Below are 56357 nucleotides of genomic sequence, written 5' to 3' on the forward strand. Positions count from 1 at the left end.
GATCTTGAGCTTGGTCGTGTGGATCCACCCGGCCACACCGGCAGCGCCGATAGCGAGGGCTGCGCCGATGATCCAGGGCAGGTGGGGGACTACGGTGGCTTCAGCTAGCATCAGACGTTTTCCTTCTTTGAAATGTTCAGCGGCGTGCCGCGATCGCTGGCCTCCACTTCGCGCTGGTCGCGCAGGGCCTCGATCTGCGTGGCAATATCATAGCCGCGGTCGGTAATGATGCGTTCGAGTACCTGGACGCGCTGTTCCAGTTCGGCGACGTGGCTGACATATTGTGCAGCCTTTTCAGAGCTGGCCTCGGCAGTGGCGCTGATGCGCTTTTCCTCCAGCTTCTTCTGTTTCGATATCCAGACAATTCCGAGAATCATCAGGAATGGCGCTGATACCGCCACAAGCCCTGTAAGATCACCGATCATCGTATTTCCCCTCAAGAATTCAGTGTTAGCGCAAGCGCTCGATTTCAGCGTTCAGGCGCGGATTGCTGGAAACGTAGTATGTTTCCACATCGGCCAGGCGGCGGTCGATATCGCGCATCCGGCTGCGAATTTCGCGGGCGGTGCGCTGCGGGCTCTGACGAACACGCTGCCAGTACTTCTGCTCTTCCTTGTCGACATAAAGGTGCGAGGGCTTCTTGTTCAGCAGCAGGCCCGCAATGAAGTAGAACGGTACGGTCGAACCGCCGGTCATGAAGGTCAGCATCAGGACGCCAAGGCGGATCCACAGAGCATTGACCCCGGTGTAGTCGGCAATGCCGGAACACACACCCATGAGCTTCGCATTCTGCTTGTCGCGGTACAGTGTGGTGCGTTCGCTGGTCATTACTGTGCTCCCTTCTTCTCGGCGAGCAGACGGTCCAGCTCGCGCAGTTTCTCATTGTCGATTTCGCGGTCATGCATCAGGCGTGGGCGCTCGAAATCGGGGTTGTCGGTTGCGACCAGGCGTTCCACCGTGTCCATCCGTTCATCCAGACGCTTGGCCAGCTGGTAAAGGTCTTCCAGCAGTTCCTCGTCGTCGGTGGTGATCGTCGCGGCGGTTTTCCACTTGGTGATGTAGTGCAGGATGATCCACGGCAGGCCGATGAAAATGGCCGGTATGATGATGATCTCTTCCATTTGATCAGTCCTTCTTGTCTTCTGCGCCGCTTTTACCGAGCGCGCGTTTCATTTCTTCCAGTTCCTCGTCGACCTTGTCGGAGCCTTCGAGTGCAGCGATTTCGTCGGACAGCGACGGTTTGCCGCTGCTGTCAGCGATGGACAGCGCGTCGGCGCGGCCCTCTGCGTAATCCACACGGCGTTCGAGCTGGTCGAAACGTGCCAGGGCCTCGTCCGTGCGTTCTGTGCTCATCAATGTGCGCAGCTTCGCGCGGTTCTCTGCACTTTCCAGGCGCGCCGCGATGGCGGTCTGGCGGCTGCGTGCCTCGCGCAGGCGGTTCTGCAGCTTCGCGATATCCTGTTCGTAAGCGCGCAGGGCATCGTCGAGTACGGCAATTTCTGCCTTGAGCTGTTCCGACATGTCGGACGCTTTCTTCTTTTCGACCAGTGCGGCACGGGCCAGATCTTCGCGATCTTTCGACAGCGCCAGCTGCGCTTTCTCGCCCCAGTCGGCCTGCAGGCGGTCCAGCTTGACGGTGTGCCGGTGCATTTCTTTCTGATCGGCGATTGTGCGGGCCGCGCTGGCACGCACTTCGACCAGTGTTTCCTCCATCTCGAGGATGATCATGCGGATCATCTTGGACGGGTCGTCCGCCTTGTCGAGCATGTCGGTGAAATTGGCGGCAATGATATCACGGGTGCGACTGAATATTCCCATCAAGGGTACTCCGGAGTTAAACAGGTCGGAGCGACCGCCCTGCTGATGTGAAGATTGTGTTGGTGTAGGACTCTGGCGGAGGCGTTCAACCTCGGCTTCAAAGCGCGACACGATATTGCGGGCCGGGGCGGACTTGCCGTCGGGGGATAGGGGGGACAGTCGGCCGTCCCGCTCCAGCCCTAGAGGGTCCCGATCACTCGGGTTATTGTTGGAAGGCTTGTTCATGCCAGCTCAACTGTTTCGCATTGCATGGCAGAGGCGTAAGCCGGGCTCACCTGCATCTGCGAGCTCAGTGCGACAAAGGCGCACATCGCTGCAACGCTGGCAATCGCGGCCTGGCCCAGTTTTGTCTGGAGAAAGCTGCGGTCAAACATGGCTTGGTTCCTTCCGAATTGGTTATGTTCATGTAGTAGCAAGGGGTGTGCCAAACTTGAATTAATTAGCAAAACCAATAACTTGCCCTTCGGGCCGGAAATAGGCGGTTGGCGCCTATTGCCAACATGTGGGATTTTTCACTATAGGTTGGGGTGATGGAGCAGAAGAACCAGTTTATTGGCCAGTCTGGCGCGTTTCTCGATGCGGTCGAGCGGGCCAGCCGCGCTGCGCCGATGCGCCGACCCGTACTGGTGGTGGGGGAGCGCGGTACCGGCAAGGAACTGATTGCCGAACGTCTCCACCGCCTGTCCGAACGTTGGGGCGAGCCGCTGGTTACAATGAACTGTGCAGCTTTGCCCGAAACGCTGATCGAGGCCGAATTGTTCGGACACGAAGCCGGTGCATTCACAGGTGCTACCAAAGCCCGCGCGGGAAGGTTTGAAGAAGCCGACAAAGGCACGCTATTCCTCGACGAACTGGGCACTTTGTCGATGGCTGCACAAGAGCGCCTGCTGAGGGCTGTCGAATATGGCGAGGTGAATCGCATCGGTTCTTCCCGCCCCATCAATGTCGATGTGCGGATTGTCGCGGCGACCAACGAAAACCTGCCGCGCGCTGCGGAAGAGGGCACTTTTCGCTCCGACTTGCTCGACCGTCTCAGTTTCGAGGTTATTACTTTGCCGCCGCTGCGGGTGCGGGATGGCGATATCGAGGTGCTTACAGACTATTTCGGGCGGCGGATGGCTGCAGAGATCGGCTGGGACGGCTGGCCGGGCTTTGCCGATCACGTGATGCAGCAGCTTGACGAATATGCCTGGCCGGGCAACGTGCGCGAACTTCGAAATGTCGTGGAGCGGGCAATCTACCGCTGGGACAATTGGCACGAGCCGATCGCGCATATTCAGTTCGACCCGTTCGATTCGCCCTGGCAGCCCGCCGGCGAACCCTCGAGCCGGTCGGCCGCGCCTGCGACCGCCAAAAGCGCAGAGCAGGCAGCCCCGGCGCAGAATCCGGCAGCAGATCTTGAAAATGTCGACGATCTGCGCGCTGCGGTGGATGATCATGAACGCAAGATCGTGCAGCACGCTTTGGGCAAACATCGCTGGAACCAGCGGCAGACTGCCAAGGCGCTGGGCCTTACATATGACCAACTGCGCCATTGCATCAAAAAGCACGGCTTGGCAGAAGACTGATACATCGCCGTTCCGGTGAAAACGGGAAATTCCATGACCAAGTTCTCTCTCCTGCTGTTGGTTGCAGCGCTGGCGGCACCAGGCGCTGCAAACGCGCAGCCTTTCGATTTGCCCGAGGGTGTAGGGGTGGAGGAGCAGGCGACTCCGCAGCAGGAGGCGGCCAACCAGAGGGCCAGTGAACTGGGTTTGCAGATTTACCTGCATGACCAGGCGGCATGGCATGGCACCGACTGGGTCCGCGCCCGTCTCGATTTCGCCGATCACCCGGAAATCAAAGGGTATGTCACAGAGGAATTGGCCAGCGGTAATATCGGCCTTGTCTACTATACCGAACTTGACGGGGCACTATACGAGTTTGCCCGGCTGGAGATGGCTGGCAGCAAGGTCGTTTCCGGCGCAATTATGCAAATGCCGCAAGATCAACCGCTTTCCCGTGATCTGCAGCGTCAGGTCGAGGCGAGACAGGCTGCGCTTGAACAAGGTGCAAAAGAGCAATTGCAGCTTTGTACCAGCGGGGCCGTGAACACGGTTCTTTTGCCGCCAAGCGAGACTGGTGAGATACCGGTCTACCTGCTTTCAGCGCCGGTTGAACCTGGCCGCTTTCCGCTAGGCGGCCATTATCTGTTCAATGTCGATGCAGACGGCAAAGTCGTCTCCGGGCGCGCATTCATGCACAGCTGCACCGATGTGCCGGTAATCAATCGGCACGTCATCAATGGACCGGAAAATTACACCACCGCGCATCTGCTCGACGATCACCCGAACGAGATACTTCATTATGTTGCACGCAACATGAACCTGCCGCTGGTTATCGGAACCGGGAACGTACTTTGGACGCTAGACTACCGTGACAGCGCAGGCGGTGATCAGGATGAAGCCGGGGGCGGCGAATAAAGTTGCATTCGGGCAAAACAGTGCCTATCTGACCCCCATCCCGACATTGTGACTGCAAAGTGGGGCTGGCGCCGGAAGGGGCCGGCGCTAAACGGCTTTGTCATTTTCAATGCCAATCTTAGGAGACCGAATGGCCGATCTGGCACGCCTGACAGATGTAATCAAACCCGAAGCGAAAGCACTCGGCTTTGATCTTGTGCGCGTGAAAATGGTCGCTTCGGAAGCCGGTGACGGCGAACGTGCCCTGCAGATCATGGCCGAAGATCCCGCCACCGGGCAATTGGTCATCGACCAATGTGCCGCGCTGTCGCGGGCGGTTTCGGAAAAGATCGACGCGCTAGAGGAGCAAGGCCAGACGCTGATTGAAGGTACTTACCACCTAGAAGTCAGCTCGCCCGGTATCGATCGTCCGCTCACCCGGCCCAAGGATTTTTCCAACTGGGCGGGTCACGAGGCGAAGATCGCTCTGGTGGAGAAGGTCGGCAAGCATCGTAACCTGCGCGGCGAATTGCTGGGTATCGAAGGCGATGTAGTCGCGATCGCGGATAAGAATGCGGGGCGGGTAGACGTTCCGCTGGCAAACATTCATGCGGCAAAGCTCATTCTCACCGATGCGCTGATCGCAGCAACCCAACCTCTCGTCACCGATGGTGCCGAGGATATTGTAGAAGACGAAGAAGAGAAGGCTGACGACTGATGGCCAGTGCAATTTCCGCCAACAAGGCAGAGCTGCTAGCGATTGCAAACGCAGTTGCTTCGGAAAAGATGATCGACAAGTCGATCGTTATCGAAGCGATGGAAGAAGCGATCCAGAAAAGCGCGCGTAACCGCTACGGTGCAGAAAACGACATCCGCGCCAAACTCGATCCGCAAACCGGCGATCTGCGTCTGTGGCGTGTCGTCGAAGTCGTCGAAGAGGTCGAAGATTATTTCAAGCAGGTCGATCTTAAGGCCGCGCAGAAGCTCGACCCCGATGCCAAGCTGGGCGACTTCATCGTCGATCCGCTGCCTCCGGTCGATCTGGGCCGCATCGATGCGCAGTCCGCAAAGCAGGTGATCTTCCAGAAGGTCCGCGATGCAGAGCGTGAACGTCAGTACGAAGAATTCAAGGATCGCGCAGGCGAAGTCATTACCGGCGTGATCAAGTCGGTCGAGTTCGGCCATGTGATCGTAAACCTCGGCCGCGCCGAAGGCGTTATCCGCCGTGATCAGCAGATCCCGCGTGAGGCGGCCCGTGTCGGCGAACGCGTTCGCGCTCTGATTACCAAGGTCGAGCGTAACAACCGTGGGCCGCAGATTTTCCTCAGCCGTGCGCATCCGGACTTCATGAAGAAGCTGTTTGCGCAGGAAGTGCCCGAAATTTACGATGGCATCATTGAAATCAAGGCTGCTGCCCGCGACCCGGGTTCGCGCGCCAAGATCGGCGTGATCAGCCACGACAGCAGTATCGATCCGGTCGGTGCCTGCGTCGGTATGAAGGGTAGCCGCGTTCAGGCCGTCGTGCAGGAACTGCAGGGCGAAAAGATCGACATCATTCCGTGGTCGGAAGACATCGCGACGTTCGTCGTCAACGGCCTCCAGCCTGCGACTGTCGCCCGCGTTGTGCTCGATGAGGACGAAGGCCGCATCGAAGTTGTCGTTCCTGACGACCAGCTCAGCCTAGCCATTGGTCGCCGCGGCCAGAACGTCCGCCTCGCCAGTCAGTTGACCGGTCACCAGATCGACATCATGACCGAGGAAGAGGCGAGCGAAAAACGTCAGAAGGAATTCGCCGAACGTTCCAAGATGTTCGAAGAAGAGCTGGACGTCGATGAAACGCTGTCGCAGCTTCTGGTTGCAGAAGGCTTCGCCGAACTCGAAGAAGTTGCCTACGTCGAACTGGACGAGCTGGCAGCGATCGAAGGCTTCGACGAAGAGCTCGCAGAAGAACTTCAGAGCCGTGCGACCGAAGCGCTTGAGCGCCACGAAGAGGCTGCCCGTGAAGAGCGCCGCGAACTGGGTGTTGAAGACGATCTTGCCGAAATCCCGCACCTGACGGAAGTCATGCTGGTTACTCTGGGCAAGGCCGGGATCAAGACGCTTGATGATCTTGCGGACCTCGCAACGGACGAACTGATCGCGAAGAAGCGTGAAGCGCCCAAGCGCCGCCAGAACCCGGCAGACGGCCCGCGTATGCGCGCCGATGTCCAGAGCAAGCGTGCAGAAGACAAGGGCGGTGTCCTTGGTGAATTCGGCCTGAGCGAAGAGCAGGGTAACGAGATCATCATGGCAGCCCGCGCTCACTGGTTCGACGACGAACCTGATGCTGCTGTAGACGAGGCACCAGCTGCCGACGCTGCGGCCGGATCCGACCCACAGGAGGCCGCTGATGCGGACTCCACACAATGAGCGCGTAGCGTCCGACATCTCTGAAACCGCGACGGGGCGAGGTCACAAGGCTTCTGCCCCCGAACGGCGCTGTATCCTGTCGGGAGAAATCGCCCCCAAGGATACGCTGATCCGCCTCGCCATTTCGCCTGCAAGGGAAGATGGCTCCCACGATGTCTTGCCCGACCCGCTTGGCAAGGCGCCGGGGCGCGGTGCCTGGATCGGAGTGACACGGCGTGAGTTGGACGAGGCCCTGGCAAAGGGCAGGCTCCGCGGCGCACTGGCGCGCGCATTTAAAGGGACAAAGCTGAACCTGCCGGAAAACCTTTCCGACATGATCGAGGATGGGCTGACAAAACTGTTTCTTGGCCGGCTGGGTCTCGAAATGCGGGCCGGAAAGCTTATCTTGGGGTCAGACAGGATTGCCGAACAGGCACGTTCTGCCCGTATTTCCCTGCTTCTCCACGCCGCTGATGCGAGCGAGGACGGGCGCAAGAAACTGGACCAGGCATGGCGCGTTGGGCGTGATGCGGAAGGTTCGGGCGACCGTGGCATCACCTTGCCACTGGACCGCGCGGCACTGTCTGTGGCATTGGGCCGCGACAATGTCGTTCACATGGCGTTAGCCGATGACGGATCGGTCGGGAGGATCAATTCGATCCTTGCGCGCCTGATGCATTTCCTACGGGCGGAAAAGCCCTTAACGGATGACGGTGAGGTGCAGGATGCACCGCGCCGGGATGACGATTTGAGTATTGAAGGATAGAGACGAGCTATATGGCCGACGAAGACAAAAAACCGACGCGCACCCGGAAGCCGCTTGGCCTGAAGCGCCCGGTCGATGGCGGGGAAGTCAAACAGACTTTCAGCCACGGCCGGACGAACAAGGTTGCGGTCGAGGTGAAGCGGCGCCGCAAGCTCGTCAAACCCGGTGAAGAAGCTGCGGCAACGCCCGCACCTGCGCCAGCACCCGAGCCTGCGCCGGAACCGGCACCGCAGCCGGTCGCAGCCGCGCCTGCGCCCAAGAAACGGCCCGCAGCCGATGCGGAAACGCCGCAGGAACGCGTCGCGCGTCTCCAGCGCGAAGCCGAGGAAGAGCGCCTGCGTCTTGCCGAAGACGCGCGCCGCCGCGATGACGAGCAGAAGAAAAAGGCCGTAATCGAAGAGAAGCAGGCTCAGGAAGAAAACAAGAAGGCCGAAGCCGAGGCTGAGGCAGCGACTAAAAAGCAGGCCGAAGAAGAGGCCAAGCAAGCCAAGGCCGATGCCGAAGCAGAAGCCAAACCGGCTGAGCCAGCGCCTGCCCCGAAAGCAACGCCGACCCCGGCTGCTCGCAAGTTCACGCCTGTCGCGCGTCCGGAGCCAAAGCGTCCGCCGAAGAAAGAAGAGAAGCGCCCGGACAAAGCCGGTGCGACGGACAAGCGCCGTTCAGGCAAGCTGACCGTCACCAAAGCGCTGAACGAAGACGAAGGCCGCCGTGCGCGCAGCCTCGCCGCGCTGAAACGCGCGCGCGAGAAGGAGCGCCGCGAACAGGGTGGTGGTTCGAACAAGCCGCGTGAAAAGCAGGTCCGCGATGTGGTCGTGCCCGAAGCAATCACCGTTCAGGAGCTCGCTCAGCGTATGGCTGAAAAGGGCGCCGATCTGGTGAAGGAATTGTTCAATCTCGGCATGATGGTGACCGTCAACCAGACGATCGACCAGGACACTGCCGAATTGCTGGTCGAACAGTTCGGTCACAACATCAAACGGGTTTCCGAAGACGATGTCGACATCAAGGTCGAAGAAGACAAGGATCCGGAAGAAACGCTGAGGCCGCGTCCGCCGGTCGTTACGATCATGGGCCATGTCGACCACGGCAAGACCAGTCTGCTCGACGCGCTGCGCGGCACCAACGTCACGAAGGGCGAAGCCGGCGGGATCACCCAGCATATCGGTTCGTACCAGATCACAACGAAAGACAAGTCGAAGATCACTTTCCTCGACACACCGGGCCACGCTGCGTTCACGGAAATGCGCCAGCGCGGTGCAAATGTGACCGACATCGTGGTGCTGGTGGTTGCGGCGGATGACGGCATCATGCCGCAGACGATCGAAGCCATCAATCATACGAAGGCCGCTGGCGTTCCAATGATTGTCGCGATCAACAAGTGCGACAAGCCGGAAGCCAACCCGCAAAAGGTGCGCGAGCGTTTGCTTGAGCATGAAGTGATCGTGGAAGCGATGTCGGGCGATGTTCAGGATGTCGAAGTGTCGGCAACCAAGGGTACAGGACTCGATGAACTGCTCGAAAAGATTGCGCTGCAGGCTGAACTGCTGGAACTGAGAGCACGTCCGGACCGCGATGCGGAAGCAACCGTGATCGAAGCACAGCTCGACAAGGGCCGCGGCCCGGTCGCGACAGTGTTGGTCACCCGCGGCACGCTGAAGCGCGGAGACACATTCGTTGTCGGAACGCAAAGCGGCAAGGTCCGTGCAATCGTCAACGACCAGGGCAAGCAAATTAAGGAAGCCGGCCCATCAATGCCGGTCGAAGTCCTCGGTTTGGGCGGGGTACCTGGCGCAGGCGACCAGCTGACCGTGGTCGAAAACGAGCAGCGTGCCCGCGAAGTTGCCCAATACCGTCAGGAAAAGGCGACCGAAAAGCGTACAGCACTCGCTCCGACCAGCTTCGATACCATGTTCTCGAACCTGCAGAGCGATCTGGTCGAGTTCCCGGTTCTTGTGAAGGCGGACGTTCAGGGCAGCGTGGAAGCCATCAACACGGCGCTCCACAACCTCGGCAACGACCTGATCAAGGTCCGCGTCCTGCATGCAGGCGTCGGCGCGATCACGGAAAGCGACGTTACGCTGGCCGCGGCATCGAATGCCCCGATCATCGGTTTCAACGTTCGCCCCAATCCGAAGGCGCGCCAGTTGATCGAGAAGGAAAAGGTGCGGATGATGTATTACGACGTCATCTATCACCTGACCGAAGAGATCGCGAAGGAAATGGCTGGCGAACTTGGTCCGGAAAAGATCGAGAACGTCATGGGCCGTGCAGAGGTCAAGGAAGTCTTCAAGTCCGGCAAGAAGGACAAGGCGGCAGGTTTGCTCGTCACCGAAGGCGTCATCCGCAAGGGTCTCCACGCACGTCTCACCCGCGACGATGTCATCGTTTCGGCGACAACAATCGCCTCGCTCCGGCGCTTCAAGGACGATGTGGACGAAGTGCGCGCGGGTCTCGAATGCGGTGTGGTTCTGGAAGACACGAACGACATCAAGGCCGGCGATATGCTCGAAATCTTCGAAGTCGAGGAGCGTGAGCGCACGCTGTAATCGGGGCTGAAGCTTGTCGGATCAGGCACCAATCTTCACCAAACGCCGGTCCCCGTCAGCAGAGCTGATGGGGTCGGAGTTTGTGTCCTTCGATGAAGAGACAGCGACTGCGACGGTGGAATACACACCGCCGCCTTCCTTCGCTTCGCCGCGGGGCGCAGTGCAGGGCGGGCTGATCGGCGGGTTTCTGGACGAGGTGATGGGTACGGCGCTTCTCGCCGCGACCGATGGCGAACTGCTGCCTCTCAATCTTGACTGCAACATCAGTTTTTGCCGGATGGTCCCGATGGAAACCATCACCGCCAAGGGCCGTGTTGTCAGGCTGGGGCGCCGGATTGCATTTCTGGAAGGCGAGTTGTTCGACAAGCAGGGCAATTTGCTTGCCCGCGCAACGTCCACGGCAATTCCAACTCCCGTTCCCGGAGCGGAAGACTGATGGCATTCGAAGCCAAGGCATTTGCACACGCGGAATTGATGGGTGCGCAGTTCGTTTCCTTTGACCAGGAATCGCAGACAATTCTCATGAATTTCTGCGCGCCGGAAAGTTTCATCACACCTCGCGGAAGCGTGCAGGGCGGCCTCGTTGCCGGTTTCCTCGATGAAGCGATGGGCTGGGCTTACACGCACTCCACCGGCGGCACGCATTCCCCGCTGATGGTCGACGTGAATTTCTCGATCCTGCGCCCTGTTCCGCAAGGCAAGCTGGTTGCAACCGGCCGCGTAATCAAGGCAGGCAAGAGAGTGCTCTATCTGGCGGCAGAACTGATGGCACCGGACGGCACTCTGCTAGCCCGTTCTACCTCGACCTGCATCCCGACGCCCAATCCCGGTGCGAGTGCGGCCTGACCATGCGTTATGTCGCCTTTCTTGGCAGTATCAACGTGGGCGGCAACCGCTTGCTGATGGAAGATTTGCGCTCGGCACTTCGCTATGGCGACTTTGCCGATGTTGAAACGGTGGTTGCTAGCGGAAACGTGCTGTTCACGCATGACGAGGCGCCATCAGAAGGTCTGGCCGAGAAAATGGCCTGGATCGTAAAGGACGAATTCGACATCGACAGCATGGTTACCGTGCGCACGCGCGATGAACTGGCCGCGACAATTGCTGAAAATCCGTTTGCTGGGGACGGCGCTGAAAATCTGGTCCACACTTTGTTTCTGCCGGATGATCCGGGAGAGCATCAGGTCAAATCCCTGCAGATTGATCACGAAGGGCGCGGCAATGAGCGCATGGCGGCAGGTGCCAAATGCCTGCATATCGATTATGCGGACGGCGTTGGGTCCAGCAAGCTGACGGGTGAATTTATTGCCCGGCGTCTTGGTATGGACGGAACGGCACGCAATATTCGCAGTATGAAACGCATCCTCGCCAAAATGGACGAGCTGGATGCGGGGGAAAGTTAAAGTCAGTGGCTAGAAACCAGTCATCCAAGGAACAGCAATCCGTTCGCGTCCTGAAGGTCGGCGAACGTGTGCGGCACATCCTGTCCGAACTGCTCGCACGGGGTGAGGCGCATGACGATACGCTGCGCGCTACCTCGATCAGCGTAACCGAGGTCCGGATGACCCCGGACCTGCGCAACGCCAACGTCTATGTAAAACCGCTGCTGGGCGAGGATGAGGCCGTAGTGCTCAAGGCGCTGCGCACCAACACAGCCTTCTTCCAGCGCGAGGTGGCAAAGCGGCTGGGCCTGAAATTCGCGCCCAAACTGCAATTCAAACCCGACGAGAGTTTCGACGAAGCAAGCCGGATCGACCAGCTGCTCAACGATCCAAAGGTCGCGCGCGATCTGGACGACGACACCGAATAATCACCGGGCGTTTGCCTGATCCCGAATGACCGGTAGGCCATCCGCGCCAGCGAGCGTGTAACCGGCGGCGGCGCTTAGTTTGGGATTTCTCCACGGCTGCGCTCCACAGGAGATTTGATCCTGGCTAGAACGGGTCATGGCCAAGCTCTATTTTTACTACGCCAGCATGAATGCCGGTAAGAGCAGCACTCTGCTGCAGGCTGCGTTCAATTACGGCGAACGCGGCATGAAAGTGTCGCTGTGGACTGCGGCGATAGATGACCGCCCGGGTTTTGGGGCCATCAGCAGCCGTATCGGCCTTGCCAGTGACGCACACCGGTTTTCTGCCGACACCAATATCCTCGAATTTGTGCTCGATGAGAACACACAGGGCCGCGTCGATTGCGTGCTGATCGATGAAGCGCAATTCCTGACCGAAGAACAGGTTTGGCAATGCGCGCAATTGGCGGACGAGGCGAACATGCCGGTTCTGTGTTACGGGCTACGAACCGACTTTCAGGGCAAGTTGTTTCCTGGCTCCGCAGCATTGCTCGGCATCGCGGATTCGCTGACCGAACTGAAGGCGATCTGCGACTGCGGGCGCAAGGCGACCATGAATTTGCGCGTGGATCAGCACGGCAAGGCGGTGAAAGCCGGCGCACAGACCGAAATCGGCGGGGACGACCGCTATGTCGCGCTGTGCCGCAAGCATTTCAGCGAAGCACTGGCGGGTTAGCGCGGTGCGCCCTATCTAGGGTGCATGACAGAAACCCTGATTTTAGCGGCGATCCTGATCCCGTGCCTGATTGTCGCTATCGTATTCCACGAGGTTGCTCACGGCTGGACGGCGCTGGCGCTGGGCGATCCCACCGCACGCGATCAGAACCGGCTCAGCCTGAACCCTGTTCGCCATGTCGATCCGGTCGGCACCTTGCTGGTTCCCGGCTTGCTCGCAATCGTGGGCGGGCCCATCTTTGGCTGGGCGAAACCGGTGCCTGTGCGGCAGGAGCGGCTCGATAATCCGCGCTACGGCATGATGGCGGTCGCGGCGGCCGGACCTGCGACGAACATAATCCTAGGGCTGATAGGTGCGGTGGTGCTGGGCCTGCTGGCGATTGGTTTGACGGAGCCGCCAACCGGTGCGCTGGGCTGGGCGATCACGGCGCTCAATTACTTCATTACGATCAATATCTTTCTGGCGCTGTTCAACCTGTTGCCGATCCCGCCATTTGACGGCTCGCACATTGTGCAGGGTCTGCTGCCGCGATCACTGGCGGTGCATTATGCCAAATTGCAGCGGGCCGGAATGCTGCTGCTGGTTGGCTTGATTGCGATCACATGGATATTTCCGGACAGCGGGATCATCGAAAATGTGGTGCTGCCGCCCGTCGATTGGATGCGGGAAAAATTCATGGCCATCGCAATCTGGATTGCTGCTGGCTGACAGTCGCCGCAATCAGCGCGCCTCGATATAGTCGATATAGCGTGAGCGTGGATGTTTCGCGAGTAGGGCAGCCTGCCATGCCTCGCGTGCTTCAGCCTGCACGCTGGCCACGATACACCCGCCGAAACCGCCGCCGGTAAGCCGCGCGCCGTCTGCACCAAGTGCAACGGCATCATCCACAAGAGCATCGATTTCGGGCAGGGACATTTCGAACTCATCCCGCATGGAGGCGTGACTGGCGTTCATCAGGCCGCCGAAAAGCGCCGCATCGCCGCTTTCGAGGGCGGCGATTGCCGCAATCACCCGGCGATGTTCGCTAGCGCAGTGGCGTGCCCGCCTTTTCAAGACTGGATCTACCCCGGACGCCTCGATGTCCGCAGGTTCCAGCAGGCACAGGGCATCCGTTCCGAAAGCCTCTTTTGCGGCATCGCATTCCTCTTTCCTCGCGGCATAGCGGCCATCGGTGAGCTTGCGAGTGAGGCCTGAATGGATCACCACCATGTGGTGCGACGCAGGCAGCGCGACCACGCGGTATTCAAGGTTGCTGGTGTCGAGTGCCATTGCTTCGCCAGGTTTGGCAATCGCAACTGCCATCTGGTCCATTATGCCGCAGGGGACCCCCATGTATTCATTTTCCACCCGCCTTGCCGCGACAGCGATTTCTGCATCGCTGATTGCGCTTCCGGCCAATTCTCGCGCGGCTTTCAGCAATGTCACGATCAACGCTGCGGATGATGACAGGCCTGCGCCTGCCGGAATGGTTGAACGAACCGCGATGTCGGCCCCCGCGCTAATCAACCCCATCGCTTCCGCTTCGCGCATTGCGCCAACGGCCGGGTCTGACCAGCTTCCATCGGCTTCATCATCAAGGCTGCGCTCCGCCGTTCCGGAATAACCGCGCGCGGCAATGCTGAGCTTGCGGTCACTTCGCGGCATTACCGTTGCAGTCAGTTCGACCGACAAGGCGGCCGGCAGCACCCAGCCGCCATTGTAATCGGTGTGTTCACCGATCAGATTGACCCGTCCGGGGGATGTCACGGTCGCGTTCATATCAGAAACCCCGCAAGGCCGCGGCTGCCGTTTCCGGCATGACGTCGACCGTGAACACGCCGGTGTGCTGTTCAACCGATGCGAGATATTTCACCCGGTCCGCGTCCCGCAGCAGAGGATAGAACTGCGCTGTGAAATGGTAGTTTTCACAGCCGCCAGCCGGTGCCGCGTGCAGCGCGAACATATACGGCGTGGGGCGACCGAAAAACGCGTCGTATCGGCGGGTCACATCGCCCAGCAAATGCGCCAACCCGTCCAATTCGTCAGCGGAGCAGTCCCACGGGCCATCTCGGCGCTGTTTGGGGGCAATCCACACTTCGTAAGGAAAGCGCGCGAAACGCGGGCAGAATGCGGCCATCCCGCCTGCTTCAGCCAAACCATACTCGGGCATCGCTAACGCAATTTCCGCCGACAGATCATAGCCCTGTCTGAAGGCGGCGATGGCGGATTGCTGGACCAATGGCACTTTGCCGAAACCGTAAATCTGGCCATGCGGATGATGCAGGGTTGCGCCCACTTCCTCTCCGCGGTTTTCGAATGGCAGGACGTAGGCGCACCCTTCGCTGAACAGGTTGCGGTAGCGGTCAATCCATGCCGCGATCAGCAATCTGCGGCGGTCCTGACCGATAGTGTGCAAGCTGCCTTGCGCTTCGGGCGTGTAGATTACGACCTCGCACTTACCCCCGGCGGCGGCGGTTTCGGCGCCGTCCATTGGTGCGGGCTGCGGGGCCTGAGGATGCAGTCCGGAAAACTTGTTCTCGAACACTGCCAGCTCAAAATCTTCGAACGGGATTTCAGTTGCCGGGCCGCTGGGCAGGGTAGGTGCAAGCGGGTCTGCGCTGGCCGCAGGTTTGAACGTGCGGTTTTGTCGGTGGGCGGCGTAGATGTTCCATTCACTGCGGAGCGGGTGCCGGCGCAGTTCGCCCCCTGTCGCGATCGCATCATCCTGTTGATGCATCACGGCGAGAGTGTGCGGTTCGCGACCGTACAAGTAGAGCATTCGCCCGTCGACCTTGCGAAAGCTGCGCCGCATTATGGGGCCGCCGGGCACATCCGTTTCGACCTGCTCAATATTATCAATGGCGGTCAGGTCCTGCGCTGTGCTCATTTCGGGCCTTCGTTGGCAAACCAGTTTGTGACCGCCTGGCGCTGGCTATCGTCCATGTGCAAACCCAGCTTGCTTCGCCGCCACAGCACATCGTCGGCGGTGCGCGCATATTCGTGATCGACAAGATAGCGCACTTCGCACTCAGTCAGGCCGGCACCGAAATCGGTGCCCATCGCGGCCCAGCTGTCTGCATCGTCGATCAGTTCCGTGACAAGCGTACCATATGCGCGGCACAGCCGCAGCAGGGCAGGCGCTGGAACCCATGGGTACGCTTCGCCCATTCGCGCGGCAAAGTTGCCGAAATCACCCTCCGGAATATCGCCTCCCGGCAAGGGTGCGCCCGCTGTCCATGGCTTCCCCAGATCGAGCCATGGCATCTTGAGCTTCTCCAGCGCGTGTTCGGCCAGTTTGCGATAGGTGGTAATCTTGCCGCCGAAAATCGACAGGATCGGCGGTGCGTCCTGCGGATCGTCCAATTCAAACACGTAATCGCGGGTAACGGTGGAATTGTTGCGAGATTTGTCATCGTAGAGCGGGCGCACTCCCGAATAGCTCCAAACGGCCTGCGAAGGCGTGACATCCACTTTCAGATATTCGTTGATCGCGTCGCAGATATACGCTGATTCCTGATCAGAAATCTGGATCGTGTTGGCGTCACCCGAAAATGCGACGTCGGTCGTGCCGACCAGCGTGAATTCCCGCTCGTAAGGGATGGCGAAAACGATCCGGTCGTCGCGGTTCTGGAAGATGTAGCAATGATCCCCGTCATACAGCTTCGGGAATACCAGATGGCTCCCTTTCACCAGCCGCAGGTTCTCGTGCCGTTCGCCGGGGATGGCCCGGCCCAGAACCTGATCGACCCACGGGCCTGCGGCATTGACCACGGACCTGGCCGTAATCCTCCGGACCGAACCATCTGGGCCTTTTAGTTCGGCGATCCAAACCTGTCCGCGCCGGTCCAGCGCAGTGCATTCGGTGCGCGTGCAAATTTCCGCGCCGCGTTTCTCGGCATCGAGAGCGTTGAGGACGACAAGGCGCGAATCCTCCACCCAACAATCCGAATATTCGAACCCTTTGACGAGACGGTTTTCCAGAATGCCGTCGTGCGGCGGGGCGCGCAGGTCTAGTGTGCGTGTCGGGGGCAGGATTTTGCGGCCGCCGATATGGTCGTACATGAACAGGCCGAGCCTGAGCATCCACGATGGTCGCAGACCTTCATCATGCGGCAATACGAAGCGCAGCGGCCAAATGATATGCGGCGCCAGGCCGAGCAGCCGCTCACGCTCTATCAGGCTTTCGCGCACCAGCCGGAATTCATAGTGTTCCAGATATCGCAGACCGCCATGGACCAATTTTGTGCTGGCCGAGGATGTATGGCTGGCGAGGTCGTCTTTTTCCGCGAGCAGAACTTTCGCGCCGCGCCCGGCTGCATCGCGGGCAATGCCGACACCGTTGATGCCGCCGCCGATTACCAGAAGGTCGTATGGTTCGCTCAAGTTTGTGCTTCCAGATGATAGATCAGGCAGGTGTCAGGCCAGCATTGCGGCAATTGCAGGCCATATTGCATCAGGGCGGATCCCGCAAAGGTGCCTGCAATTCCGGCAAGTTGTTCCGGCCAGACACATTCCATGCGGTAGCACCGGTCGGGGTCCAGCCCGACAAATTGCACCACCGGCGGATGGGTTTTTGGGTGCTTGTCCAGGACCGCAATCTGGAACAGGGCCTCGCTTGCGTTTCGCGACACGGCGCCTGCGCCGCTGATGTGCGAGGGCGTTTCAAGGCGGTGATAATCGCCGTCATGGATCAGCGTGCGGTGCTGCTTGTGAAGCGCAATCGCCGCAGCCAGTATTTCGCGGTCGGCCGGGGTTTCCTGATCGAGGTCCAGTTCCATCCCCATATGGCCCAGCACGGCGGTGCCCGCGCGGAAATCCATGCCGAACCTTCGACCGGTGATGTGGCATTTTGCCGGGCCGACATGGTTGCCCAGCATTGACAGAGGCAGGAAATGCGCCGCGCCGCGCATGATGGAATACCGCGCGCGAGCATCATTGTTGTCGCTGGTCCATACGCGGTCGGTTCGCCGCAGGATTTCCCAATCGGCGCGCGCCCCGCCGGATGAACAGCTTTCTATCTCCAGACTGTCCGGACATTGCGCGCGAATGTCGCCAATAAGGCGGTAGAGTGCATTGGTTTGCCGGTGCACGGCAGCGTGGCCCTGGCTGTCACCGGGATGATGGATATCGCGGTTCATGTCCCACTTGATGTAGCCGACCCCGTATTCATTCACGATGGATGTGATCCGTTCGGCCAGATAATCGAACACGTCGCTGCGGGTCAGATCGAGCGGCAGTTGATGGCGCGATGCGATTGGTTCGGCCCCATCCGCCTGCAACACCCAGTCGGGATGCGCGCGGTATAGGTCGCTGTCGGAATTGACCATTTCCGGTTCGAACCACAGGCCGAATTCCATGCCCAGTTCGCGGACGCGGTTGGCGATCCGGCCCAGGCCGTCAGGATAAACGTCGGCTGATACCACCCAGTCGCCAAGGCCGGCGCGGTCGCTGCGCCTCGCGCCGAACCATCCATCATCCAGCACAAACCGTTCCGCGCCAATTTCTGCCGCCTGCTGTGCCAGCGACAGAAGTTTTTCCGGAGAATGATCGAAATAAACGGCTTCCCATGTGTTGAAATGTACCGGTCTGGGCCGTTCGCGGGCAATGCCGGTCCGGATATTGCTGCGGCAATATTCGTGCAGGCGGCGTGTCACATCGCCGTAACCATCCGCTGAAATTGCCGCGAACAAATCGGGGGTGGTGTAACTGCCGTTTCGCCCAAGGACAATTTCGCCGGGCAGCAGCAATTCGCCCATCTGCAGGGAGACCTTGCCATCGGCTCCGCTATCGACGCGCAGCCTGTGGTTGCCGCTCCACCCAAGATGGAATGCGGCAGCCAAGCCATGACCCTCTGCGGTCGTTTCTGTACCCATATAAAGCCCGGGGTAGCAATCATGGCTGGTCCGGCCAGACCGGTTTTCGCGCAGGTAACTGCCGGTAAAGCGAGAGATTGCCTCTGTCTGAAACTCGTTCGCCCAGCGCCCCGAAAAACCTGTCAAACGGTTGAGCCGCAGATCGATGGGCAGGCACAGCGCGGCGCACGATTCAATCGCAATTGCCTGCGGGCCGGGGTTTTCAAGCCGGGTGAAAGCGGTCAGCACGCCCGTTTCGGTATCGACTACAAAGCTGTGAATGGCGCGCAGCCCGCTGACCATGTCGCGGGAGATGATGACTTTATAGCTTGGAGAAACGTCTTCGATTTCATCGATCCGGAAATCGGCGGCCCATTCTTTCCCGGCGCGGTGCAGCAGGATTCCGGGGGAGGGGTGGCCGGTTCCGATCGGGTTCAGCAGGCTGGGCGCGATCGGAACTTCTGGCCCGCCGGGCGCATGGGCCCGGGCGGCAAGCGCAACCAATTCTTCCGGTGATGTGCCGGTAATTTCCGGGCCCCAGTGAACAATGGCAGGCCGGTCGCCGATGCTGGCCGCCAGTATCAGCTGCGTTCCGCCGCCTGTCAGTGTCAGGAATTCGCTCACATCCCGGCACTAGCGGCGAATTTGCGGCTTGAACATTGGTCTTCGCCAAAAAGCGGGCTAGGCAAGTCACAGAACATAAAAGAGGATTGGGAGAGTTTCCTCAATGAATGTGGTTCAGGTCGGGGTTTTCATCGCCATCACCGCGCTTATCGCGCTTGCCACCTGGCTGCATTGCCGGGGCAAGGGCAAAGGCGCTGCGGCGGACGAGAAGGACTACTTTCTCGCCAATGGCGGGCTTGCCTGGTATTTCGTTGCCGGTTCGATCACGCTGACCAATCTCAGCACAGACCAGTTGATCGGGATGAACGGCAACCAGATGGCGCTGCTCGCGTGGTGGGAATTTGCCGCGGTTGCCGGCCTGTTCATCCTCGCCTTTGTTTTCCTGCCGGTATATTATCGGAATGAGTGCACGACGACGACCGAACTGCTGCAGAAGAAATACGGCGACAAACACATTCGTGCGCTGATTTCCGTGCTGTTCCTGTTCGGCAACCTGTTCATTTTCCTGCCCGCGATCCTGTATGGCGGGTCGCTATTCCTGCTTTCCATGTCGGGTATAGAGACGACCCTGGCGAACCTGATGTACGCCTCTGTCGTCCTCGCAATAATTGGTGCGGCGTATGCGATTTTTGGCGGCCTGCGGGCGGTTGCCGTATCAGACACCTATTCGGGTGTTCTGATATTGGGTCTGGCGCTGCTGGTCGTGTATCTCGCGCTTTCGGCGATTGATTTCGACCTTTCGGGCGTCCCCGCAGACCGTTTGACGCTGATCGGCGATAACGACAGTCCGATCCCGTGGCACACCCTGCTTACAGGCATGATTTTCATTCAGACGTTTTACTGGTCCACCAATCAGACCATCACCCAGCGGGCGATGGCTGCACCGTCAATCAGGGAGGCGCAGAAAGGCGTAATGGCCGCTGCCGGCATCCGCCTGCTGATCGTTCCGGCAATCGTCGTGATCCCCGGTATCGTTTCGTACAAATTGTATGGTGATATTGGCGACCCAGCCTATGGACGGATTGTCAGCGACGTTCTTCCGCTGTGGCTGTCGGGTGCGTTCGCCGCGGGCATAGCCGCCGCTGTATTGACGACATTCAATTCGATCCTGAACGCTTCTGCCGCGCTGTATGTGTGCGATATTCACGAGGCTTATGTCGGTAAGCCCCGATCTGTGCCGATGCTCAGTGCGGTAGTCTCCATTGCAATGTCGGTTCTGGCGCTGGCGCTGGTGCCGTTCTTTTCCAGTCAGGAAAGTCTGATCAACACCGTGCAGGAACTGTACGGTCTGCTTTCGATGCCCATCTTGTCGGCGTTTATCGTGTGCCTGGTGTTCCGCAATGTGAAGGCCGGCGCAGCGATGATCGGGGTGGTCGCCGGGGTGGCATTCTATGCGTATTTCAGCATGGTTTGGCAGCCGCTGCATTATATCCACGGCATGTTCTTCACCCTGATCCTGTCGGTGGTTACCGCGCTGGTCACCAACCGGCTGATTTTCGGCCAGTCTGCCGAATTCGCGATTGGCAAGGGCGACACACCGGCACAGGGCGAAACAGCGACGGCTTGAGGGTTCGGCCAGTTGCGCCTAGCGGGGCCGGATGAATAGCAAGCTTCCCCCGCCAAACGGCTGGATCATCCTCGACAAGCCTCACGGGCTTGGTTCGACACAGGCCGTGGCAGCAGTGAAGCGCAACCTGCGCGAAGCCGGATTTGCCAAAACCAAAGTCGGCCACGGTGGCACGCTCGACCCGCTTGCGGAAGGCGTGCTGCCCATTGCGCTGGGCGAGGCAACCAAGCTGGCCGGGCGTATGCTCGATGCGAGCAAGATCTACGAATTCACGGTCCAGTTTGGCGAAGAAACCAGCACGCTGGATAGCGAGGGAGCGGTTGTTCAGACATCTCAAAAGCGCCCGCCAATGGCCGCGATCGAGGCAATTCTCAGCCATTTTACAGGCGACATCGAGCAAGTGCCGCCCAAATATTCCGCACTGAAAATCGATGGCAAGCGCGCCTACGATCTTGCTCGGGCCGGTGAAGAAGTGGAGATGAAAACCCGCGCGGTGACCATCCATTCGCTCACGATGGGGTCCGGCTATGAGCCAGGCAGAGGTGTAGGCTCCGCCTTTGCAACAACATCTGGCCGTCCGGACCCGTTCGATCCGGGCGCGCCGCTGGAATTGGCCGATGCCGTGACCCTGACTGCCCATGTCAGCAAGGGGACCTATATCCGCAGCCTGGCCCGCGATATTGCCCGCGCCCTTGGATCCGTGGGGCATGTGACCTATCTAAGGCGGATCAAGGCCGGGCCGTTCCTTCAGGAACAGGCGATTTCGCTAGACAAACTGAACGAAATCGGTAAGGGCGCGCGACTTGAAGACGTAATGCTGCCTTTGGAGGCAGGGCTGGACGACATCCCGGCTCTTACCCTCACGTCCCAACAGGCAGCAGCGGTCCGTCAGGGCCGTGTCTTGGAGGGGCAGCCCCAAGCAGACGGGCTCTATTGTGCCATGCACCGGGAAATTCCGGTGGCATTGATGGAACTTGTTGGCGGGACGGCGAAAGTCGTCAGGGGTTTCAATCTTCACGATGTCGCGGAGTAAACGACTATGACGATCAGCGCTAAAGAGAAGCAGGACGTAATCAAGGAATACGCACAGAACGAAGGCGACACCGGTTCGCCAGAAGTTCAGGTGGCAATCCTTACGACCCGCATTCGCAACCTGACCGATCACTTCAAGGCCAACCACAAGGATAACCATTCCCGTCGCGGCCTGCTGACGATGGTCAACAAGCGCCGTAGCCTGCTCGCCTATCTCAAGAAGATCGACGTGCAACGCTACAACGACCTGATCCAGAAACTGGGTCTGCGTAAGTAAGAGTTTCGGAACGGCTCCCACACGGGAGCCGTTCTTTTATCGGCGCTATCGCCGCAATACAGGGCAACTGTCACAATTCGGTGGCAGAGCCTGAGGAGCCAGAGCGGTTCCATACCGGCCCGGGCCGGATCTCCCGGAAACAGAAGGCCCCGCACAGCAATGTGGCTGGCGGGTTCATAAGGAAAATACATGTTCGACAAGAAAACCGTATCGATTGAATGGGGCGGAAAAACCCTCACTCTCGAAACCGGTCAGATTGCCCGTCAGGCTGACGGCGCTGTTCTGGCTACCTATGGCGAAACCGTGGTGCTGTGCGCCGTGACCGCCGCCAAGTCCGTACGTGAAGGGCAGGACTTCTTTCCGCTGACCGTACACTACCAAGAAAAATTCTCGGCTGCTGGCCGTATTCCGGGTGGCTTCTTCAAACGCGAAGGCCGTGCCACTGAAAAGGAAACACTGACTAGTCGCCTGATCGACCGTCCGGTCCGTCCGCTCTTCCCAGAAGGGTTCTACAACGAAATCAACGTAATCGCGCAGGTCCTGTCGTATGACGGCGAAACCGAGCCGGATATCGTTGCAATGATCGCGGCATCCGCTGCGCTGACCATTTCGGGTCTTCCGTTCATGGGCCCGATCGGCGCTGCACGCGTCGGCTTCCGTAACGGCGAATACGTTCTCAACCCGTCGCTTTCGACTGCGCTGGACGAAGAAGGTCGTCTCGACCTGGTCGTTGCTGCAACCAACGACGCAGTGATGATGGTTGAATCCGAAGCGAAGGAACTGTCCGAGGAAGAAATGCTCGGCGCGATCATGTTTGCGCATGACGAGAGCCGCAAGGTTATCGGCGCGATCATCGACCTCGCTGAACAGGCTGCCAAGGATCCTTGGGAAATCAACACGTCGGACGATACATCGGCGATCAAGGAAAAGCTCCGCGGCATCGTAGGTGACGACATTGCTGCAGCATACAAGCTGACCGACAAGTCGGCTCGCTCGGCAGCGCTGAATGAAGCCCGTGCCAAGGCCAAGGAAGCCTACGCTGAAGAAGACGGCCAGACGCAGATGACAGCAGGCAAGGCAGTCAAGAAGCTAGAAGCCGAAATCGTACGCGGCGCGATCCTGAAAGACGGTCAGCGCATCGATGGTCGCAAGACCGACGAAGTCCGCCCGATCGAAGCCATGGTTGGCCTGCTGCCCCGTACCCACGGTTCGGCTCTGTTCACCCGCGGTGAAACGCAGGCGATCTGCACCGTCACGCTTGGCACCAAAGATGCCGAGCAGATGATCGACGGTCTCGAAGGTCTGAGCTATTCGAACTTCATGCTGCACTACAACTTCCCGCCCTATTCGGTCGGTGAAGTGGGCCGCTTCGGCTTTACCAGCCGCCGCGAAACCGGTCACGGCAAGCTCGCATGGCGCGCGCTGCACCCGGTACTGCCTGATGCGGAAGATTTCCCGTACACCATCCGTATCCTGTCGGACATCACCGAATCCAACGGCTCGTCCTCCATGGCGACCGTATGCGGCGGCTGTCTGTCGATGATGGATGCCGGTGTTCCTATCGAACGCCCGGTTTCGGGTATCGCGATGGGCCTGATCCTTGAAGGTGACGAATTCACCGTTCTGTCCGACATTCTGGGTGACGAAGATCACCTTGGCGACATGGACTTCAAGGTTGCCGGTTCGGAAGCGGGTATCACCAGCCTCCAGATGGACATCAAGGTTGCCGGCATCACCAAGGAAATCATGCAGACTGCCATGGAACAGGCGAAAGCCGGCCGTGCGCACATCCTGGGTGAAATGACCAAGGCACTGGGCAATGCCCGTAACGAAGTCAGCCAGCATGCACCGCGTATCGAAACGATGCAGATCGACAAGTCGAAGATCCGTGACGTTATCGGAACCGGCGGCAAGGTCATCCGTGAAATCGTCGCTGAAACCGGTGCCAAGGTCGACATCGATGACGAAGGCGTAATCAAGATTTCGTCTTCCGACGGCGCGCAGATCGAAGCTGCACGCAAGTGGATCGAAGGCATCGTCGAAGAAGCGGAAGTCGGCAAGGTTTACACCGGCAAGGTCGTAAACATCGTCGATTTCGGCGCATTCGTGAACTTCATGGGCGGCAAGGACGGTCTCGTCCACGTGTCCGAAATGAAGAACGAGCGTGTCGAAAAGCCGGGCGACGTCGTTTCCGAAGGCCAGGAAGTCAAGGTCAAGGTTCTCGAAATCGACCAGCGCGGCAAGGTCCGCCTGTCGATGCGCGTTGTTGACCAGGAAACTGGTGAAGAGCTGGAAGACACCCGCCCACCGCGCGAAAGCAAGCCGCGTAGTGATCGCGGAGATCGCGGTGATCGTCGCGGTCCACGCGGTGGTGGTCGTGATGGCGGCCGTGGTCGCGGTCCTCGCGGCGGTGGCCGTGATGGCGGTGACAGCGGTGACGGCGGTGACAAGGGCGGTTCAGGCGGCGACAGCCATATGCCGGACTTCCTGAAGGACTAAGCGTCACTTCATGATAATCAGAAAGGGCCGCGAGCAATCGCGGCCCTTTTTATTGCAGCTTCCCTTTTCATAAGCAGGCGTGCAGATGCGCTGTCTGGCGTGAATTCGCCGGAATCTGAGAAAGTCTACGCCCGTGCCCAAAGCCGAGCCAGTTCCGCACTTCGAGATCGCAGGCCATTCGGTTGCGCCGGGGACCAGCGAGACCATCGACATTCCTGTCAGCCGGTTGCCGACCAATATCGAGGTCTCGATGCGGGTTCGGGTGGTCCATGGGAAAAAGCCCGGTCCTGTGATGTTCGTCAGTGGCTGTGTCCATGGCGACGAAATCATCGGGGTCGAGGTGGTCCGGCGCTTGCTGCGGGAAGTGAAGCCGAAACGGCTCGCCGGAACGCTGCTATGTATCCCGGTCGTCAATTCATACGGCTTTGTCGCGCATCAGCGTTATTTGCCCGATCGCCGCGATCTCAACCGCTGCTTCCCTGGTTCCGCCAAGGGCTCTCTCGCATCCCAGCTTGCCTATCGCTTCACTCAGGAAATCCTTGCCCGGTGCAGTATCGGCATCGATCTGCATTCGGCCGGATTGCACCGCGAAAACCTGCCCCAGATCCGCATCAGCGAAAATCGCCCGGTTGCAGCTGAACTGGCCCCGGTGTTCGGGGCGCCGGCGATCATTGTTTCCAAATTGCGCGAAGGATCGCTGCGGCAGGCTGCTGCCGATCATGATTGCGATGTACTGCTACTGGAAGCCGGTGAGGCTCTGCGGTTCGACGAATTGAGCATGCGCGTGGGCGTGCAGGGCATCCTGCGCGTCATGCACCACCTTGGGATGGGCGTAAGGCTGCCGAGGAAGGCCGGTGCCAAATCCGTGGTCAGCCGCCGCACAAGCTGGCTTCGTGCGCCTGAGGGCGGCATTTTCCGGGCCGTAAAGGCAAGCGGATCATTCGTGGAGGCGTCTGACGTTGTCGGATATTTGGCGGACCCGTTCGGAGATACCGATATCGAAGTGAACTCGCCGGTGGCTGGCGTTATCATCGGACGCAGCAATTTGCCGGTGGTCAATCAGGGGGATGCGCTGGTTCACATTGCCGAGGTGGAAATACCCGCGACTGCGGAAGACAGGTTGAACGATATAGAAGAGGCCGCGTTTGCAGACGGTCTGTTCGACGAAGACGAGATAGTCTAGGCGGCCCCATGCTCGAACGAATTCTTATTGATAGTGCCGAGGTGCCTGGCGGTGCCACGCTGGAACTGATCTCTCACGGCCGCGATCACATGATCACGCTCGAACGCAATGAACTGATGTCGACCCGGATGCAGTTCTCTGAAGAGCAGCTTGCCGAACTTACCATCGACCGGCTGCGGGTCGATCGGCCAAATATGCTGATTGGCGGGTATGGTATGGGCTTCACCTTACGCGCGGCGCTGCGCAGGCTGCCCGCCGATGCCCGTCTCGTCGTGGCGGAACTCGTCCCCAAGATCATCGAATGGGCGAAAGGGCCAATGGCGCATCACACCGGCGACTGTCTGGCCGATCCGCGCCTTACGCTGGATATGACAGACGTGGCTGATCCTATTGCAGAGGCTGCGGATGGCATGCGGCCGCAATTCGATGCCATTCTGCTGGATGTCGATAACGGGCCTGACGGGCTGGTGAGGGAAGAAAACGACAAGCTTTATTCCCCGCGCGGGCTGAAACAGACCCGAGAGGCGCTGGCCCTCAATGGCGTCCTCGCCATTTGGTCCGCAGCGCAGGACCCGCGTTTCACCCGGCGGCTGGAAAGGGCTGGATTTGACGTGGAAGTGCTGGAAGTGCGCGCCCGTCCAAACAACAAGGGCCCCCGGCACACCATATGGTTCGCCCGCGCCTGACCGTGTTCGAACGATCCGCGCTCTTGCGCGCTGGCGTGCCTGTGTGACACATTCCCTGCGGGCATCAGCGCCAGCGGGGAATTTATGAAAAAAGCTTGGTCAGGTCTCGGCGTTCTGTTCGCTTGCACCGCCTTGGCGTGGCCGGGGCAAGTCGCCGCAGGCGGTGCGTTCTGCACGCCCGACTGGAAGCCGGAAAATCCGGACCTTGGATGCTCCAGCCAGATCGCGATTGCCCCCGGCAACGATTCGCGTGTGAACCTGTTTCTGCTGCTGCAGGACCGCGCCGGAAATGACGGTGCGGGCAAGGCTTACCCCGATCTTGGTTGGCAAACGTTTCTAGGCCGAAATTTCTTCCGCTGGAGCAATCTCGAATTTGCCTGGTATCCCGGCGCGGATACCGATGCTGCCGTGATCCCGGATCACTTTGGCACCAAATGCCAGACCGCCGAAACCGGCGAGGCGGCGTATCTTCAGGCGTTGGAAGATGCTGGATTCCGCAGGGAGGGCGACCGCAGCTTTCTGGCACAATCCCGGTCGGCCCTCACAGCCGTGTGCGATGATGGAACCGCGGCTCTCGGACCGCAAACGAAAGGCGGTTTCTTCACCCCGCCGCGTGCATTTGGCGGCAGCGCCACGCCCGCGGGCGCATTCCATGGTTATCTGGAAGCATCGACCAGTTTTTATACCTCTGATTGGGACCGCGCAGATCGGCTCTACCGCGACTTGAGCGAGCAGGCGGGCAATGAGTGGGTCAGAGAAACCGCGCTCTATATGACCGCACGCAATGCTCTCAACCAGGCAATCGACGGGGCCAATGATCGGTGGGGCTGGTTCGATCTGGGGTTTGTTTCAGCGGCAACTGCAGCGCGCGCCGAGGCGGGTTTCAAGGCATATCTCGCGGCCTATCCCGATGGGCTGTATGCATCATCAGCGGCGGGCCTCATCCGTAAATCGCTGTGGCTGCAGCGCGATTACGCGGGCCTCGAAGAAATCTACGGGCGCCAGCTTGAAACCGTGAAGGCAGGCGATGCAGAGACCGGTGCGCTAGTCGCCGAGATCGACGACAAATATCTCGTCCGCGAAGGCAGGGATGCTTCAAGCAATCCATTGCTTCTCGCTGCAGAGCTGTTGATGCGGATGCGCAGCGATGGGTACGGCGAACGCTATCGTCCACTCACTGAGGCCGAATTGGCCGCGTCTGCGGGGACATTTTCCGACCATCCCGAAATTTGGACACTTCTGCAGGCGAACCATGCCTTTTACGTGCGCGGCGAACCTGATGAGGTCTTGCGGCTCATCCCGGACGGCGGACATCAAGAACGCTACACAGCGATTGCTTTCAGCCAGCAATTTCTGCGCGGCCTTGCGCTTCACAGCCTTGGGGACACCGGAGAGGCCCAGTTCTGGCAGGGTATGATTGGCGGCGCGCAGGGTATCTGGCAGCGCCCGGCAGTCGAACTGGCGCTGGCCCGCAGCTGGGAGCAGGCGGGACAGCTCGACCGTGTTTTCGCGGCGGGTTCCCCGATCCATGAGCCGCGCATCCGCCGGATATTGCTTGGACAGTCCGCGGGGATCGAAATTCTTAAACGGCAGTCGAGAACTGGGGGCGAGGCGAGCGGTGAGCACCGCTTTGCGCTGTTCACGGCTTTGCTGAAACAGCTTCAGCATGGCCAGTACGCGGGTTTCCTTGAGGATCAGTCGTTCTTGCAGGAAGGAAGCGGCCTGGGGTCCGATCCTGCCGAGGAAAGTCTGTGGAACATCTACGACACCGCCTTTCCCCCATTGCAGCTGTTCGAGGGTGGCACATGGTCGGATGGCTTCAATTGTCCATCGATCACGCAAACTGCCCTTGCATTGCAGGCAGACCCGCAAAGCGTCGCGGGCCGGCTGTGCCTCGGCGATTTTTACAGGCTTAACGGATTTGACGATTTCGCGTTCGGTATCGCCTATTCGCAGCCTGACGGACCGGCAGTGCTGGGCAGCCGCGATTTTTACAGCGGAGACCCGATTCCCCGGCAGAATTTCTACCTATCGATCATGAATGATAGGGACGCGACCAGCGATCAGAGAGCCTATGCCCTGTTCCGTGCGGTCAGATGTTATGCTCCTGCTGGCCAGAGCAGCTGCGGCGGCGAAAGTGCGGAGAAGCACGTCCGTGCGCAGTGGTTCAGGCGGCTGAAACGCGACTATGGCGGCACTAAATGGGCGCAGGAGCTCAAATATTATTGGTAAGCTTGCCGCGGTGCTGCTTTCCGCGTGCCTGCTGGCCGGATGCGGTCCGGGCCGCAGCGAAGCGGCTAGGGTGGTCGACCCTGCGGACTATAGCGCGTTCTTCCTGTGGAGCGGGGTCGAGCCTCCGCCTGCGATGGACACGGCGGACACTGTCTATGTTCTATGGGGCGAACTGCGCAAGGGTGATGCGGCGCGGATCATTCCGCTACACCGAACGCCGCCTGCACGCTCGCAAACGGAGCTCTGGATGGTGATCCGCGCGGAGCGGCTCGATTGGGCGCCATCGGCCATGGCGCAAATGCGGGCGCAAGTGGAGCTGTGGCAAAGGGTGTCGGGCATTACGGGCGTTCAGATAGACTTCGATTCCAGCACCGGAAGGCTGGGCGATTACGCCGCTTTTCTCAAATCAATACGCGGCGAACTTCCGGCAGGGCTGAAACTGTCTGCGACCGGTTTGATGGATTGGCCGGCCAATGCGGATGAGGATGATCTGGCAGCCTTGCGCGGATCATTGGAAGAAATCGTAATCCAAACCTACCGTGAGACGACGACCATTGCTGATTACGGGCGGTATTTGCAGTCGGCCCACCGTCTTGCGATGCCGTACAAGATCGCACTGGTCGAAGGTGGCGCGTGGGACGAGCCTGCGGGTATCGCCAATGATCCAGACTTCCGCGGTTATGTCGTCTTTCTGCTACCTCAGCGGCGCGTTCAGAACCCGTAGATCAAGGTAAACCGGGTGAGCGTATCGGTCTTTATCGCGCCTGCTGGCGGGTCGGTATCATGTTCGACCGCATAGGCTACCCGGGCGGATAAGCCGCCGCCAAGCGATGCCTCTATGCCGGTTGCTGAAAGATACGTGCTGTTGCCTGACTGGATGAATGCGCTGGCATCCTGGGTCAGTTTAACGGTGTCGGTTACATCCCATTGGTAATCGAGCGATGCGAGCGCCGCGATGCTGCTGGTGCTGCCGCCGCCAACAAAACTGGTTTTGCGATATGCCGGGCCAGCCTTGACGGAAAGCTCCATGTCTTCCGTTTCGATCACGCGGTAACCAAGCCCGCCCGATGCCGAAACGCGCGACGAGAACCCTTGGAACCGGTCGCGCTCATATTGGCCCAGAGCGTAGGCAAACAAACCATCGCTCAATTGATAATTGGGTTCATAGGCAAGTAGAAACTGCTCGCGCGTAGTAACGCCATTGGTGCGCTGGTAATCGGCCAGCGCCGTCAACTTGTGCCGCCAGTCGATACCCTTGCGTTGCAGCTTCAGGCCAGCGGTCAGGCCGACATTGCTGGAATTGCCGGTCGAACGGAATGCGCCGATTTGCCCTTCGCCTGACCAATTGTCGAACAGACCCGCATTCCTGATTTCCTGTTTCTCGCGTTCTGCCTCGGCCTTCGCCAATTCTGCCTGACTTGCGCGGAAATCAGCCGCGATGGCATCAATCTGCTCAGCTTCCTGCGGGTTCGTGACCCGGGCAAGTTCCAGTACTGTGCCCACCTTGTCAGCGTCACCAGCAGCGATCGCTGCATCGATCATCGCTTTGACCGGGGCGGGCAGTTCAGCATGGGCGGCATTGGCGGTAGACAGCAAGGCAAGTGTGAAGGCGGCGCGCGTGCCGAAAAACATCGCGCCAAATCGGGAAGGTTTTTTCATGCCGCGCTCACTAGCGAGCGAAGCTGGCCGGGGCTAGGGGGCAGGTCAGTCCTTGATCGCGGGTGCGCCCAGATAGTCGCGCTTGCCGATCTCGAGCCCTTTCATCCTGAGGATGTCGTAAGCGGTCGTCGCATGGAAGAAAAAGTTCGGATTGCTGAAGCTGAGCAGGAAATTCTGCACCGTGAAACTCATTCTGACGGTTCCGCCCAAGACGAAATCGACGTTGTTTTCAGCGATGCCTTCAAGCGTATCGGGATCAAGCGCGAGCATCCCGTCGCGCGCCTTGTCCAGCTTGGCACGGCAAGCATCGAAACTGCCGGGAATATCGGTGAAGTCAGGCTCGAACGCGCCTTTTTGAACCGCGTCCAGTGCGTGTGCACTGTGCATCCAGACGCTGTTGATCTGCCAATCGAAAGACCACATGTTTTCCGCCAGGCATGCACCGGTAATGGCCTCTGCGCTTTCACTATTCGCGTCGCACCATGCCTCCGCTTTGTCCACCAGCGCGCGCGTGGCGGCGGTCACCTGAAGCCAGGTTGGAACGGTGGCGGCGTGAAGCGTTAGCGGCATGAAAGTGCTCCCTGAATTTTGAAACTGGAATTCTGGGGCAGTGTGCTGCGTTAGTCCAGCACGAAGGTTTGACCGCCAAGCCGTGCAACTTCGGCCGTATCATGGCTCACATGGATGATCGGCAGCGCTAGTGTGTCTCTCAGCCTTTCGATGGCCTGCAAGACGATCTCGCCGCGATCCGGATCAAGCGACGCCAGCGGTTCATCGAGTAGAAGAAAACGCGGTGCCGAAAGCAGCGCTCGCCCGATGGCGACCCGCTTCACTTCTCCGCCCGAAAGGTTTGCCGGTTTTCGCTCCAGTATATCGGCGATGCCGAGCAGCGATACGGTGTCATCGAAAGCGATTTCAGAGGCCCCATTTGCGCGCTCCGATCCATACAGCAGGTTTTGCCGAACCGTCTTGTGTGGGAACAGCCGCGCATCCTGAAAGACATAGCCGCAGCCGCGATCTTCCGGGGCGAGGTTTACCGCGTCCACGCTGCTGAACAAAACCCGGCCTCCGATTGAAATATGCCCCCGGTCCGGGCGCTTCAGGCCGGCAATGGAATGGAGCAGCGTCGTCTTTCCCGCTCCGGATGGGCCGACCAGTGCGATCAGGCGCTGCGGAGAATTGAGCTCGATTTGGACCGTCCGCCTGCCAATCCGCTTTTCGATGGCGATGTCAAAGGACATGGTCGTGCCCCTTTTGCTGGAGGCTGATCAGCCATTCGCTCACGACCAGCGCAGCAAGTGAAATAATCACTGCGATTACTGCCAATCTTGCGACTTGGAGATCGGTGCCCGGAACTTGCAAGCCCGTGTAGATTGCGAGGGGGAGGGTGCGGGTTTCTCCGGGGATGTTGGAGACAAAGGTGATCGTTGCCCCGAATTCACCGATAGAGCGGGCGAAGCCCAAGACCGCACCGGCGATTATACCTGGCAAACTGAGCGGCAGAGTGATCGTAAAGAAGGCCCGCCACTTGCTTGCCCCCAGAGTGCGTGCGGCACCGACCAGCCTGCGGTCGACCGCATCAATCGACAGCCGCATCGCCCGCACCATCAGGGGCAAAGCCATGATCCCCGCGGCCAAGGCAGCGCCTGTCCATTGGAATATCAGGGAAACGCCGAAACTGTCCTCCAGAAAACCGCCGATTGGCCCGCTCCGGCCAAACAGCAGGAGGAGGATATATCCGGTAACAACGGGCGGCAGCACCAATGGCAAGTGAACCGCAGCGTCGAGCATCATGCGTCCCGGAAATCGCCGACGTGCGAGAAGGTAGGCGAGGCCGTAAGCCAGCGGCACGGTAAACAGAACAGCGACCAGGCTGACCCGCAGCGACAGCGCGATAACTTGCCATTCGCCGCTCGACAATGGCTCGATCACGGCGCGGTAAAACCATGCTTCTGAAAGATTTCGGCTGCTCGTTCTGAAGTGAGCAGGTCAAGGAAGCGGTCGGCATCCGGGTGCGCACTCGCGGGCAGGCGCAGGGCAAGATATTCGATCGGCTCGGTTGTTTCGATCCGGTGCAGTGTTGCAACGTGCTGATTGCCGACCGTGTCGGAGAGGTAGATAATCCCGAGCGGGGTTTCCCCGCGTGAAACAAGCCGCACGGCTTGCTGCGCGCTGGCGGCTGGCACGATCGAGCCCTCGATTGCTTGCCAAAGCCCCTGCCGATCAAGCGCATCCCTGGTGTAGCGGCCAAGGGGGACGGTGTCGGGATTGCCAACGACAACCCTGCCTGCTTTCAAGGCAGCGCCCAAGGTGGTTTCGGGCCCAGTTCTGTCCGCGAGACCGGCATCGGTATTGGCCGCAAGGACCAGCTGGTTCCGGGCGATCGTTCGTATTCCCGCATCATCGATCCGGCCCTGTGTTATCAGGAAATCGGTCCAGGTATGATCCGCAGAAATGTACAGATCTGCGGCGCTGCTGCTTTCGATCTGGCGGGCAAGGGCAGCAGACGATGCGAAGGAAAAGACCGGGCGGTCATGCCCCTGCGCCGCCCAATGATCTGCCAACTCCTCCAACGGCTGCTTGAGGCTGGATGCAGCAAGCACGATTGGCCCTCTGTCTTGCGAGGGCGCGCAGGCTGAAAGCCAAAGAGTGAGCAGAAAACAGAAAATCGGGCGCAGCATTACCGGCCTTTTCGCTCAGGATCGTGTCCTTGTCGAGGAAACAGAAAGGGCCGCGATCCCTTCGGATGCGGCCCTTTCATGAGTTAGCGTTGTTGGGCCAATGCCAAGCGGCTTAGCGCACGCGCGGCCCGCCAAATGGCAGGGGCGGCGGGGGACGGCGCGAACCACGGGGAAGCTGTGCCTGGAAGGCGCGGCCGCAATGCTCGACGCAATAGGGGAAGCCCGGGTTCACGTCTGCGCCGCAGAAGTGGAAATCCGGCTCGCCCGGGTGACCCATTGGCCAGCGGCAAACCTTGTCGGACAGATCGAGCAGACTTGTCTTGTCGGCAATTTCCGGGCTCGGCTTTGCCGGTACCAGGCGGCGGGGTGGTGCCGGCGGGATCGGCGGCTGCTGATCGCCTGGGCCCTGACGCAGGAATCCGCCGGGGCCGACCGAAACGATTTTCGGCAGGTCGGGGTTCTTGTTCGGGATCGGCTGCTTGGGAATGGTCTCGCCAGCTGCCGTCGCCGCCAGTTCCACCGCGTTGCTGGGTGGGCGTTTGTTCGCCTGAGCGCTGTTCTTCGGCGCAGGCCGTGCAGGCGCAGGCGCTGCGGCTGCAGGCGCAGCTTTCTTGGGAGGCGCCTTGGGCGCGGGTTTTGACTTAGCTGCGCTTGCCGGTTTTTTCTTGTCGTTGGCCTTTACCGGGGAAGGGCGCGATTTCAGGCCAAGCCGGTGGGCCTTGCCGATCACCGCGTTACGGCTCACACCGCCGAGTTCTTCGGCAATCTGGCTCGCAGTCGATCCGCCTTCCCACAACTTCTTCAGCGTGGCGATCCGTTCGTCAGTCCAGCTCATTCAATCTCGTTCCAATATCAATTTGGCATTTGCATCTTCGCAGCAATTTCAGCCACGGGTGCTTGCCAGTTCGAGCCATTGGCCCTAGGCGCGCCACTATGGCCGATCAAGCCCACAACAGCGATAATTCCGGCGTGTCTCTTACAGGGAGCGCCCCCGATCATCAAAACCGGTTCCCGCCGCAGGGAGAGCCGATCTTTACCGGCATCAACCGCATTGGGTTGTGGAGTCTCTATATTAAGGAGGTTCGGCGGTTTCTCAAGGTGCAGACGCAGACGATTTGGGCTCCGGCGGTCACAACCTTGCTGTTTCTGGTCATTTTCAGCGTCGCTCTTGGCCGATCTGGGCGCGAAGTGCTGGGCGTGCCGTTCGCTACATTCGTCGCGCCTGGGCTGATCGTGATGGGCATGATGCAAAACGCGTTTGCCAATGCCAGCTTCTCCTTGCTCGCCGGGAAGATCCAGGGAACGATCATCGACCTGCTGATGCCGCCGCTTTCCGAAGGGGAATTGATGGCCGGCATAGTCGGTGCGGCGGTCACCCGCGCGGTGATGGTCGGCGGAGCGGTCGCACTGGCGATGGCGTTCTGGCCCGGCGTTGATCTGTCCGCTGCACATCTGTGGGCGATTATCTGGTTCGGTCTGATGGGCGCGGTGATGCTGTCTCTGGTCGGGTTGCTGACCTCGATCTGGGCTGAAAAGTTTGATCACAACGCGGCGATCACCAATTTCGTGGTTGCACCGCTGGCGCTGCTATCTGGCACTTTCTACGTAATCAGCAATCTGTCTGAATTTTTCCAGATGATCAGCCGGCTTAACCCGTTTTTCTATGTGATCTCGGGTTTCAGGTACGGCTTCCTGGGGCAAAGCGATATCGGTTCGACCGATTCCGCCGTGGCCGGCGCAGCAATCGGGCTGGCGATATTCAATTTCGTGCTCGCGGTCATTTGTTACCGCGTGCTCAAATCGGGTTGGAAACTGAAAGACTGATACTGATTGCGGCACTGCGCGGCGCACGGCCGGCGTGGCGCGCTTAATGCGTTAATGAACGCCGCATCTTGTACCGCCCATTGGCGAACTGTTCGAACAATTCGGCAACGTTGGGATGTTCCACCGGCCCGCCTTCTGCATCGGCCAGCAGGTTCTGCTGACTGACATAGGCGACGTAGGACGATTCCTCATTCTCGGCGAGCAGGTGATAATAGGGTTGCTCACGGTCCGGCCGGATGTGTTCAGGGATCGACTGATACCATTCTTCACTGTTGGCAAAGACGGGGTCGATATCGAAAATGACCCCGCGGAAATCGAACATCCGGTGGCGCACGACATCGCCGATGCCGAATCGCGCGCTCGCATGGCGAGGGACATCGATGGTTCGGCCGGCCTGTTGGGAAAAGAACTGGGTGCGTTCCATAGTTTTGCGAATATAGGCTTTCGCATCTGCGAAACAAGGGGCGCGGCGGCCCCGTCCACTATCGCTGAGCGCATCGACTTGTTGAACTGCGATCAAAAGGGGTTGGCAAGCCAAATAGCATCCGCTAACCGGCGCGCTTCCAGACCAGGATGGGCGTATTCGATACGCCTTGTGCCGTGCGGAGAGATGCCGGAGTGGTCGAACGGGGTAGTCTCGAAAACTACTGTGCGGGCAACCGTACCCAGGGTTCGAATCCCTGTCTCTCCGCCACACACTTCCAGCCTAGATTAATTGTCGGCCCGATAACGCGTCTCGCAGTTTGCCTGCGTAAGAACCTCCGCTCGCACTAATCTCTACGCAGACGCGCGCGGATCGATAGTGATGCGCGCCGGGCATGATGGCACCTCTGCGCAGATCAACGCCTATGATGGAAGCGGAGCTGAACGAGCGTAGCGAGGACAATTCGGCATCCCCGGCTCATCCAACACCGGGCGGTTCCAGTACACCGGACAGGTGTGGCTCGCAGAGCTCGGCATGTATTACTACAAAGCCCGCATCTACTCGCCGACGCTAGGCAGGTTCCTACAGACCGATCCCATCGGGTATGAGGATAATGTCAATCTGTATGCTTACGTCGCAAATGATCCCGTGAATTTGGTTGATCCGACTGGGATGTGCGGGACAAGGGTGCGAGGGAAAGTTGGAGCAGGTTGCAGTGGGAGCACGCGCCGGTTAGCTGGTCGAAGCGCCAAGAGGAAAGAATGGTTACGGCGATTCGAAAACCTGTCGCCCACTCAGCAAAATTATGTTAAACAAGAAGCTGAAAATCGCTTTGGAATAAGCCTAAGGGGCTACGGAGCGCAGGAGAATGATCCGAAGTTAAATACTGCGAATGAGCAGCCTGCAAGTTCAATCCAGCTAGCCCCAAGTGCTCAACCGGTCTCCAAGGCGTGCGGCACTTATGGCCATCAAAGCGATGAATGCATAGCTGCAAAGGAAAGGTATTTCCGAGAATTCAAAGAAGCGGCTAAGTCGAATCCGCCGATAAGAGGAACTGGCCCCGGCCCAAACCAATCGTATTCTGACGGTTTTTGGAAGCTCGGAGAGGCAATCGGTTGTGTAGTCGGAATTGCGGGTACTGCAACCTCTGGAGGCAGTGCTTATGTTCTTACCGGCGGTGCAACGTTAGCTGGTTGTGCTGCGTTCTTTTTCAACGATTGAAGTAAAATGAAACGATTTCTAATACCGTTCTATATTATTGTGATAATATGGGTTTTTCTGGCCGAGAACTATTTCTTAACCGGTGCTATTTCTAGCTTGCTAATTCTCGAAGTTTGGCGTGCTTTCAGGCCGCAGGGCGGCGAATGATGCGCTTAACTGAAATGGTGGTGTGACGAACCATCGGCAGAGCCCCATACCAAGCTTATATCCGATGCGCTGGTGGCCGAGTACAGCGCTGCAAACACGATGCTCGCACGCTGGTGCTGTCAAAGCAAATGCACCTGATTGAAAATCGGCGCTAATTGGGTAGGGCAGGCCGATGCCCAGACGCAAGAAATCAGCCAATCCGTTCCGCTATTTCAACTCATCGCCGGAGATCATCCGCTTGGTCGTGATGATGTACGTCCGCTTCCCGCTATCGCTTAGGAACGTCGAGGATTTGTTGTTCGAGCGCGGGATTGACGTTTGCCACGAGACCGTGCGGCTGTGGTGGAATCGCTTTGGACCGATGTTCGCTGCGGATATCCGGCGACAGCGAGTGAGCCGTATGAAGGGTTTTCATCATTGGCGCTGGCACCTCGATGAGGTGTTTGTGAAGATCAACGGCAAGACGCACTATTTGTGGTGCGCAGTGGATCAAGAAGGCGAGATTCTCGAAAGCTATGTCACTAAGAAAATGGACAAAAAGCTGGCGTTGAAATTCTTGCGCAATGCTCTGAAGCAGCACGCGGGAGGTTCTTATTCCCCTAGGCTGTGTACGTGTACGTCCTGACCGGAATGCTTTTTGAGGATGTCGCAGGCGCTGCGCTCATCGTCGGTGTTCCATGTGCGAACCCATAGCAACAGTCCGCCATGGACGAGTTGTTCTTCGATGCGCTGTGCATGTTGCTTGCCGACAAGTTGGGCAAGAATTGCACCTATCGCAGCACCAGTGCCTCCGGCAACCGTGGCACCTGCAATGGCTGCGGCAAGGGTGCCTCCCGACACAACAACGACTGCTGCTGCCAAGAGCGCAGCGATGTAGAGCGGCGTGCCGATCAGCGCGCCTTCGGCATCACCTATTGCTTCAGTTGATACATAGGCAGCACGCGGTGCTGCCGGATCATCCTCCAGCTCGCTCGCCTTTTTGTAAGTATGCCCCAGTTCCCTCGTGACGGCATCCTCACTAGCTAGAAGACTGAGCTCCGCCCGGTTGAAGCCATTGCTGAGCAGTTCGTCGATTGCTTCCTGTAGGTCATCGGCGGTCTCGAATACGCCGACCGCTTCGCGTGGTGATGACATAGAACTCTCCTTCAATCACGAGATAGCGAAATGGTTCTATCTGCAACTAGGTGATATTCCGAAGGTCCGCTCCCGCGCGTCGGGGGCAAACGGCAGCTTTTCCGTGTCGTCGTATAGAATGAATTCTGAACTGTGCGCATTGCCACCACCAGTCGGTAGCTTCGATCATTGCCGCCCTGAGGTGGTGCAAAATCTAACCACGTGCCCGCCAAATTGATCCACCACGTGAGATCGGGTCTGGGATAGGCATGGGGCTTACCTTTTAAAGGAGTTCGAAATGCACAGCCTTAGTTCCATATTCAGATTGCTCATGACATCAGGTGTGATCGCCCTGACCGCAGGATGCTCCACGCTGCAGGCTCAAGAGAGTGCCACCCCTTCCCAGAAGGTAGCTTCCGCCGCGCAGGACGAGCCAAAGAGCGTGAACATCAACTTGCCCGCCAACGCGCTTTTTTCAGTGATTGGCTTCGACTACATGAGGACGGACGAAGCCATGCAGGCGCGAGCTGTCTTCCAGAGTTCCGCAATCCCGATCGCAGTTGAAAACGGCTTCACTCGCCACGGCGCCTTGCTGGTTGATGGCCCCAGCTTTGGAACCTTCAAGCCGCAAGGCTTTCTCTTGACCAGTTGGCCAAGCCAGGAAGCGTTCAACCGCTTTGAAAACGATCCGCGTTGGCCCGAATATAGCGAGCTGCGGCGCTCCATTTGGAACGATATCCGCTATTATCGCGACATTCAGGCGGAAGGTCTCTCCCTTACATTGAGGAGCGACAAATTCTACACCTTGGCCATAGCATACACTGATCCGGACAATGCAGCTGACTATGATGAGTATCTCGCCAGGCTCGAAGGCGAGGTGGCCAAACAGGGGGGCAAGTTTATCCTGAAACTGTTCGATCCCAACCTTGAATCCCTGTCGAACTCCAAATCGCCTGACCAATTGACCTTTATCGAGTGGGGTGACGCGGAAGGGGCGAGCCGTCTATTACAGTCGGATACATACAAGGCGGTCCGGCATCTGGCTGGATCTGGGACGACTGATTTATCCTTCTACCGCCTTCGCCCTTCCCTTTAAGCAGAGCTATGCTATCCCCCTTGCTTCAAAGCCTTAGCACCGCTCTCCTTGAAGCAAGGGGCGATACTTGTTCATGACATTCGAGAAATAGGCCAGCGCAGCCTTCGCCCGCGAAGTGCCCGCGAAATCTGGATGACAAAGCAGCCAAAAGGTCTCGACCTCAATCACGGGGGCGCCGGGCAGTCTTACAAGATCGGGGTCATTGTCGGCCATGAAGCAGGCCGCTCGGCCCATCCCCAGCCCTTGTTTAAGCGCCATAAAGCGGCCCGCAATCGTCGTTATTCTCATGCTGATTGAGGCAGCCGGGTAGGGCGATTCCTCAAGCCAGGATTGCCAGCGCGGATCCCCGTCAGGCGGAGCGATCCAGCGCAAGTCGCGAGCATTCACATTGGCGAGGTAATCCTTATGCGCGTAGAGCGAGAGCGAGTAAGGGAATAGCCGCCGTCCGACCCAATGGTCAGGCGGGCTGTCCGACCCCCTCAGCACCACATCGGCTTCTGCCCGGTCGAGATCCACGAACCTGTCGGTTGAATCGACCGTCAGTTCGATCTCGGGATGCTGCTCACCAAATCTCGCCAAATCTCCAATCAACAAATGCTGTAAAATGAGAGGGGGAACAGAGATGGAAAGCGGGCCTGACAGCGACTGCTCGGCCGCACGTTGCCTGCGCACCGCCTCGTCGCTGACTTGCTCCATCTTCTCGGCCGCTTCGACCACGCTCTGACCGACCTTGGTCGGCCAAAATCCCGTCGGTGAGCGATGAAGAAGCGGTCCTGCAGGCCCATTGTTTAGCTGCGCCAATCTCCTTGAAACCGTCGCATGATTGACGCCCAGGTGCCGCGCGGCCCCACGGATTGATTTCTCACGTGCCACCGTAAGAACGAGTTTATAATCGCTCCATTCCATCGGTGCGTAATTGCACCGTTGGGCATGGATATCAATTCGCGACATTGCCCAAGTGGGTGTTGTCAGAGCAAAGCTATCGCGGAGGCAATCGAGGCGCGCCCGCTTATCCAGCGTTCACCTCCGGCAGAGGAATGGATCGAGCGGCAGAATTCCTTAAACCTGATCAGACTTGGTACGCCAAAGATTATGCGGGTGCCGTGTCAGTCCGGTGTTGCAACAGCCAGCAAATCCATCAGATTGCGTGCTGCCTCACGGTCGGCCGGATCTTCGAACGCGACATCCAGATCAGGGGCTGCGTCCAGCATATAGAGCAAGGTCCACAATGCGAAGCGTCGGCCGCGGTCGCGTTCCAGCCCAAAATCGACCTTGATGCGGTCGGTCCCCGCGGGCACTGCGACGGGATCGACTTCGGCCAGATCGCGTGTTCCGAAATAGCGTTGCAGCAAATCTTGCATTTCCATTCGTCCGCGCTAGCCGATCCGGCGCATGGTGCAAGCTGGATGTTCGGGTTTTTCGTTGGGCAGAAGCCAATTCGCTGTTAGGGGCCGCGCATGCTTACCATCGACGGTGTCACAGTACGGCTTGGCGGCCGGGCCATTCTTGAAGGCGCCAGTGCGACGGTGCCTGTCGGCGCGCGCGTCGGTTTGATCGGGCGCAATGGTGCGGGCAAGTCCACCCTCATGAAAGCACTGATCGGAGAAATCGATCCTGATGCAGGCGAAATCAGCAAGCCTTCACGCGCGAAGATCGGCTACATCGCTCAGGAAGCGCCCAGCGGCGCGATGACTCCGGAAGACGTGGTGCTTGCCTCCGCAACCGAGCGCGCGCAATTGCTGGAGGAACTGGAGACCTGCACGGACATGGACCGCATGGGCGATGTGCATGACCGATTGCTGGCGATTGATGCCTACAGCGCGCCATCCCGTGCAGCCAAGATCCTCAAGGGGCTAGGCTTCGATGAAGAGATGCAGCGCACCCCGGTGGACCGCTTCTCCGGTGGCTGGAAAATGCGCGTTGCGCTTGGCGCATTGCTCTTTTCTGAGCCCGATATCCTGCTGCTGGACGAACCGTCCAACCACCTTGATCTGGAAGCGACGCTTTGGCTTGAAAGCTTCCTCAAATCCTATCCCGCGACCCTGGTGGTAATCAGCCACGAGCGCGATTTGCTTAACAAGGTGGTCGATCACATCCTGCATTTGCAGGGCGGCCAACTGACGCTGTATCCAGGCGGTTACGATGCATTTGAAAAGCAGCGGGCCGAACGCGCATCCCAATTAGCCGCGGCGAAGGCATCGCAAGATGCGCAGCGCGCGCGTTTGCAGGACTATGTTGCGCGGAACAGCGCGCGTGCATCCACAGCCAAACAGGCACAATCACGTGCCAAGATGCTTGCGCGGATGCAGCCGATTGCAGCGATGATGGAAGATCCGACGCTCAGCTTCGACTTTCCTGACCCGGCAGAGCTTCGTTCACCAATGATCACGCTTGAACAGGCCGCCGTCGGATACGGAGAAGCGCCACCGATCCTGCGCCGTCTGAATTTCCGCATCGACGCGGATGATCGCATCGCTTTGCTTGGCCGAAACGGGAACGGAAAGACGACGCTGGCACGTCTGCTGGCCTCGCAACTGGCACCAGCCGAGGGCGAAATGAATGCGCCTGGGCGGCTGAAGGTCGGATATTTCACCCAATATCAGGTCGAAGAACTGGCGGGCGAGGAAACACCGCTGGACCTTATGAACCGTGCGATGGAAGGCATGGCCCAAGGTGCTATCCGCGCACAACTTGGCCGCTTCGGCTTCGCAGGCGCGCGTGCCCAGACGCGCGTAGACAAGTTGTCGGGCGGAGAACGCGCTAGGCTGGCACTGGCGCTGATCACGCGCGATGCACCGCATTTGCTGATCCTCGATGAACCAACCAACCACCTGGATGTGGATGCGCGTGAGGCGCTGATTCAGGCGCTGAATGACTATTCCGGTGCCGTCATTCTTATCAGCCATGATCGGCACATGGTCGAATTGACCGCAGATCGGCTGGTTCTCGTCGACGACGGAACTGCACGCGAATATAGCGGGAGCATGGAGGATTACATCGACTTCGTTCTGGGCCGAAAGCAGCCCAAGCGTGACCGAGATAGTTCGTCCAGCAAATCACGGGGCGCGAGCGGCGCAGGCGCAAGTGCGAAAGTTCGCGAAGCGAAAGCGCAACTGACAAAGGTTGAAGAGGAGGTTTCGCGACTGACCCTTCAAGTGGAAGAATACGATCGACTGATCGGTGAATGCAGCACCGCCCCGGAAGGGCCGTCCGGCGCGAACATGCAGGAACTGCTTACGGCGCGTGCCAAAGCCGGCGACAGCCTGGCTGACGCCGAGGAGAAATGGCTGGCCGTGGGCACTGCGCTGGAAGCGATCAAGCAAGGCTAGAATTTCGGGCGGCCCAAGCTGAGGGATGCCTGACAGTCCATCAAGGCTGCAATGCTTTGGCCCAGATATCTTCCCATGCCGACTTGGCCATAACAGGGTGCCGCATATTGCGGGCAGTTTGCAGATATGCGCCGCTGCCCGGCTGTGTGGGTCGAAACGTGACTTGATCACCGGGCCTGAAGCTATCTCTCTAGATCAGAACCAAGCCTGTGCGGATGGCACAATCGAGCTAGGGCTGAGTCCAGAGAAATGCGCCGGTTACGATTTCGGCGGGCGGGGGATCAGCACAGGCGTGTTCTTGCGGTAGGCCTGATAGGCCGGGTCATCGCCCCAGCGTTTCTCAGCTGCCTCGTCCAGCATCGGAATGCCGCTGACCTTGGTAAGCAGAAACGCAACGAAGAAGGGCGAGATGACGGCGAGCCATGACCAGCCGGAAAGCACGGGAATGGCCATCACCAGAATTCCAGCCCACAAGACAATCTCGCCAAAATAATTGGGGTGCTGCGACCAGGCCCACAGCCCGCAGTCGATGAAGTCTCCTTCGTTGGCAGGGTCTTTCTTGAACGCGCTTTTCTGACGGTCAGCGATGACCTCGAAAGCGAAACCGAACAGCCAGATCAGGCCGCCAATCCAGAAGAACCAGTCCAACGCCACCCGCTCGGTCGAAGTGATTACGGCGAGGGCAGCTGCGGCTGTCAGGATGCACCACAGGGCCTGCAGGGTCCACGCGACCAAAAACCGCGGGGGATTGCCGCGGATCTTGTCGAACCGCTTGTCGTCACCTGCGTCGCTGATCCGCTTGAACAGAAATGTGCCGAGCCGGGTGCACCAGATTGCGACCATCGCCGCGACAACGACAGAGCGGGGGTCGAGCGGGGCAGACAGAATGCAGGCGGCGGCCAGCATCGAGAGATAGGTGATTGCCCCAACGAGATCGAAAAAGCGTTCCGATTTGGCAATTGCGGAAGGGATGAACACGCCCCAGTTCACCAGAAACGCGATTAGCGTGCAGATAAAATACACCGGCAGGCCGTTCCACTGTGTTCCGGCTGAACCGGCGAACCATCCGAATGCCAGCGCGATGATTGTCACGATGACAACAGTGATGATGCTGCGCGGTGCGTGTTTATACGAAGCCATGATGCCTCCCCCTTTTAAAACCCACTACCCCACACGAACCGGTTTGGTTCCGGGCGGAGTAGACGGAAAGGGGATATTAGCCGCCAATACGAATGCCTGCCCAGATTGTGCGCGGTACGCCCAGATCGATTGAACCTGCTTGATTTCGCGTCACAATTTCCTCGTCCAGCAGGTTCTCTGCCCGCAGGATAATCGAAAAACCTGCGGCCAGAGGAATTTTTGCAAATGCGTTCACTGTCGTTGCTGCCGGTAAGACGAAGGTTTCCTGATCGTCTTCAAACTGTGCGCCCACGTGGCGCAGCGTTGCCGACAAGTCCCATCCGTCTGCCGGCCTGTATGCCAGTGTCGCACTTGCTGCCAGTTTCGGTGTTTGAGGCGGCCGGTTTCCATCCAGCGCCAGCGAAGCTCCGCTCCCTTCAATCTCGGCATCGGTCCAGGCGAGAGATCCGAACAGATCGATTGCGCCAAACCCGGTTTTCGCAATCACTTCCAAGCCACGCGAACGGACAGCCTCCAGATTGCGGCGCTGACGCAGGGTCGGGGTGAGGGTGACGTTCGCGACAGCATCTTTTACCCGGTTCTGGAAAGCTGTGACAGACAGCTGCGATCGCGGTGAAAGTGCATAGTCGAAGCCCGCCTCGAAGCCGATCAGCCTCTCGTTCTCAAGCGCTTCGTTAGCCTGCGTGACCACCGGGAACACAACAAACGGGCGGTAGAGTTCGTTCAGTGTCGGAACGCGCACACCGCTATAGGCTGCCGCACGCAACGAAATGTTTTCAGACGCACTGAACAAAGCGCCCGCACGGAAAGACGCATCCCATCCGCTGCGATCGGCAAACCGATCATCAGTCAGCAATACTCCAGCAGCATCGCGGGCCTCATAATATCCGCCGCGAATGCTCCAACGGTCAGCTCTTAGCCCGCCCGTCAGGATCAGATCGCCGAGTGTCCAGTCATGTTCGGCAAAAAGGCCAAAGGTGCTGTTTTCCCCGCCCGCGCGGCGGCGTTCGCGTAGGTCGCCGGTGAATGCGCTGAACGATTCTTCCAGCAGGTTGCCGGACGAACCGCGGTAATCCGCGCCGATGCGCAGCACATGATCCTGTCCAACAGGCGGGCGAATTTCAATCTTGCCGCCAATTCCGTTGGACGGGGTTTTCCGCTGGTCCAGGACTTTCACAAACCGTGTCGAGCTGATCACGACATTGGAGAAATCGCGGTATTGCAGATAGCCCAGGACATCGAATTCCCAGTCGCCCCGGCCAATGATCCGCAAGCTGGCGTCCTGCCCGCTGGCCGAACTGTCTGCGCCATCAAAGCGCAGGGTTCGCCGATCGTCGAACACCAGGCCGCGGGTTTGCAGTTCCACGTCGTCGCCCAGCGGGACGGCGGTGCGAAGACCGACCGACCAGCTATCAAATTCGCTCTTGGCAGAGGCGGGAACGCGCTGATCTGCGGGGGTGGTGAAGAATCCGGGGCCGCGGTCCCAGCGCCCGGTGACGACGGCAAAGCCAGCGCCAAGTTCCGGAGCGAGTGTGGCAGACGCTTCGGTAGCGCCGCGGTGGTTTGCCAGCAGTGCGCCGCTGAAAAGGCCGAGCTCATCCGGTCCCGCGCTTTCCAGCTCGATCGTGCCTGCGACTGCGCCCGATCCGAATGCACCCGAGCCGCCGCCGCGTGTTACGCGGGCAGAGGCGAGCCGTTCAGGAGCGAGAGCGCTGAGCGGAATATAGCCAAAGAACGGGTCCGCCATCGGAACGCCGTCAAGCAGCACCAATGCGCGACTGGTGGCGTTCCCGCCAAGCGCGCGTAGCGTGACCCCTTGCGCCGACGGATTGGACGACCTGCTGTCGGACCGGCGGAATTGCTGAAACCCTGCGACGTCGGACAGGGCATCCTCGATCCGACCGGATGCGGACGATGTCAGGCGTTCACGGCCAATTTCCTGCTGCGAATATGCCGGCGTGGCGGGGGTTTGCTCCAAACCCTGACCGGTAACGATGATCGCTGCCAGAGCATCGCATCCATCCCCTTCGCAAGAAATTTCCTGCGCGGCCAAGGGCGCACTGCAGAACAGTGTCAGGGCCGAACAAAGAGCGCTGGTTGCTGAGAATTTCACGGTTGCGTGCTCCGGATGGAAGCGTGTGATCGTTGGGCGGTGCAGGTTGATGGCCGGCAAGTCGGTTTAGACATCGTCTGCGCTGATCATTTCCTCGCGGTCGATCTCGCCGGTCAAGGCCGCCACGGTTGTCGCAACTGCGGCATCGCCGCTGACATTGGTGGTCGTGCGCATCATGTCCATGATCCTGTCGACACCAGCGACGAATGCGATTGTTTCCAGCGGTACGCCCACTGCGCCAAACACCAGTGCCATCATGATCAGGCCCGCGCCGGGGATGCCGGCTGCGCCAATCGCGCCCAGCGTGCCCAGGATCGAAATCAGGAAGTAATCGCCCCATGACAGGTCGACGCCGAAGATTTGCGCGCCGAACAGTGTCGCGAGGCCCAGATACATGGCCGTGCCGTTCATGTTGATCGTCGCGCCGAGCGAGATGACGAAGCTGGATACCGAGTTTGAAATACCCAGGTTGCGCTGCGCACAGCGCAAGGTAACCGGCAGCGTCGCGTTGGAACTGGCGGTGGAATAACTGACCGCGATGGCATCGATGATACCGCGGAAGAAATCGATCACCGGCAGGTGTGCGATGAATTTGATCATCGCGGAATACATGACCAGAATGATCAGCAGACAGCCGAGGTAGTTCAGGAACACCAGCTTGCCCAATGCCTGAAGCGCATCGAGGCCGAGCGTGCCCGCGACCCACGCCATCAGCGCAAACACGCCAAGCGGGGTCAGTTCCATGACCACCATGGTCACCTTCTGCATGATCACAGAACCGGAATCGAAGATTTTCAGTACTGGCTCGCCCTCTTCCTTGGCCATCAGGATGCCAACCCCGATGAGGAGGGAGAACACGATCAGCGGCAGCACATTGACGTCTGCCATGACCTGAACCGGGCTTTGCGGGACCATGCCCAGCAGCATTTCGCGCCACGTCGTATCATTGGGTGCAGGGGTGGCACCCATGTCGATCGAACTTGTGTCGACTCCCATGCCAGGCTGCACAAATGTGCCTAGGAACAGGCCCAGCCACACCGCAATCTGGCCGCTCACCACGAACAGCAGCAGGGCGCGCCAGCCCACGCTGCCGAGTTTGCGCAAGTCGCCGATGGACGCGATGCCCGCGACAAGGCTGAAGAAGATCAGCGGGACCACCAGCATCTTGATGAAACCGACGAAGATATCGCCGATGAATTTGATGCTTTCCGCTTCAGGGCCCCAGAAATAGCCCACGATCACGCCCAATATCAGAGCCGCGATGACACGCTGCCAAAGCGGAATTGCAAACCAGGTCTTGAACATGGGCACCCTCAAAAAGATCGAGCGGAATTCCGCTTCGGTTATGTCAGTCCATCATGGAAAAGGGGCGGTCAGTCAAATGACCAATGCCCCTGCGTCCCCGCTTTGCTGACCTGCCCTGCTGCGCCGACCAGCCCGGGCGCTGCTGCCGATAGCCGTTCGATCGCCTGCCTGTCGGTGGCTGGCACCAGCGCTAGCGTGCGGCGATTGTCATCAATTCGGGCGACAATCACACCCTGTTTCGGGACACCTGATCGGTCATAAAGGATCGTATAGGTTTCCAGCTGTGCTGGCCCTTCATACTCCAGTTCCATTGCGGGAATCTCGCCGCGCGTCGCATCTGCCTCTGCCTGAAAATCGAACTCTTGCGGGAACGTACCTTCCGGCTGGGGGGTCTTGGTCAGCAGGATCGTATGGTTGTGCGTGGCATAACCGCCATTTGCGAACAGCAGGCCGTTAGTGCCGCTTTTACGCAGCGCATCGACCATGCAGGCGGCCGCGTGGGTCATGTAATTGCCGATCGGCCCGCCGCCGAATGTCAGCCCGCCAAACATGGTGATCTGCCGGCTGGCATCCACGCCCAGTACGCGCCGCGCCATCTTGGGGACGATGGGGAAGCAGGAATATAGCTCGAGATGGTCGATCTGTCCGATGCCGATCTCGTTCAGTTCCAGCGCCCGTTCAAGCGAGACATTCATGCTGGCAGAAGATGCAAAATCAGGCCGCATCAGCGGATCTTCCGCCTCATGTGCGGCAGCGCCCTTGCCGACATAGATGATCCGCTCGTCAGGGACGCCTGCCGCCTGTGCCGCGGCAAGGCTGGTTACGATCACCGCCGCGCCCTGATTGACTGCGGCGTTGGCGACCTGAAATTTGGTATAGGGGAAAGCGATCGGGCGGTTATCCGCACTCACCTCGATGATTTGCCGGGCTGTGCGCGGCTCTCGGATCCACGCGCTTTCAGTTTGCGCCGCGACGCGTGACATACCCGCCCAGATCTCGCCGGATTCCGCTTGCGCCTCTTCCAGCGTTTGGCCGAAGCTATCGCGGGCGGCATTTTCGAATAACGGGTACACGTCCGTCGGGGTGTGGAGGCCGAACAGATGCCGCGGTTCCGGCTGGACCGGGGTGCGTTTGGGATAGGGGCCTTTCTTTGCCGCTGGCGCATCCTGCGCTGCCAGCGCGGCCTCTTTCTTGCGCATTCCGGCGGTGCGCAAAGCCTCTGCCCCGACGATCAGAGCGATGCTGGCCTTGGCTTCGCCGATGGCGTTGGCGGCTTCGTTGATCAGCAGGATCGGGCTGTCGCCGGTGGGGGACGGCGTCTCACGCGCGAAGCCGGGGTCTATGCTCAATGCGTCCTTGATGCCTGAGATCAGCGTACCGGTCAGTTCAGGAAAACTGATCTGGTTGACGATCCCTAGCCAGTCGGTCTGTTCCAGCAGCCCGCCGCCGGCGTCCTTGGCGGCTTCGCGTGCAGCGGCGATCATCAGGCCGAGCGAATCCAGCCCCTCCGCCCCGGTAGCGGGCCGGTCGTTGACCTGACCGGAGCCGATAATGACGGGAATGCGGTTCAGATCGCCCAGCTGCATCGAGTTACTCCTTAAGCTTGCACGACTTCCTGTTTGATCGCCCCGAAGATTGAATGACCGTCCTTATCCTTCATCTGGATTTTGACTGTGTCACCAGGTGCCATGAAGCGTGTCTTGGCCTCGCCGTCCTTGATCGTCTCGATCATGCGGATTTCCGCGATGCAGCTGTAACCGGCACCGCCTTCGCTGACCGGTTTGCCAGGGCCGCCATCCTCGCCCTGATTGGAAATCGTGCCCGAGCCGATGATCGCACCGGCACCCAGATTGCGCGTCTTCGCTGCGTGCGCGACCAGCTGGGCGAGATTGAATGTCGCGTCCTTGCCCACATCGGCGCGGCCGAACGGTTCGCGGTTGTAGTCTACTTCCAAAGGCAGGTGGATCAGGCTGTCTTTCCACGCATCACCCAGTTCATCAGGCGTTACCGCTACGGGAGAGAACGCCGTGGCAGGCTTCGACTGGAAAAAGCCGAAACCCTTGGCGAGTTCGCCGGGGATCAATCCGCGCAGCGATACATCGTTTACCAGCATCACCAGCTTGATGTGCGCCGCGGCATCTTCTGCCGAAGTGCCCATCGGTACGTCATCGGTGATGCAGGCGACTTCGCCTTCCATATCGCAGCCCCAGGCGGTGTCTTTCAGCGGAATATTCTCGCGCGGGGCAAGGAAGTCGTCGGAGCCGCCCTGATACATCAGCGGATCGTGATAAAAGCTTTCGGGCACTTCTGCGCCGCGAGCTTTGCGGACCAGTTCGACGTGGTTGATGTATGCGCTGCCGTCAGCCCATTGATAAGCGCGGGGCAGCGGAGATAGCGCCTCGCTTTCGTGGAAGCGTTCGCACGGAACAGCCTGATGTTCGACATCGCGGTAAAGCACTTCCAGATCGGGTGCCACACGCTCCCAATTGTCGAGTGCATATTGCATCGTTGGCGCAATATTGTCTGCCGCGCAGTAGCGGGTGATGTCCTTGGACACGACGACGAGCTTCCCGTCGCGGGTTCCGTCCTTGATTGTTGCGAGTTTCATTGGCGATCCCTCTTCCTGGGTCTTGGCCGGATTTTATTCCGGGTTGTCGGTTTGATTGTCTGGGTGCGCACGCTGGAAAGGCTCCAACGCCAGGCACGCCGTTTCGATGCGGGTCATGTGCGGTTTGGCCGAGAAGTCGAAATCGAACCGGCGCGCATTGTACATTTGTGGCAACAGGACGACCTCGAACAGGCCGGGTTTGTCGAACAGGAAATCGCCAGTGCCCAGCTGGGCGAGGCGTTTCTCGACCGGGTCCAGTGTCTTGGCGAGCCAGTGGCGATACCACTCGCCGATTTCCTCCTGCGACTTGCCGTATTCATTCTTCAGATATTGCAGCACCGGCAGATTGAGCGGTGCGTGCAGTTCGGTCGCGATCGCATATGCCAGTTCGCGCGCGGTATAGCGCTCCTCGATATCCGCAGGCAGCAATGGATGCGCCGGATAGGCTTCATCCAGCCATTCAATCAGCGCCATGCTTTGCGCGCGGTCGCGGCCGCCTGCCTCCAGCATCGGCACGGAGGCAAACGGATTGCGGCTGGAAAATGCGTCGCCCTTCTGCTCGCTCTTGAGCAGGTTTACCGGCACGTTTTCGTATTCAAGCCCTTTCAGCTGCAGCGCAATGCGGAGCCGGAAGCTGGTGGAGCTGCGGTAATATCCGAACAGTTTCATCAGAAGGCTGCAAGGCCCGTAATGGCGCGGCCCAGGATCAGCGCATGGACATCGTGCGTGCCTTCATAGGTGTTTACCGTTTCCAGGTTCACCATGTGACGGATCACCTGATATTCGTCGCTGATGCCGTTGCCGCCGTGCATGTCACGCGCCATCCGCGCGATGTCGAGCGCCTTGCCGACATTGTTGCGCTTTACGATGCTGATCATTTCCGGCGCAAACTCGCCCTTGTCCATCAGGCGGCCAACCTGCAGCGATGCCTGAAGGCCGAGGCCAATATCGCTCATCATGTCGGCCAGCTTCTTTTGATAAAGCTGGGTGTTGGCCAGCGGGCGGCCAAATTGCTTGCGGTCGAGGCCGTACTGACGCGCGGCGTGCATACAGAATTCCGCCGCACCCATCGCGCCCCAGCTGATGCCGTAGCGTGCCCGGTTAAGGCAGCCGAACGGACCTTTCAGACCCTGAACGTCAGGCAGCAACGCGTCGGCGGGCAGCTTCACCTCGTCCATCATGATCATGCCGGTGGTGGATGCGCGCAGGCTCAGCTTGCCTTCGATCTTCGGCGCGTCGAGGCCCTTCATGCCTTTTTCCAGCACGAAACCGCGAATGCCGTCGCCATGCGCTTCGCTTTTTGCCCAGACGACAAAAACATCGGCGAACGGCGAATTGCTGATCCATGTTTTCGCGCCCGACAGCGAATAACCGTCACCGTCTTTCTTGGCATAGGTGCGCATCGAACCAGGGTCGGAACCTGCATCGGGTTCGGTCAGGCCGAAGCAGCCGATCAATTCGCCGCTGGCGAGGCCGGGCAGGTATTTGCGCCGCTGTTCCTCTGAACCATAGGCCTGAATCGGATACATCACAAGGCTGGACTGGACCGAAGCCATCGAACGGTATCCGGAATCGACCCGTTCAATTTCGCGCGCGATAAGGCCGTAAGAAACGTAGGAGGCACCTGACCCGCCATATTCTTCCGGCACGGTCGCGCCCAGCAGGCCAGCTTTCCCCATCAGCGGGAACAGTTCGGGTGCGCTGGTTTCGTTGCGATATGCCTCTTGCACGCGCGGCTGCAATTCATCCTGCGCGAAACCGTGCGCGGCATCGCGGATCATCCGTTCGTCTTCGGTCAGTTGGGATTCCAGATTGAACGGATCTTCCCAGTTAAAGGGCACCATGCCAGCCATATCTACTCCTGAAACAGTTTTGCCGTTCTCTTGCAGGTGCCAGACTGCGCCGCAAGTGGGATCACTTCAAGTGGTGTTGCGTTTGGCTGCATTGTGCAGCGCGAGAGTGCGCTCGGCTTCGCGCAGATGAAGAATTTCGGTCATTCGGCCATCCACTTTTATCACGCCCTTGCCGGTGTTCTCTGGCAGCGCGAATGCCGCGCAAATCGCCTGCGCTTTGGCTACGTCATCGCCTGAAGGGGAAAACGCGGTGTTGGCAATCTTGAGCTGTTTGGGGTGGATGAGGGTCTTTCCATCAAACCCCATCGCGGCACCCTGGCGGCATTGCTGCGCCAGACCGGTTTCATCAGCGATATCGTTGAACACGCCGTCCAATATCGACAGCCCGTTGGCGCGGGCGGCGACCACGGCCTGTGTCAGCAGTGGTTGGAAGGGCGCGCGATCTGCATCAAGGGTTGCCCGCATCTCCAGCGCGAGATCATTGGTCCCCATGACGAAGGTCGTCAGATTGGCTTTTGCGGCGTTGGATGCAATTGCGGGCAACTGGGTAAACGCGGTGCACGTTTCCAGCATTGCCCACAGTTCAGGCCCTCCGCCAATCTGCCCGCGGTAGAGCGCCGCTTCCTCCGGATGGCAAAGCTTGGGCACCAGCACAGCATCGGGGCCGCATCCGGCCAGTGCAGCGCAATCGGCCGCGCCCCATTCGGTATCCAGCGCATTGATCCGCACCGCCAGAATGCGGTGGCCGAAGCCCCCTTCATTGACAGCGGCAACCGCGGCCTCGCGCGCCTCCGCCTTCGCCTCGGGCGCGACCGCGTCTTCCAGATCGAGGATGACCGCATCGCAGTCGGCAGCGCGGGCCTTTTCGACAGCGCTGGCACGGTTCGCCGGCAAATAGAGAGCGCTGCGAAGCGGGCGAATGTCGCTCATTTGGCGCGGTTCGCCAGCAGGTCGTCCACTACGGAAGGGTCTGCCAGCGTCGAGGTGTCACCCAGATTGCCAACGTCGTTCTCGGCAATCTTGCGCAAGATGCGGCGCATGATCTTGCCAGAACGCGTCTTGGGCAGGCCGGGTGCAAACTGGACCACGTCGGGCGTGGCAATCGGGCCGATTTCCTTGCGGACCCACTTTACCAGCTCGGCGCGCAGCTCGTCGCCGCCCTCGACATCGGCGTTGGTGGTCACATAGGCATAGATGCCCTGACCCTTGATATCGTGCGGCATACCGACGACGGCTGCCTCGGACACGCTCGGGTGTGCAACCAGTGCGCTTTCGACCTCTGCCGTGCCCATCCGGTGGCCTGATACATTGATCACATCATCGATCCGTCCGGTGATCCAGTAATAGCCATCGTCATCGCGGCGGCAGCCATCGCCGGTGAAATAATATCCCGGGAATGTGCTGAAATAGGTCTGAAAGAACCGATCGTGATCGCCGTAGACGGTCCGCATCTGGCCGGGCCAGCTATCGGTGATGACCAGCGGGCCTTCGGTCGCGCCGAACTGGATGGTGCCGTCATTGTCGACGATTTCCGGCTTGACCCCGAACATCGGTTTGCTCGCGCTGCCCGGCTTCAGATCGGTCGCGCCCGGCAGCGGGGTAATCATCGCCCCGCCGGTCTCAGTTTGCCACCACGTGTCCACGATCGGGCAGCGGCGCTCCCCGACCACGCGGTGATACCAGTCCCACGCCTCCGGATTGATCGGCTCGCCGACAGATCCCAGCAGGCGCAGCGATTTGCGGCTGGTGCGGGTGACGTAATCGTCGCCCTCGCGCATCAGGGCGCGCAAAGCGGTTGGCGCGGCGTAGAATATCTCGACATTGTGTTTGTCGATGATTTCCCAGAAGCGGGAATGATCAGGATAATTCGGCACCCCCTCGAACATGATCTGGGTCGCGCCGTTGATCAACGGGGCATAGGCGACATAGCTGTGGCCGGTGACCCAGCCGACATCCGCCGCGCACCAGTAAACGGGCATCGAACCATCCGCGTTCGGCTGATAATCGAATACGTACTGGTGGGTCATGCTGGTCCAGACCGCATAGCCGCCGGTGGTGTGGAGCACGCCTTTCGGCTTCCCTGTGGAACCTGAGGTATAGAGGATGAACAGCGGGTCTTCCGCATCCATGACTTGCGCATCGCAGTGATCCGCCGCCTCTGCGGCAGCACCGTGCCAATCGGCATCACGACCTTCGACCATCGGTACATCGGTGCCGGTGTGTTTCAGTACAATCACATGATCGACCGCCACTTTCTCAAGAGCAGCATCGACATTGGCCTTGAGCGGGATCGGCTTGCCGCCGCGCAGGCCTTCGTCTGCGGTCAGGACGATATTGGACTGGCAATCCTCAATCCGGCCAGCCAGCGCGTCGGGCGAAAATCCGGCGAACACAACCGAATGCACCGCGCCGATGCGGGCGCAGGCAAGCATGGCGATAACCGCCTCCGGCACCATCGGAAGATAGATCGTAACACGATCGCCCTTCTTGACCTGATGAGCTTTGAGGACATTTGCGAACCGGCAAACCAAAGCGTGCAATTCGCGGTAGGTGATCGTGCGGCCTTCGCTGGCCGGATCGTCGGGTTCCCAGATGATTGCTGTCTGGTCGCCGCGCGTTTCAAGGTGGCGGTCCAGCGCATTCGCCGTGATGTTCAGCTTACCGCCTTCGAACCAGCGGATGTGGAAGTCGGCCTCATTGAACGACGTATCCTTGACCGTATGGAACGGTTCGATCCAGTCGATCCGTTTCGCCTCTTCCTGCCAGAATGCTTCGGGGTCGCTGACCGAAAGATCATATTTCTGGCTATAGGCCAGCTTGTCGATCAATGCATTTTGCGCCCATGCGTCAGGGACAGGAAAATTGGCGTCGGTCATACGTGGCTCCCAAACTCTTTGGGGCCAGACCTAATCATCACAGCGCGTCAGCGCCAGTGCCTTGGGGCAGTTGCCGCGATTTCAGTGAGCGGAATTCAGTGAGTCGACAGGGCTTCCTGCACCGTTTCCAGGATCTGGTTAGGCGGGCAGGGCTTTTCGCACGCGAACGCATCAGGATAGCGGGCCTCCATCTCCTTGCGGGAGAAGTGACCCGAATGGAAGATGACGGGCACGTCCTCTTTCATCAGTTGTTCGGCGAGAGAAAATGCCTCTCCGTCGTCGAGATTCACATCGAGAATGGCGAGATCGGGTTTGCGTTTTTGCATGGCAAGCATGGCCGAGGACATATCTGCGTGCGGTCCTTCAACCTGAAAGCCGGCCTCGCTTACCGTCTGGCACAGGTCGAGTGCGATGATGAATTCGTCTTCAGCGACAAGAACGCGCGGCATTGCCATAGTTGATCTCCCTCAGCGCATTGGCGCTCAAGAAATCAACCATGACCCTGCGAAATTGTTCCCTCCGGTCAGAGCTTGCCGAATTTCGCCTCGTAAGCGGCCATATCGTCTGCGGCCAGCATACGCGCCTGTTCGGTCCAGGAATCGCGCCGGATGCGGCCCTGAAATCGGCCCAGCTCGGCATCGATCCGGTCGATGTCCTGTTCGGTCCAGTTTGCGATCTGTTCGAAGCTGGTGATCTCCATCGCGATCAGCATGGCCTTCAGCTTTGGCCCAACCCCCTTGATGCGCGACAGATCATCTGCTGCGCCGGTGTTCTCGGTTGGTGCAGCAGCCGGTGCCTGCTCAGCTGCAACCACCGGGCTAGGCGCAGTCGCCACGGGCTCTGCCACTGCGACCTTGACAGGTTCCGGGGCGGCAGAAACGGGCGCTACTGCAGGGGGCGCGCCTGCAGCCGGAGGGGCGTCGATCAGCGCCTGATTGCGATTTGCGGGACCTTTGCCTTCGTCCAGCACATCAGTTTTGTCGGTGGCGACGGAGGTTTTGCGCAGCGCGACGAAAATCCACCATGCGGCGATTATTCCGATCACCAGGGCAATAAGAAACAGCGGCCAGTTGGCTTCAACCAATTCGATCATGGGGTGTTGTCTCCTTCATCTTCCATCGGCGCCGTGTCGGGCGAACGGCCCCAGACCAGCCAGCCCAGACCAAGGCCGATGACATAGGTCACCAGCAATAGAACCATCAATTCAAACCAGATCGGCATTTCAGCGGGCCCCCGGTGTGTCAACCGGCGTGGGCGCCAGTGGTGCGGTAGCGATCACCGAGAATTCGATTCTGCGGTTGGCAGGATCGGCAGGGTCGAGACCCTCTACCGGTTTGCTCGATCCGACGCCGGATGCGCGCAGACCGTCACGCGGAATTCCCCGGCGGATCAACGCGTTGCGGACGGCATTCGCGCGGTCACGCGACAGGGCAAGATTGCCCGGCTCAGGGCCGGAATTGTCGGTGTGTCCGGTGATTGCGATGATATTGCCGAGGCAGGGCCGCAAGGCGGCTTCGACTTCATCCAGAAGCTCGCGGCTGGCAGCATCCATCGAACTGGAAGATTCCTCGAACCGGATGGTGCGTGCGCGCAGCAGAGCCTCTACATCTTCCTGACAGTGCAGCGGGGTCAGCGGCTTCATGCCGCTTTCAGCCTTGGCAGTGCCATCGGCCCATCTGATTCCGCCAACACCGGCAATGTTTGCGATGGCGAGTGCGACTTCCGCGCGTTTGCCTTCGTCCAGCCCTTCGCCGCCGCTAAGTTCCGGGTGGCGCGTAGGCCAGCCATTGGAAAGGATAAAGCGCGAGCGGATCTGCGGTGCACCATTTTCTGCGGCTGCCGCCTCTGCCTTTGCCAGCAGGTCGGCGGCCATTTCATCCGCCATGGATGCGTTGCCGATGAACGCAAGCGCTGCGGTAACAAGCGCACCAGCGATTACAGCGATTTGCGGTTTGAACGGCATGGGCACCCCTTAGCCACGCAAGCGCGGTACGAAAAGGGGGCGCGCGATTCCAAATGACAACCACGCGGCCCATCTCCCGGGTAGCTAGCCGCCGGATTGCGTATCCAGGCTTTCTGCGACATCAGCCAGCCGGGCAAACTCCTGCCTCCAGAAATCGCCCTGTTTGCCTGAAAGCCGCTGGATGTCGTCGAACCCGTACCGGCCCAGCAGCGGGTCGGCGCGGAGTTTCTGGCCGAAAGCGGCGACCGCGGCAGCAAAGGCAAAATCGCCTTTCGGAGCCTGCGCCCTGCGCAGCGCCTGCGCAGGCACAACCGTGTCGATCAGGCGCGAAGTGTCACCGTCGGGCAATTTGTAGCGAAGCTTGATATAGGCCATTTCATCAGCCTTTGCGGAGGCTTCGGGACTGATCGCGGTTTCATAGCGGCGCTGGCCGATCCACCCTTTCGTGCCGGTGGGGACGATTTCGTAGAGCGCGGTCACCTGATGCCCGGCGCCGATGTCTCCGGCATCCACTGCGTCATTGTCGAAATCTTCATCGCGCAAGGCACGGTTTTCATATCCGATCAGACGGTACTGGCTGACAACCGCCG

58 protein-coding genes, 1 tRNA gene and 1 pseudogene (2 of these 60 running past the window's edge) are annotated in these 56357 nt (G+C 59.5%); 26 read left to right on the top strand and 34 right to left on the bottom strand.

From position 1 onward, the window contains the following. From PO778_RS01050 to PO778_RS01075, 6 genes are all read right to left on the bottom strand, one after another. Positions 1 to 111 carry the beginning of a hypothetical protein gene (locus PO778_RS01050; protein ID WP_271438300.1) on the bottom strand. The gene continues 270 nt to the left of window position 1, outside the view, so 111 of the gene's 381 nt are visible here — the first part of the coding sequence; its start codon is at positions 109 to 111; its stop codon lies off the left edge, out of view. Then, on the bottom strand, positions 111 to 425 hold the full coding sequence (locus PO778_RS01055; protein ID WP_271438301.1) for a hypothetical protein: 315 nt from the start codon (positions 423 to 425) through the stop codon (positions 111 to 113). The genes PO778_RS01050 and PO778_RS01055 overlap by 1 nt, the downstream gene beginning before the upstream one ends. Before the next feature lie 25 nt (positions 426 to 450). After that, positions 451 to 828, bottom strand: a complete 378-nt coding sequence (gene pspC, locus PO778_RS01060; protein ID WP_271438302.1) for an envelope stress response membrane protein PspC — start codon at positions 826 to 828, stop codon at positions 451 to 453. Then, on the bottom strand, positions 828 to 1121 hold the full coding sequence (gene pspB, locus PO778_RS01065; protein ID WP_271438303.1) for an envelope stress response membrane protein PspB: 294 nt from the start codon (positions 1119 to 1121) through the stop codon (positions 828 to 830). Before pspB ends, pspC begins: the two co-directional genes overlap by 1 nt. Positions 1122 to 1125: 4 nt before the next feature. After that, positions 1126 to 1932: a phage shock protein PspA gene (gene pspA, locus PO778_RS01070; RefSeq protein ID WP_438944385.1), complete on the bottom strand. Its 807-nt coding sequence runs from the start codon at positions 1930 to 1932 to the stop codon at positions 1126 to 1128. Between the two features lie 107 nt (positions 1933 to 2039). Next, on the bottom strand, positions 2040 to 2192 hold the full coding sequence (locus tag PO778_RS01075) for a hypothetical protein (protein ID WP_202391566.1): 153 nt from the start codon (positions 2190 to 2192) through the stop codon (positions 2040 to 2042). A 156-nt stretch (positions 2193 to 2348) separates the two neighbouring features. Here PO778_RS01075 and pspF point away from each other — a divergent pair, with 156 nt between their 5' ends. From pspF to PO778_RS01135, 12 genes are all read left to right on the top strand, one after another. Beyond that, positions 2349 to 3386, top strand: a complete 1038-nt coding sequence (pspF, locus tag PO778_RS01080) for a phage shock protein operon transcriptional activator (protein ID WP_271438305.1) — start codon at positions 2349 to 2351, stop codon at positions 3384 to 3386. A 33-nt stretch (positions 3387 to 3419) separates the two neighbouring features. After that, positions 3420 to 4280, top strand: coding sequence for a hypothetical protein (locus PO778_RS01085; protein ID WP_271438306.1), 861 nt, complete (start codon positions 3420 to 3422; stop codon positions 4278 to 4280). Positions 4281 to 4410: 130 nt separating this feature from the next. After that, a complete protein-coding gene (gene rimP / locus PO778_RS01090; RefSeq protein WP_271438307.1) occupies positions 4411 to 4977 on the top strand; it encodes a ribosome maturation protein RimP in 567 nt (188 codons plus the stop codon). Continuing rightward, the gene (nusA, locus tag PO778_RS01095; protein WP_160729276.1) at positions 4977 to 6668 is read left to right on the top strand and encodes a transcription termination factor NusA; all 1692 of its coding nucleotides are present in this window, start codon (positions 4977 to 4979) and stop codon (positions 6666 to 6668) included. Before rimP ends, nusA begins: the two co-directional genes overlap by 1 nt. Beyond that, positions 6649 to 7413 carry a DUF448 domain-containing protein gene (locus tag PO778_RS01100; RefSeq protein WP_271438308.1) on the top strand — a complete coding sequence of 255 codons (765 nt, stop codon included), beginning with the start codon at positions 6649 to 6651 and terminating at the stop codon, positions 7411 to 7413. Before nusA ends, PO778_RS01100 begins: the two co-directional genes overlap by 20 nt. Before the next feature lie 11 nt (positions 7414 to 7424). Next, entirely contained in the window at positions 7425 to 9959 is a 2535-nt protein-coding gene (infB, locus tag PO778_RS01105) for a translation initiation factor IF-2 (protein ID WP_271438309.1), read from the top strand. Positions 9960 to 10026: 67 nt separating this feature from the next. After that, positions 10027 to 10395 carry a PaaI family thioesterase gene (locus PO778_RS01110; protein WP_160729279.1) on the top strand — a complete coding sequence of 123 codons (369 nt, stop codon included), beginning with the start codon at positions 10027 to 10029 and terminating at the stop codon, positions 10393 to 10395. Then, the gene (locus PO778_RS01115) at positions 10395 to 10805 is read left to right on the top strand and encodes a PaaI family thioesterase (protein WP_271438310.1); all 411 of its coding nucleotides are present in this window, start codon (positions 10395 to 10397) and stop codon (positions 10803 to 10805) included. Before PO778_RS01110 ends, PO778_RS01115 begins: the two co-directional genes overlap by 1 nt. 2 nt (positions 10806 to 10807) lie before the next feature. Further along, positions 10808 to 11362, top strand: a complete 555-nt coding sequence (locus PO778_RS01120) for a DUF1697 domain-containing protein (RefSeq protein WP_271438311.1) — start codon at positions 10808 to 10810, stop codon at positions 11360 to 11362. Positions 11363 to 11367: 5 nt separating this feature from the next. Continuing rightward, complete coding sequence (gene rbfA, locus PO778_RS01125; RefSeq protein WP_160729280.1) at positions 11368 to 11769, top strand: 30S ribosome-binding factor RbfA; 402 nt, start codon at positions 11368 to 11370, stop codon at positions 11767 to 11769. A gap of 136 nt (positions 11770 to 11905) precedes the next feature. Next, positions 11906 to 12484 carry a thymidine kinase gene (locus tag PO778_RS01130; protein ID WP_160729281.1) on the top strand — a complete coding sequence of 193 codons (579 nt, stop codon included), beginning with the start codon at positions 11906 to 11908 and terminating at the stop codon, positions 12482 to 12484. Between the two features lie 24 nt (positions 12485 to 12508). Beyond that, positions 12509 to 13192: a site-2 protease family protein gene (locus PO778_RS01135; protein WP_271438312.1), complete on the top strand. Its 684-nt coding sequence runs from the start codon at positions 12509 to 12511 to the stop codon at positions 13190 to 13192. Positions 13193 to 13204: 12 nt separating this feature from the next. Here PO778_RS01135 and galK read toward each other — a convergent pair whose 3' ends face one another. From galK to PO778_RS01155, 4 genes are read right to left on the bottom strand one after another with little or no spacing between them, the layout of a single operon-like run. Further along, positions 13205 to 14242 carry a galactokinase gene (gene galK, locus PO778_RS01140; RefSeq protein WP_271438313.1) on the bottom strand — a complete coding sequence of 346 codons (1038 nt, stop codon included), beginning with the start codon at positions 14240 to 14242 and terminating at the stop codon, positions 13205 to 13207. 1 nt (position 14243) lies between these two features. Then, entirely contained in the window at positions 14244 to 15350 is a 1107-nt protein-coding gene (locus PO778_RS01145; protein WP_271438314.1) for a galactose-1-phosphate uridylyltransferase, read from the bottom strand. After that, the gene (glpD, locus tag PO778_RS01150) at positions 15347 to 16846 is read right to left on the bottom strand and encodes a glycerol-3-phosphate dehydrogenase (RefSeq protein ID WP_271438315.1); all 1500 of its coding nucleotides are present in this window, start codon (positions 16844 to 16846) and stop codon (positions 15347 to 15349) included. Before glpD ends, PO778_RS01145 begins: the two co-directional genes overlap by 4 nt. After that, positions 16843 to 18939: an alpha-galactosidase gene (locus PO778_RS01155; protein ID WP_271438316.1), complete on the bottom strand. Its 2097-nt coding sequence runs from the start codon at positions 18937 to 18939 to the stop codon at positions 16843 to 16845. The genes glpD and PO778_RS01155 overlap by 4 nt, the downstream gene beginning before the upstream one ends. A gap of 103 nt (positions 18940 to 19042) precedes the next feature. Between PO778_RS01155 and PO778_RS01160 the strand changes: the two genes are divergently transcribed. The 8 genes from PO778_RS01160 (at position 19043) to PO778_RS01195 (ending at position 29139) form a co-directional block, all read left to right on the top strand. Then, on the top strand, positions 19043 to 20506 hold the full coding sequence (locus tag PO778_RS01160) for an SLC5 family protein (protein ID WP_271438317.1): 1464 nt from the start codon (positions 19043 to 19045) through the stop codon (positions 20504 to 20506). Between the two features lie 31 nt (positions 20507 to 20537). Then, positions 20538 to 21539, top strand: coding sequence for a tRNA pseudouridine(55) synthase TruB (gene truB, locus PO778_RS01165; protein WP_271438318.1), 1002 nt, complete (start codon positions 20538 to 20540; stop codon positions 21537 to 21539). Positions 21540 to 21545: 6 nt separating this feature from the next. After that, positions 21546 to 21815 (top strand): 30S ribosomal protein S15, encoded by a 270-nt coding sequence (gene rpsO / locus PO778_RS01170; RefSeq protein ID WP_160729289.1) that lies wholly within the window; start codon positions 21546 to 21548, stop codon positions 21813 to 21815. 189 nt (positions 21816 to 22004) lie between these two features. Next, entirely contained in the window at positions 22005 to 24314 is a 2310-nt protein-coding gene (gene pnp, locus PO778_RS01175; RefSeq protein ID WP_271438319.1) for a polyribonucleotide nucleotidyltransferase, read from the top strand. Between the two features lie 133 nt (positions 24315 to 24447). Then, entirely contained in the window at positions 24448 to 25497 is a 1050-nt protein-coding gene (locus tag PO778_RS01180; protein WP_271438320.1) for a succinylglutamate desuccinylase/aspartoacylase family protein, read from the top strand. Between the two features lie 8 nt (positions 25498 to 25505). After that, positions 25506 to 26183, top strand: a complete 678-nt coding sequence (locus PO778_RS01185) for a polyamine aminopropyltransferase (protein WP_160729292.1) — start codon at positions 25506 to 25508, stop codon at positions 26181 to 26183. 84 nt (positions 26184 to 26267) lie between these two features. Beyond that, positions 26268 to 28415, top strand: a complete 2148-nt coding sequence (locus tag PO778_RS01190) for a PA5441 family protein (protein ID WP_271438321.1) — start codon at positions 26268 to 26270, stop codon at positions 28413 to 28415. A 70-nt stretch (positions 28416 to 28485) separates the two neighbouring features. After that, positions 28486 to 29139 (top strand): DUF3142 domain-containing protein, encoded by a 654-nt coding sequence (locus PO778_RS01195; protein ID WP_271438322.1) that lies wholly within the window; start codon positions 28486 to 28488, stop codon positions 29137 to 29139. Here the strand turns inward: PO778_RS01195 and PO778_RS01200 are convergent. The 6 genes from PO778_RS01200 to PO778_RS01225 form a co-directional block, all read right to left on the bottom strand. Continuing rightward, on the bottom strand, positions 29127 to 30074 hold the full coding sequence (locus PO778_RS01200; RefSeq protein ID WP_271438323.1) for a DUF481 domain-containing protein: 948 nt from the start codon (positions 30072 to 30074) through the stop codon (positions 29127 to 29129). The genes PO778_RS01195 and PO778_RS01200 overlap by 13 nt on opposite strands. A gap of 45 nt (positions 30075 to 30119) precedes the next feature. Then, positions 30120 to 30644: a DUF1993 domain-containing protein gene (locus tag PO778_RS01205; protein WP_271438324.1), complete on the bottom strand. Its 525-nt coding sequence runs from the start codon at positions 30642 to 30644 to the stop codon at positions 30120 to 30122. 50 nt (positions 30645 to 30694) lie between these two features. Further along, complete coding sequence (locus PO778_RS01210; protein WP_271438325.1) at positions 30695 to 31315, bottom strand: ATP-binding cassette domain-containing protein; 621 nt, start codon at positions 31313 to 31315, stop codon at positions 30695 to 30697. After that, entirely contained in the window at positions 31305 to 32003 is a 699-nt protein-coding gene (modB, locus tag PO778_RS01215) for a molybdate ABC transporter permease subunit (protein WP_271439317.1), read from the bottom strand. The genes PO778_RS01210 and modB overlap by 11 nt, the downstream gene beginning before the upstream one ends. Continuing rightward, positions 32003 to 32677, bottom strand: a complete 675-nt coding sequence (modA, locus tag PO778_RS01220) for a molybdate ABC transporter substrate-binding protein (protein ID WP_271438326.1) — start codon at positions 32675 to 32677, stop codon at positions 32003 to 32005. The genes modB and modA overlap by 1 nt, the downstream gene beginning before the upstream one ends. Before the next feature lie 190 nt (positions 32678 to 32867). Further along, the gene (locus PO778_RS01225) at positions 32868 to 33590 is read right to left on the bottom strand and encodes a GcrA family cell cycle regulator (protein WP_271438327.1); all 723 of its coding nucleotides are present in this window, start codon (positions 33588 to 33590) and stop codon (positions 32868 to 32870) included. Between the two features lie 98 nt (positions 33591 to 33688). On the opposite strand from PO778_RS01225, the gene PO778_RS01230 reads away from it, so the two are divergent. Further along, positions 33689 to 34579: an ABC transporter permease gene (locus PO778_RS01230; protein ID WP_271438328.1), complete on the top strand. Its 891-nt coding sequence runs from the start codon at positions 33689 to 33691 to the stop codon at positions 34577 to 34579. A gap of 43 nt (positions 34580 to 34622) precedes the next feature. Here PO778_RS01230 and hspQ read toward each other — a convergent pair whose 3' ends face one another. Next, the gene (gene hspQ / locus PO778_RS01235) at positions 34623 to 35003 is read right to left on the bottom strand and encodes a heat shock protein HspQ (RefSeq protein WP_160729300.1); all 381 of its coding nucleotides are present in this window, start codon (positions 35001 to 35003) and stop codon (positions 34623 to 34625) included. 180 nt (positions 35004 to 35183) lie between these two features. On the opposite strand from hspQ, the gene PO778_RS01240 reads away from it, so the two are divergent. From PO778_RS01240 to PO778_RS01250, 3 genes and pseudogenes are all read left to right on the top strand, one after another. After that, positions 35184 to 35273 (top strand) — tRNA-Ser (locus tag PO778_RS01240). 198 nt (positions 35274 to 35471) lie between these two features. Further along, positions 35472 to 36224 carry an RHS repeat-associated core domain-containing protein gene (locus tag PO778_RS01245; RefSeq protein ID WP_271439318.1) on the top strand — a complete coding sequence of 251 codons (753 nt, stop codon included), beginning with the start codon at positions 35472 to 35474 and terminating at the stop codon, positions 36222 to 36224. A gap of 319 nt (positions 36225 to 36543) precedes the next feature. Continuing rightward, a pseudogene (locus PO778_RS01250) lies at positions 36544 to 36951 on the top strand (IS6 family transposase); the annotation flags it as partial. 11 nt (positions 36952 to 36962) lie between these two features. On the opposite strand, the gene PO778_RS01255 reads toward PO778_RS01250, so the two are convergent. Beyond that, the gene (locus PO778_RS01255; RefSeq protein ID WP_271438330.1) at positions 36963 to 37505 is read right to left on the bottom strand and encodes a hypothetical protein; all 543 of its coding nucleotides are present in this window, start codon (positions 37503 to 37505) and stop codon (positions 36963 to 36965) included. 277 nt (positions 37506 to 37782) lie between these two features. Here PO778_RS01255 and PO778_RS01260 point away from each other — a divergent pair, with 277 nt between their 5' ends. Beyond that, the gene (locus tag PO778_RS01260; RefSeq protein ID WP_271438331.1) at positions 37783 to 38580 is read left to right on the top strand and encodes a DUF1330 domain-containing protein; all 798 of its coding nucleotides are present in this window, start codon (positions 37783 to 37785) and stop codon (positions 38578 to 38580) included. A 33-nt stretch (positions 38581 to 38613) separates the two neighbouring features. Here PO778_RS01260 and PO778_RS01265 read toward each other — a convergent pair whose 3' ends face one another. Both PO778_RS01265 and PO778_RS01270 read right to left on the bottom strand, forming a co-directional pair. Continuing rightward, on the bottom strand, positions 38614 to 39486 hold the full coding sequence (locus PO778_RS01265; RefSeq protein ID WP_271438332.1) for a LysR family transcriptional regulator: 873 nt from the start codon (positions 39484 to 39486) through the stop codon (positions 38614 to 38616). 200 nt (positions 39487 to 39686) lie between these two features. Next, on the bottom strand, positions 39687 to 39947 hold the full coding sequence (locus PO778_RS01270) for a hypothetical protein (protein WP_271438333.1): 261 nt from the start codon (positions 39945 to 39947) through the stop codon (positions 39687 to 39689). A 90-nt stretch (positions 39948 to 40037) separates the two neighbouring features. Between PO778_RS01270 and PO778_RS01275 the strand changes: the two genes are divergently transcribed. Beyond that, positions 40038 to 41909 carry an ABC-F family ATP-binding cassette domain-containing protein gene (locus tag PO778_RS01275; RefSeq protein ID WP_271438334.1) on the top strand — a complete coding sequence of 624 codons (1872 nt, stop codon included), beginning with the start codon at positions 40038 to 40040 and terminating at the stop codon, positions 41907 to 41909. Positions 41910 to 42167: 258 nt separating this feature from the next. Here the strand turns inward: PO778_RS01275 and PO778_RS01280 are convergent, their stop codons facing one another. The 14 genes from PO778_RS01280 to PO778_RS01345 all read right to left on the bottom strand — a co-directional run. Then, complete coding sequence (locus PO778_RS01280; RefSeq protein ID WP_271438335.1) at positions 42168 to 43049, bottom strand: DUF1295 domain-containing protein; 882 nt, start codon at positions 43047 to 43049, stop codon at positions 42168 to 42170. A gap of 76 nt (positions 43050 to 43125) precedes the next feature. After that, positions 43126 to 45162, bottom strand: coding sequence for a TonB-dependent receptor (locus PO778_RS01285; RefSeq protein ID WP_438944369.1), 2037 nt, complete (start codon positions 45160 to 45162; stop codon positions 43126 to 43128). Positions 45163 to 45228: 66 nt separating this feature from the next. Continuing rightward, entirely contained in the window at positions 45229 to 46467 is a 1239-nt protein-coding gene (locus PO778_RS01290) for a dicarboxylate/amino acid:cation symporter (protein ID WP_271438336.1), read from the bottom strand. Positions 46468 to 46535: 68 nt separating this feature from the next. Then, positions 46536 to 48053: a TLP1 C-terminal extension domain-containing protein gene (locus tag PO778_RS01295; RefSeq protein ID WP_271438337.1), complete on the bottom strand. Its 1518-nt coding sequence runs from the start codon at positions 48051 to 48053 to the stop codon at positions 46536 to 46538. Positions 48054 to 48064: 11 nt separating this feature from the next. Beyond that, on the bottom strand, positions 48065 to 49075 hold the full coding sequence (locus PO778_RS01300; protein WP_271438338.1) for a fumarylacetoacetate hydrolase family protein: 1011 nt from the start codon (positions 49073 to 49075) through the stop codon (positions 48065 to 48067). Positions 49076 to 49108: 33 nt separating this feature from the next. Next, complete coding sequence (gene maiA / locus PO778_RS01305) at positions 49109 to 49744, bottom strand: maleylacetoacetate isomerase (protein ID WP_271438339.1); 636 nt, start codon at positions 49742 to 49744, stop codon at positions 49109 to 49111. After that, positions 49744 to 50928: an acyl-CoA dehydrogenase gene (locus PO778_RS01310; RefSeq protein WP_202391567.1), complete on the bottom strand. Its 1185-nt coding sequence runs from the start codon at positions 50926 to 50928 to the stop codon at positions 49744 to 49746. Before PO778_RS01310 ends, maiA begins: the two co-directional genes overlap by 1 nt. A 66-nt stretch (positions 50929 to 50994) precedes the next feature. Continuing rightward, positions 50995 to 51858 (bottom strand): HpcH/HpaI aldolase/citrate lyase family protein, encoded by an 864-nt coding sequence (locus PO778_RS01315; RefSeq protein ID WP_271438340.1) that lies wholly within the window; start codon positions 51856 to 51858, stop codon positions 50995 to 50997. Next, on the bottom strand, positions 51855 to 53804 hold the full coding sequence (acs, locus tag PO778_RS01320) for an acetate--CoA ligase (protein ID WP_271438341.1): 1950 nt from the start codon (positions 53802 to 53804) through the stop codon (positions 51855 to 51857). The genes PO778_RS01315 and acs overlap by 4 nt, the downstream gene beginning before the upstream one ends. Positions 53805 to 53899: 95 nt before the next feature. Continuing rightward, positions 53900 to 54259, bottom strand: a complete 360-nt coding sequence (locus PO778_RS01325; RefSeq protein ID WP_160729329.1) for a response regulator — start codon at positions 54257 to 54259, stop codon at positions 53900 to 53902. A gap of 68 nt (positions 54260 to 54327) precedes the next feature. Then, on the bottom strand, positions 54328 to 54897 hold the full coding sequence (locus PO778_RS01330) for a helix-hairpin-helix domain-containing protein (protein ID WP_160729330.1): 570 nt from the start codon (positions 54895 to 54897) through the stop codon (positions 54328 to 54330). Continuing rightward, complete coding sequence (locus PO778_RS01335) at positions 54894 to 55025, bottom strand: hypothetical protein (protein WP_268893565.1); 132 nt, start codon at positions 55023 to 55025, stop codon at positions 54894 to 54896. The genes PO778_RS01330 and PO778_RS01335 overlap by 4 nt, the downstream gene beginning before the upstream one ends. 1 nt (position 55026) lies before the next feature. After that, entirely contained in the window at positions 55027 to 55767 is a 741-nt protein-coding gene (locus tag PO778_RS01340) for an OmpA family protein (protein ID WP_271438342.1), read from the bottom strand. 84 nt (positions 55768 to 55851) lie between these two features. Further along, positions 55852 to 56357, bottom strand: the 3' portion of a protein-coding gene (locus PO778_RS01345) for a vWA domain-containing protein (RefSeq protein ID WP_271438343.1). The gene runs 1225 nt beyond the window's last position; only the last 506 of its 1731 coding nucleotides appear in the window; its start codon lies beyond the right edge, outside the window; its stop codon occupies positions 55852 to 55854.

The sequence above is a fragment of the Pontixanthobacter luteolus genome, assembly GCF_947494915.1.
GTDB classification, from domain to species: domain Bacteria; phylum Pseudomonadota; class Alphaproteobacteria; order Sphingomonadales; family Sphingomonadaceae; genus Pontixanthobacter; species Pontixanthobacter luteolus.

What these genes read in the sequence shown, in the direction of transcription:
- PO778_RS01160 (WP_271438317.1), top strand. Translation starts at nt 19,043, where the DNA reads ATGAATGTGGTTCAGGTCGGGGTTTTCATCGCCATCACCGCGCTTATC.
- PO778_RS01190 (WP_271438321.1), top strand. Translation starts at nt 26,268, where the DNA reads ATGAAAAAAGCTTGGTCAGGTCTCGGCGTTCTGTTCGCTTGCACCGCC.
- PO778_RS01315 (WP_271438340.1), bottom strand. Translation starts at nt 51,858, where the DNA reads ATGAGCGACATTCGCCCGCTTCGCAGCGCTCTCTATTTGCCGGCGAAC.
- infB (WP_271438309.1), top strand. Translation starts at nt 7,425, where the DNA reads ATGGCCGACGAAGACAAAAAACCGACGCGCACCCGGAAGCCGCTTGGC.
- galK (WP_271438313.1), bottom strand. Translation starts at nt 14,242, where the DNA reads ATGAACGCGACCGTGACATCCCCCGGACGGGTCAATCTGATCGGTGAA.
- pspC (WP_271438302.1), bottom strand. Translation starts at nt 828, where the DNA reads ATGACCAGCGAACGCACCACACTGTACCGCGACAAGCAGAATGCGAAG.
- PO778_RS01270 (WP_271438333.1), bottom strand. Translation starts at nt 39,947, where the DNA reads ATGGAAATGCAAGATTTGCTGCAACGCTATTTCGGAACACGCGATCTG.
- PO778_RS01265 (WP_271438332.1), bottom strand. Translation starts at nt 39,486, where the DNA reads ATGGAATGGAGCGATTATAAACTCGTTCTTACGGTGGCACGTGAGAAA.
- PO778_RS01085 (WP_271438306.1), top strand. Translation starts at nt 3,420, where the DNA reads ATGACCAAGTTCTCTCTCCTGCTGTTGGTTGCAGCGCTGGCGGCACCA.
- PO778_RS01295 (WP_271438337.1), bottom strand. Translation starts at nt 48,053, where the DNA reads ATGCAGCTGGGCGATCTGAACCGCATTCCCGTCATTATCGGCTCCGGT.
- PO778_RS01310 (WP_202391567.1), bottom strand. Translation starts at nt 50,928, where the DNA reads ATGGCTGGCATGGTGCCCTTTAACTGGGAAGATCCGTTCAATCTGGAA.
- rpsO (WP_160729289.1), top strand. Translation starts at nt 21,546, where the DNA reads ATGACGATCAGCGCTAAAGAGAAGCAGGACGTAATCAAGGAATACGCA.
- truB (WP_271438318.1), top strand. Translation starts at nt 20,538, where the DNA reads ATGAATAGCAAGCTTCCCCCGCCAAACGGCTGGATCATCCTCGACAAG.
- pspB (WP_271438303.1), bottom strand. Translation starts at nt 1,121, where the DNA reads ATGGAAGAGATCATCATCATACCGGCCATTTTCATCGGCCTGCCGTGG.
- PO778_RS01225 (WP_271438327.1), bottom strand. Translation starts at nt 33,590, where the DNA reads ATGAGCTGGACTGACGAACGGATCGCCACGCTGAAGAAGTTGTGGGAA.
- rimP (WP_271438307.1), top strand. Translation starts at nt 4,411, where the DNA reads ATGGCCGATCTGGCACGCCTGACAGATGTAATCAAACCCGAAGCGAAA.
- PO778_RS01185 (WP_160729292.1), top strand. Translation starts at nt 25,506, where the DNA reads ATGCTCGAACGAATTCTTATTGATAGTGCCGAGGTGCCTGGCGGTGCC.
- hspQ (WP_160729300.1), bottom strand. Translation starts at nt 35,003, where the DNA reads ATGGAACGCACCCAGTTCTTTTCCCAACAGGCCGGCCGAACCATCGAT.
- maiA (WP_271438339.1), bottom strand. Translation starts at nt 49,744, where the DNA reads ATGAAACTGTTCGGATATTACCGCAGCTCCACCAGCTTCCGGCTCCGC.
- PO778_RS01205 (WP_271438324.1), bottom strand. Translation starts at nt 30,644, where the DNA reads ATGCCGCTAACGCTTCACGCCGCCACCGTTCCAACCTGGCTTCAGGTG.
- PO778_RS01325 (WP_160729329.1), bottom strand. Translation starts at nt 54,259, where the DNA reads ATGGCAATGCCGCGCGTTCTTGTCGCTGAAGACGAATTCATCATCGCA.
- PO778_RS01210 (WP_271438325.1), bottom strand. Translation starts at nt 31,315, where the DNA reads ATGTCCTTTGACATCGCCATCGAAAAGCGGATTGGCAGGCGGACGGTC.
- PO778_RS01255 (WP_271438330.1), bottom strand. Translation starts at nt 37,505, where the DNA reads ATGTCATCACCACGCGAAGCGGTCGGCGTATTCGAGACCGCCGATGAC.
- PO778_RS01130 (WP_160729281.1), top strand. Translation starts at nt 11,906, where the DNA reads ATGGCCAAGCTCTATTTTTACTACGCCAGCATGAATGCCGGTAAGAGC.
- acs (WP_271438341.1), bottom strand. Translation starts at nt 53,804, where the DNA reads ATGACCGACGCCAATTTTCCTGTCCCTGACGCATGGGCGCAAAATGCA.
- PO778_RS01280 (WP_271438335.1), bottom strand. Translation starts at nt 43,049, where the DNA reads ATGGCTTCGTATAAACACGCACCGCGCAGCATCATCACTGTTGTCATC.
- PO778_RS01075 (WP_202391566.1), bottom strand. Translation starts at nt 2,192, where the DNA reads ATGTTTGACCGCAGCTTTCTCCAGACAAAACTGGGCCAGGCCGCGATT.
- PO778_RS01260 (WP_271438331.1), top strand. Translation starts at nt 37,783, where the DNA reads ATGCACAGCCTTAGTTCCATATTCAGATTGCTCATGACATCAGGTGTG.
- PO778_RS01300 (WP_271438338.1), bottom strand. Translation starts at nt 49,075, where the DNA reads ATGAAACTCGCAACAATCAAGGACGGAACCCGCGACGGGAAGCTCGTC.
- PO778_RS01335 (WP_268893565.1), bottom strand. Translation starts at nt 55,025, where the DNA reads ATGCCGATCTGGTTTGAATTGATGGTTCTATTGCTGGTGACCTATGTC.
- PO778_RS01115 (WP_271438310.1), top strand. Translation starts at nt 10,395, where the DNA reads ATGGCATTCGAAGCCAAGGCATTTGCACACGCGGAATTGATGGGTGCG.
- pnp (WP_271438319.1), top strand. Translation starts at nt 22,005, where the DNA reads ATGTTCGACAAGAAAACCGTATCGATTGAATGGGGCGGAAAAACCCTC.
- PO778_RS01135 (WP_271438312.1), top strand. Translation starts at nt 12,509, where the DNA reads ATGACAGAAACCCTGATTTTAGCGGCGATCCTGATCCCGTGCCTGATT.
- nusA (WP_160729276.1), top strand. Translation starts at nt 4,977, where the DNA reads ATGGCCAGTGCAATTTCCGCCAACAAGGCAGAGCTGCTAGCGATTGCA.
- PO778_RS01330 (WP_160729330.1), bottom strand. Translation starts at nt 54,897, where the DNA reads ATGATCGAATTGGTTGAAGCCAACTGGCCGCTGTTTCTTATTGCCCTG.
- PO778_RS01275 (WP_271438334.1), top strand. Translation starts at nt 40,038, where the DNA reads ATGCTTACCATCGACGGTGTCACAGTACGGCTTGGCGGCCGGGCCATT.
- PO778_RS01055 (WP_271438301.1), bottom strand. Translation starts at nt 425, where the DNA reads ATGATCGGTGATCTTACAGGGCTTGTGGCGGTATCAGCGCCATTCCTG.
- PO778_RS01340 (WP_271438342.1), bottom strand. Translation starts at nt 55,767, where the DNA reads ATGCCGTTCAAACCGCAAATCGCTGTAATCGCTGGTGCGCTTGTTACC.
- PO778_RS01200 (WP_271438323.1), bottom strand. Translation starts at nt 30,074, where the DNA reads ATGAAAAAACCTTCCCGATTTGGCGCGATGTTTTTCGGCACGCGCGCC.
- PO778_RS01290 (WP_271438336.1), bottom strand. Translation starts at nt 46,467, where the DNA reads ATGTTCAAGACCTGGTTTGCAATTCCGCTTTGGCAGCGTGTCATCGCG.
- PO778_RS01230 (WP_271438328.1), top strand. Translation starts at nt 33,689, where the DNA reads ATGGCCGATCAAGCCCACAACAGCGATAATTCCGGCGTGTCTCTTACA.
- PO778_RS01100 (WP_271438308.1), top strand. Translation starts at nt 6,649, where the DNA reads ATGCGGACTCCACACAATGAGCGCGTAGCGTCCGACATCTCTGAAACC.
- PO778_RS01145 (WP_271438314.1), bottom strand. Translation starts at nt 15,350, where the DNA reads ATGAGCACAGCGCAGGACCTGACCGCCATTGATAATATTGAGCAGGTC.
- pspF (WP_271438305.1), top strand. Translation starts at nt 2,349, where the DNA reads ATGGAGCAGAAGAACCAGTTTATTGGCCAGTCTGGCGCGTTTCTCGAT.
- PO778_RS01120 (WP_271438311.1), top strand. Translation starts at nt 10,808, where the DNA reads ATGCGTTATGTCGCCTTTCTTGGCAGTATCAACGTGGGCGGCAACCGC.
- PO778_RS01110 (WP_160729279.1), top strand. Translation starts at nt 10,027, where the DNA reads ATGGGGTCGGAGTTTGTGTCCTTCGATGAAGAGACAGCGACTGCGACG.